The organism is Stenotrophomonas sp. B2, assembly GCF_014947095.1.
Classification (GTDB): domain Bacteria; phylum Pseudomonadota; class Gammaproteobacteria; order Xanthomonadales; family Xanthomonadaceae; genus Stenotrophomonas; species Stenotrophomonas maltophilia_P.
On record NZ_JADCQA010000003.1, the window covers coordinates 56795 to 112359 of the forward strand.

The window sequence follows — 55565 nt, forward strand, 5'->3', positions numbered from 1 at the left end:
ATGGTCGGTCCACTGGCTCCACCCGCCTCTGGGCGCCAGCACCGCGTGATCCATGCCAGGGGCCACATCCAACCGGAACGCGTGGCGCACCTCCAGGCGGAAATGCACGTTCACCAGGCTGTCGGACAGGGATACCCGGTGCCCGAGGTCGAAGTCACTGCCCTGCCCGGTTCCCCCGAACGAGAAGCGGGTCGAACCGGTGTAGATGCCACTGCGCATCTCCAGCGGCGCCGGGGTTTCCAGCGCATAGACGAAATCCAGTGCTGGAATGGCATAGTTGTTGGTGTTCACCCAGTGCAGGCCGCAGGCGACGGCGCCCTGTCCATCGTCGCGGCGCAGGAGCATGCGCATGACAGTATAGGCACTTGATCCTGTCACCCCATACGAGCAGTTGTTCGGTCCGCCGCTGGAGTAGAACCCGCTCGACGCCCCGTCCCTGTCCTCGTCGGTGAACCGCATCGCCGCCCCGATCACCCGCAGGGTAAGGTCGAAGCTGCTGGCGCCATCCTCGGACGTGACGGTCACGGTGCGCGGTGCCGGCATCGCGATATAAAAGCCATCCGGGCCGTAGTCCGCATTGCGGATCACCTCCTTGCTGCCACGGACGGTCGTATCGATGCTCCACCAGTTGTTGGCGATGCAGGTCGCCATATGCGCATTGGCGCAGACCCCGCTCCACGGCGTGGTATTGACGAATCCCCGTTGGTTGGGGTTTGCCAGGTCCGGCTTGAACTCGGCCGTGATGTACACGTCGCCCGCCTGCGCGGCCAGCGCGGGCAGCAGCATCAGCATGCCAAGGGCAAGCCGGCGAAGAAGGCGGTAGTGCGCAAGGAACATCATGGCGCTTCTCCAGCATGGCCGGCCGCAGCCTGTGCGGCCAAGGCCGAAGGTGGACATCTGAGGATGCCGGCCATCCACATCTCCCCACGCGGGCGGGTTGTGCGGCCATCGAGCTCGAAACTGCATGCGCTGATGTCCGGATGACGCACCACCAGCGTCGGCATCCGGCTGTTCATCTCCAGGGCGAAGAAGCCATCGGCCTCGGCGACACTGCGCCCGGCATGATTGACCACGTGCGCACCCGCGAGCGGCCGCCCCTGCGAGTCCTGCAGATGGCCCATCACGGTGATCGTGCTGACGACATCGACCTGGTTGTAGGCGATGCCGCCCTTGTTGAGGTGATAGGGCAGCACCGACGGCTGGATCGCGGCGGCCGGCGCATGGTGATCATCGAAGTCGAGCTGGATCGACCCGGGCCTGTAGGCGGACACCGGCAGCAGATTGCGGCCGGGGCGCAGGATATGGGAACCGCCACGGCTGTCATGGGCACGGATCGTGGCGCCGGCCAGGTCCGAACGCACATCGATGATCATGCCGGTGTCAACCATGCTGGCCTGGCCGTCGCCTGCGATCGCCAGGGAGCCTCCGCCCACGGCAAGCGTGCTCTCCAGATTGACGCCCCCGCTCACACCACCGTCCAGCGAAGAGCGCTGCAGATGGAGATCCCCGCGCAGTGCAGCCGACTCGAAGTGGGCGTTGCCGCCCAGGCCGATGCCGGTGCTGTCCACGGTGACCTGCCCGGCGACACTGTGCACGATGCTGTCTGCGAAGCGCTGTTGTACGCCTGCGCTGGCGTAGACGTCACGGCCACCCCGGGCCCCGGTCCGTGAGCCAAGGCTGCCACTGTAGCGGCGCCCATCCTGGCCGAGCGCGATGTTCAGGGTGAACTCCACGCCACGATTGCGTCGCAGGCCCGAGCTGATGCTGCCGGGGCGATCGAAGACCGAAGCCCGCCAGTTGGCGTCACTGCCGAACAGCGTCTGCCGACGGCTGAATGAAAGGTCGAAGCCGGTGCCGCGGCTGATGCCCTGGCTGTGTGAGATCCGGGCCGAGAGCTGGCCATGCCGGCCGAACCCGTGATTGACCCCGACTGCCGAGGTGCGCGACCAGCCCTCGCGCACGGGCGCGCTGGTGTACCCGGGAAACGGCGGAGGCTCGATGAGGTCGCCCTGCACCTGCCAGCTCCGCGTATGCGAGGCGACCACGCTGCCATTGCGGTAGCGCAGCAGGCCCTGCAGGTCCACGCCCTTTCCGGTCCGGTTGGAGGTATAGGCGTTCGTGTAGACATTGGCCCAGTCGTTGACCTGCCAGTCGACTGAACCGGCAAGCGAGCGCTCGTCCCCGATGGATTGCACAGCAACGCCAAGCACCGCACGTGGATGCGCAAGATAGTTGACCACGCCGCCCACGGCGGGCCGGCCCGCGCCGGGATCATCGAAGCTGTCCAGCAGGCTGTCCTGCACGCCGGCAAAGGCGCTGTAGCGCCAACGCCGGCTGGGATCGCGCCACTGGGCGGGTTTGTGGATGATGGATGTCGTGCGTGACGTCTCGCGCCCGTCCTCGATCACACGCAGTTCCACTTCATAGATGCCGCCAGGCAGACGTCGCGTCTCCACCTGCTGCAGCCCCGGACGGACCGCCTGGGTCAGGATCAGGCTGCCGTCGCGGTAGACCTCGACGCTTCCTTCGCGGTTGGCGGTGACATACACGGGATACAGGCTGGGCGAACGACTGTCCACCAGCAGCGTATCGGACGAACCTGCCATCACCCCGAAGGTGGTGAAACGGGTGCGTCCGGCGCCACGGGGCTGCCGTGTAACGCCGTCGAAATTCGGGAGGAACCATCCTGCACGCAGGAAATGGTCCTTGAACTCACGCTGCGCGTGCAGTGACTGCAGGACATGGCGGACGCGACGATCATCCTCGCCGCTGCGGTCCGCCTGGTAGCTGGCGTCCAGTGTCCAGTTGCCGACGCTGCCCTGTGCGGCGAGCGCGTAGCGACCGGCAGCCCGCTGGCCCTCTCCGCCGTAGGCATTCAACTGGTGGCGCAGGATCAGGCCACTGCTGCCGGAATCAGGCAGCGACAGGTGGCGCTGCACCGCCAACGCCTGGCCGGCCGCTTCGGAGGCGATCGAAAGCAGGGAGCTCTCGAGGCTGTAGTGCAGGCCGGCGAGCCCATCGCGGCACGGCTTGGTGCACGGGCCGAGGGCATGAGGGGAGGCCAGCACGGCCAGCCAACGCTCACGCTCGCTCTCGGGCTGGGTGCTGCCGTGCGCATCGGTGAACTCCAGCAACGACACCGCGTTGTCGCGGGTAAGCACGGCGCGCGCGTCGCCGAGATACTCGCCGTCCCGCTCTACCCGGACCACCAGCGGCACATCGAAGAAGTGATCGCGGAAGTCATCCGGCAGGGCATCGGACTGCTCCAGCAGGTTCAGTGTGTCCAGCGCGCCCTCGGCAGCCAGCACGGCAGGCGCGGTGCAGAACAGCGCGAGGGTAATGGCGAGAGGGAGGGTGCGCGGAGACATGATGGCTTCTTGTTTAGTCAGAATGAGGCGCGGGCCCCCGCACCCCCGGGGGGCGGGGCCCCCCCGGCTGGCCCCGCCGGTGCGTAACGCGCGCCCGCTCTCCCGGGGGGAGCGGGCGCGCCCGGTCTGCACAGGACTGTGCTTACGGCGAACGGCTTTCGAACATCATCGAAACGGTGCCGCTGTAGTTGCCCTGCAGGTAGTCGCCGCCGGCCGGCGCCGCTGCGATGGACACGAGGGCACGCTTGCCAGCCGCAGCCTCGACTTCAGTCGCGACTTCAACGGCGGCGGCCGGGCCCACGTCCAGGGTCTTGCCGGCCACGGAAACCGTCATCGGCATTTCACCGGCGTCTGCCGCCAGCTTGGCGTCGTAGGCAAGGTGCGCAGTGATCGCGCCCAGGCCGCTCTTCATGTCGATCTGCTTCTGCACCGGCTCCAGGCGCTGCGTGCTCATGTTCCACGGCAGGTCCTGGGTTTCGCCGGCCCAGTCACCCACCGGGGAAATCTGCAGGCCGGTCGGCGACGGCACGGTGGCCGTGACGTTGATCTGCAGCGGGAACTGCTCCGGATCGGCGAAGGCGACGGCCGGCGACAGGATAAGGGTGGCCAGGGCGGCCACGGTGATGGACTTCAGGTTCATTGCAATTGCTCCAGGGTTGGAAAGTGCCGACGTGTGCGGCGGTGGACGCAGCTTCAGAGGAAGCTGCTAGTCGAGCAGGACGGATTTACGGGATTTCCCCTCGACGATTTCAAAGCGATGGTCTTGGCCAGGCAGATGTGCGAATGCCTCGCTGCGTCCGGGCAACAGATGCACCCTGCGCGAGGCGCCGCATTGCCCGGGCTGTGTGCCGGTGCTGCACTGGCGCACGTTGTCGAGCACCACGGTGCTGTTGCCCGCGTTGTGCACCACGGTGCGGTCGGCCTGGCGATCAGTGCGCAGATCGGACGACGGCTTTTCCGGATGCACGATGACGAAGACGCCGTAACCGGTGAGCACGTTGACGCCGGCCGCGATGGAACGGCGATAGTCCTCGGACTGCGCCTCGGTCAGTGCGAACTCGTCCTCCTTCTTCGGCAGCACAGGCACGAAGCGGACACGGTAATAGCGCTCCTTGTCACGATTGCCGTGGAAGAGCAGCCGCGTGGCCTGCTGCCCCTGGCGCGGAACGATGAGGCGCGAAGGGCTGGCAATCAGGGCATTGCCACCACCGCCATACACACCCGGCTCCACATCGACCTCGTAAGGCGTGTTGTCCTCCGTGTAGCGCACCTCGGTGACCTGCACACGCACGAATGCCGTGGCATCACCGCTGTTGCGGACACGCTTCAGCAATGCGCCCTGGTCGGGCAACAGGTACTCGTACATGGCGCCGACGTGGATCGACGGCATTTCGGCGCTGGCGAACGTGGGCAACAGCAAGGCTGCGCCCAGCAGAATGAGGCGTTTCATCGGAGCTTCCTTGAGGTCGGGGTGCGGCGTTGCCGACACGCTCTTCATCGAAGGGCGCTACGATACGGAGGGATACCTTGCCCGAACATGCAACTATTCCGAATAACTCGGAACTCCGGGCCGAACGGATGAACGGCTCAGGTCTGTGCAGTGCGCACAGTGTGACGGGGCATCAGCGGGTCGCGCCGCAGCTGGAACAGTGGTTCGACAGGCCCATCAGAGCGATCACATGCTGGCGGACCGCATCGTCGGCGCACAGGATCATCACGCCTTCGCCATCGGGCACCGAACGGAACATGCCGTGCAGGGTGATCGGAGCGGCGGTGCGTGTGGATATGGCAACGGTATGGATGCGACCGCGGCCGCACGCGCTGCGCAGCGCACGCTGCTCTGCGCCGGCGCCCTGCCTTCCTGCGTGACCGACGCCACGGGGCTCCAGCCCGATGCTTACCGTCAGTGACCGGCCCATGAACCGGCTGGTGATCACCGGCACATCGCGATCGGGGAATCGGCACAGGAAGGCAATGTGGCTGCGCACGCCTGCCTCTTCCGATGCAGATGACGGCCCCAGGATGGCACCTTCATCATGGGGCATCGTTGCGGAGTCCCGGCACAGGCAGTGACGCAGATCCGACAGTACTCCGGCTCCCGCTGCGAACATCGTCTTGACCCCCTCGACATGGTCCATGTAGGTAACAGTCCCCTCGCCGCTTCCTGCGCCGGCGCGCCGTCCATGCTATGTCCGCCTGCTGGAGCACTCAATCGAACAACTCCGAAGTTCAGCGCGGATCGCCCTGTCCGGCCAGCTCGGCAACGAATGATTGATAAAAGTTCTATGGAAAGAACGCGGACTTGATTGCACTGTTGCCATATTGCACTGCAGCGAAACCCGCTGGAGCTGCACTGTCGGCGCGATGGCGCGCCGTTTGACCCGGCCGGAGATGCGGTGTTCGGATGCGTGTGTGCTTTCTGATGAAGTTCGACCTGCGGCGTGATCGCCATGGCCTCGCGCCCCCGCTCTACGCCTACGTCTGTGCCCATGCGACATCGCGGGAGATCGCACTGCGCAAAGCCTCGCGCGTGCTGTCGAGAATCGTGATGGACGACAGTCAGACGAAGTGGATGATGATGGAGTGCAAGGACGTGGTGCAGGCATGTCGCTCCGGGCTTCTGCCCGTGGAAGAGACACTACTGGAGCAGGCAAGCGCGGCGAGGTCCGGCGTTGCTGCACTGTATCGGGAATCGGTGCAGATCGTGGGCGTCACGGAACAGCGATGATGTGTGCGGGCGCCCCACTCCACCCGCGTGGCCGCCTAGGCCTGCCGGGGCACGGCGCTGCGACCGCCCATCTCGTCGTGACGGTGGTTCTCCCACGTGCTGCGCAGCTGCCTCCGCTGCGGCGCGGACGCATACATGTAGCCGTTCAATGAATCAAGGAACCACCGCTGCTGCTCGACATCCAGTGCAGCGAACCGTGCAAGCACTCCGGCTACGCAGGCATCCAGTTCAATGGTCATTCCGCTCCCCCGGACTACGAGTTAAGTTGCAGTCACTGTATGGATGGCAGTTCACTTCCACAATCGAACTAGTTTGCAAATGCCGCAGGCCTATCCGCCATCGGCACAGGTCACCCAGCCATTGGCAGCAGCATAGCGATGGACATCGATGGTGCTGTTGAGGCCGAGCTTCTTCATCGCCGAGCGCTTCTGTGCACTAATGGTCTGTACGCTGCGGCACAACTGGCGGGCCACCTCGCGCTGGCTGTAACCTTCGACCAGAAGGCGCAGGACCTCCAGCTCGCGCCCGGACAGCACCACGCCCGGCAACTGCTCATGCAGCGAAGCGAGTTCGAGCATCCGCGGCGACAGGTGGTTCCTGCCGACCGCCGCGGCGAGAATGGCCGGTGGCAGGTACTCCAGCGGATCGGACTTGGCAACGATGCATTTCACGCCGGCCCGCTGCGCATGCTCGATGATGTGGCTGCTGTCGTTCCCGGTGAGCAGGACGAGCGCCGTGCGAGGAAAGCGTCGCAGGAGGAAGCGGATCAATGACAGACCGTCTCCGTACTCGCCACCCGGCATCGAGTAGTCGATCACCGCGACCTGCACGCTGGTGGTGGCCAGCAGGTTGACGAGCTCGCTCGAATTCCTGGCACACCCCCGCAGGGACAGGTCCGGGTGTGCGGCGATGAGCCGGGCAACGCCGATGGTGACCACGGGGTGATCATCGGCGATGATGAATTCGACAGGCATGTTTCGCGCCTCCTTCTGTTGACGCTTGTCAGGTTGGCCGTGAAGTTTCCTGTTCGCGAAAACGCAATGCGAAGGAAAACACTATGAAAGACCGAGTCGAGGATGTTGTCATTGCCGACGATCATCCGATCACACGCTTTGCGGTTGAGGCGATCGTCGATGAGCAGGCAGGATTCCAATGCCTGGCCAGCGTTGCAAACGGCGTCGAACTGCTGGACCTCCTCGCTGTCCAGCCTGCCGATGTTGCCGTCGTCGACTACTCCATGCCCGCTGGCGACGGCTGCGATGGCCTGGCGTTGGTGGATACGTTGTGCAGCAGGTACCCGGCACTGCGCATCGTGGTTCTCACCGCGCTGGACCAGTGGCCGATCATCCAGGTTCTGCTCACGCGCGGGGTGGCCGCGGTGGTCAGCAAGTCGGATGACCTGCGGCATGTCGCCAGAGCGTTGCTGGCCGCATCCCAGGGACGCCGGTATTTCTCACCCGCCATCCTGGCCAGCCGCGATGTGAACGGATTCGATTCCGCCGGCGAACTGCTCTCGCCTCGCGAAGCACAGGTGGTACATCTGCTCCTGGCGGGCAAGGGCGTGAATGAGATTGCGCTTGAGCTGGCGGTCACCAAGCAGACGGTCAGCACCCAGAAGCGTGCGGCAATGCGCAAGCTCGGCGTGAGCAGCAATGCCGAACTTTTCAGGTTCGCATCGGAGTTGGGACTGGAATGAGCGCGTCTGCCGACGGGCGCGCCCAGGGTCGCGTTGGCACCTCGTGTAGTGGGAAGGCGGCAGCGGGCCGGGGCAGGAATGATGTACGGCTCGTTCAGGTTCTCCAATACAATTAGTTGCAAAGACGCATCGGGCACTCTTTGCTAGCCTTCCAGCACCGAAATGGAGGAGCACCGCGGGGTGACAGCACCGCGTCGCCACGGCTTCTTCAGCACAACGTCCCGTGAGATCCGCTCACGTGCTTTGCCCGCCTCTGGAAGGCCGATGAAACGATCAACAGGAATGGCCGGGCTGCTGGCTGCAGCCGCGCTTTTGCTCTGCGCGCTTGCCACGGGAGTCCATCACTCCTCCCGCAACGACGACGCCACGCAGGCGCGCATCATCCGTGTGGCCGCCGATCCGCAGTTGGACGGAGGGCGTGCGGTTGGCTTCGCCACCGGGAAAGGTGCTTCCGCCTATCGCTACATGATGCACATCGCCGGGCTCGCGGGCGTCCGCTTCCAGTTCGTACCCACCGGATCGCCCACGGAGGCCTACCGTCAGCTTCAGTCGGGCAAGGTGGATCTGGTGCCTTCGGTCATGGACCTGGATCTTCCGCAGGATGACCGCTTCCTGGTGTCGCCACCCTACTTCGAGGGCAGGACACTGCTGTTCTCGCGCGCGGCGGGGCCCGGTTTCGCTACGCTTGGCGCGCTGGCCGGCCACGTGGTCGCCGTACGCGAGGGCAGCCAGTACGTCGACTGGATCCGGCGCCATCATCCGGATATCAAGGTGCTGGAGTTCACGGGAGTGCCGCAGATCCTCGGTGCGGTCGAGTCGGGAGCGGCGGATGCGGCGCTGGGAACCGATGCGCTGTACAACCCGGTGATCCGCCGATACTTCCAGCATACGCTGGTCGCGTCCGGTGCGGTCGCGGAGCTGCCGATCGTGGTGCGTGCGGTGGTCAGGCGCGAGGACAAGGCGCTGCTGGACACCATCGACAGCGGACTCCGCGCGCTTTCGGTCGCGCATCACCGGGATGTGATCGATGGCTGGCTCGAGACGGTGTACCGCACGCCGCCCTCGGTCGGCGCAATCCTGCTGTACTACCGGACGGAAGCGATTTCCGCCGCCCTCGTCCTGCTGGCGCTGGCGTTCGCGGCCTACCAGATGAAGCGATCACGGGATCTGGCCAAACGCGCCGCGCAGGAGAAGGCAAGGATGCTGGCCGTGGTCAGCCATGAAATCCGCAATTCGGCCAATGCGCTGCTTTCGGCAACCGACCTGCTCGGCAAGGGACCCGTGCTTCCGGAGCAGGAAGAGGCCCTCGATGCAGCCCTGGCCAGTGCCTCCAGCCTCAGTCTTCTGCTGAACAACGCATTGGAGTACTCGCGATTTGAAGGAGGCAGCCGCGCAGCGGAGCCAACGCGCGTCGCGCTGCGCCCCCTGCTCGAGGAGTCGGTGCGCGCGTTCCGCCCGCAGGCGCGCGAGCGCAACGTGACATGCCATGTGGAACTGCCCTGTGGCGAGCCGGGCGATCTGTGGATCGATCCCATCGTGGTGCGGCAGGTGGTCGTCAACCTGTTGTCCAACGCGATCAAGTTCACACGCAACGGTGACGTACGTGTACGCCTGTGGGTGGAGGCCGGCACGTCCGGGCACTGCACGCTGAACATCGAGGTCATCGACAGCGGTATCGGCATGAGTGCCGAGGAGCGCGACGCCTTGTTCTCCGACTACTGGCAGAGCCGGCAGGGACGCGCCCTGGGCGGTGCTGGCCTGGGCCTGTCCATCTGCTCGCGCATCACGCAGCGGCTGGGGGGTTCCATCCAGGTGGAGAGCAGCCCCGGAAAAGGCAGTCGCTTCCACGTCGTGCTTCCCGCACGTCACGCGCGAGCCTGCGAACCTTCCGCTCCCACGCTCGCACTCCAACAGCAGGCGACCGCCACGCACGGGAATCCATCGGTACTGATCGTGGAGGACCATATCTACAGTGCACGGATGTTCAAGGCGCAGATCGAGGCGATGGGGCTGTCGGTGACCTTGGCGACGGATGCTGCGCATGCCCTGCGCGTAATCCGGACGGCTCCTCGGTTCGGCTCGATCCTGCTGGACTGCAACCTGCCCGACATGGATGGCTACGCACTGTGCCGGCGGATCCGCGCGATTGAGCACTCGCGGCGGCAAGGACGTGCCAGCATCCTGGCGATCTCAGCGATGGAGGGCGTTGAACATGCGAAGGAGTGCGCCGAGGCGGGGTTCGATCACGTCGTGACCAAACCTCTCTCCACCTTCCAGCTCAGGGCGTGGCTGGGCCGCGGACCGGGGGACGAGATCGCACGCGGAATGCTGGAGATCTTCTGGGAATCGTATGACAGCGACCTGCAGGATCTCCAGGTCGCGGTCGAGGCGGGCGTCTGGGGCAAGGCCAGCGACATGGCCCACCGCATCTGCGGCAGCGCGGCCATCGCTGGCGAGCGTGGCATCGAAGCCATCGCGCGGGCCCTGATGCCGGCACTGCGCCAACGCACGGCAGACCCGGCGTCGGCCAGTGACATCGCCCGCCTCATCGAAGACCTGCGATGGTATGCGGCGCATGGCACGCGGATGCAGCAGGCGCCGCTGGCAGCGGCGCCGTGCGCTTCCTCCGCCGCACGCGGCCGCGTCCCCGTCGAGGAACGCGGCATTGCCTCAGTGCAAGGGCACCCGCAGGACTGAAGGTGCGTTGGCCGGGGAACTGAAGGTGACCGTTCCGCCCAGCTGGCTGACGCCGGCATAGCGCAGGTCCACGGTGTCGATCACCAGGGTCAGCCGGCTTCCGGCCGGGATGTTCCAGCTGCTCGCTTCAAGACGCAGATCGAGCGTGCTGGCCTGCCCTGGGGTCGCGCTGCGCAGGGTGTACGGCTTGTGGCTGATCAGCTGCCCGTTGCCGAGGACGTCCTCGACGAACAGATACGCATAGAGCGTGGTATCGGCCCGGCTTGGGGTGACGGTGACGCGCACTTCCGGCATGCCGTCCAGGCGACGGGCGCTCCAGTAGACCGGGCTCTGCCAGACGCCGGCGGCATTGCGGCCGATGAAGGGCACGTAGGCGCCAGGCGCAACGTTGATCATCTGCAGGGAGCCGGACACCATCGCGACACCGGAGTTGGCAGCGGTCGGCAGGCCACTGCCGATGCGGTAGCTCCAGCCACTGCTGCGCCCGTTCTCGACCAGGCCGCCCGTGGGAAGCAGCAGTCCGCCCGGCGCGGTCAGCGCGTACTGGGTCGCCCCGGCACGGGTCGCCTGCCAGTCTGCATAGGTGTTCCAGCTGCCCTTCTGCGACTTCAGCTGCACGGCCGGGGCACGATCGATGCCGTTCGCCACGCCCTTGAGGTAGTGATCGAACCAGTCCCCCACCGAGGCGTAGACCTCATTCGGCACGCCCAGCGCACCCAGCGCCTCGTTGAGGGCATGATCACCATGACGCAGCTGCAGCTGCTTGGGGCCGGTCAACGCATTGAAGAAGTCCACCAGCTGGCCGGGCGGGAACAGGCTGTCGTTGAAGGCATTGGCCAGGAAGATGGCGGGGCGGTTGGCGTTGATCTCCGCCACGCTGGCCGATGGGCTGCGCAGTGCCGCAACCGGCAGCAGCGATTCGACCGCGCCCTGGAAGTTGCCGGTCACCACCCTGCGGTTGATCGTGGCCAGCTCCTCACCGGGACGGCCGGTGGCCAGGCCGGCGGCCACCAGCAGGGCAATGCCCTGCGCGCTGGGCGTGTTGTTGCTGTACAGCGCCGCCTGCAGGTCGGCCCAGCCGCTCAGTGCGGCCACCGCCTTGATGCGCGGATCACGCGCCGCCGCCAGCAGGCTGGTGCCGGCGCCGTAGGAGATGCCGGACACACCGATGCGGGCGGGATCGGCCCGGGTGTTGTCCAGCGCCCAGTCGATCAGCGCGCTGACATCCTCCACGGTGGCGGGTCCGGCGATGTCGATCGCCCCACCCGACTCCCAGAATCCGCGCGAACTGTAGCTGAGCACGATATAGCCACGCTGGGCCAGCGCCTGCGCGACGCCGACATATTCCACGCTGGGAACGGCCCAACTGCTGGGCATGACCAGCAGCGGAAGGCGTCCCTCGCCCTGCCCCTGCGGCTGGATGACGAATACCCCGAGCGGTGTTCCGTCCCAGCTGGGTATCGTCTGATGGGTGGTGGTGACGGTCACCGCCCAGGCGGCAGGTGACAGGCCGGTCAACAGGATCAACAGCAGCAGCATCTTGCGCATCGTCGTTTCTCCCCGTCGCTGCAGTGCGACGAGCCGGACCGTACCAGTGCGAATGGTGGGAGACACCTTGCGACGCAACATGGCGGGAACGCCCCGTCTCGCCGGGCTTGAACATGAATGCGGCGTGCTAGGCTCGAGCGTGCCGATGCAGGCATACAGACAGCTCCCTGCCCGTGCCGGTGGATCCGGTTGCCAAGAAGAGGTCGATGGTGAAGTTCCCGTTCCGGATGGCCGCGTGCGTGGCCGCCCTGCTGGTCCTCCTGGCGATGACGCTTGTCGTCGCCTCGCGGCGGTCTGCGGACACCACGCAATCACCCACGGCCACTACCGGAGCCGAGGCTGCGCTGCACGGTGCGCCGGCGTCGGCAGCCGCCGCGGGTACCGGACAGGCCAAGCCCGTGCTTTCACCCATGGCGCGCTACCGCGAGGCCGCCCGCCTGGATCTGCTCATCGCCGACCTGGAGCAGCGCTCGCGAAGCGGCGACGCCGACGCCAGCCTGGCCCTGAGCCGGATCTACGACGAGTGCGTGATGTTCCTCGACCCCGCGGCAATCGCGACGATCGACATCCCTCCCGAGCGCCGTGCGGCTCTGATACGCAGCCACGCATGGTTGCAGAGGCGCTGTGCCGGGTTCTCGCCTGGCACTGTCGAGAGCATCAGGAACGTCCGGCACTACCGAAGCCTGGCCGCCCGGCAGGGCAGTCTGGTGGCCCAGATAGAAGAGCAGATCAGGCATGCACGTTCTGATCTGTCCCTGGCCGATCACAGGACACTGATTGAAGCCGTCCTCCTGCAGGAGGATGGCGAGGCGTACGTGGCACTTTCCAACCTGATGGGTTCAACGGCAGCCGGCAGGCGCGAGCAGCTGCAGGGCGTTCCCGCCGGCAGCGAGGTCGCCACAGCGGCCTGGATGCTCGCAGGATGCCGGCTCGGCGTCCCCTGCGGAATCGACTCTCCGCTGCTCAACCGCCTGTGCAGTCAGGCAGGCATGTGCGGGCCGGAGTCGGTCGAGGACCTGTTCACCAGCGACCTGCAGCCGGAAGACAGGGACGCTGCCCAGGCCGGGGCTGATGCGATCTTCGCGTTGGCGCATCGCATGGGACGGGAACCGGGCCTGTAGTCGGCGCGCCCTCGGCATCCCATGCGCAGCCCGGCAACCCGGCGCTGCGCGAACCGGCGATAATGATGGGCTTTTCACTGGCAGGAGTTGTCGATGTCCCCCTACCCCTTCGATGCGGTGCTGTTCGACTGCGATGGCGTACTGGTGGATTCCGAGCCGCTGGTGGCCCGTGTGCTCTCCGAGATGCTGAGTGCGCGCGGCTGGCTGCTGACCCCCGCCCAGGCAGGCGAGGTCTTTCTCGGCAAGTCCGTCGCCGGATTGGCCGGCCTGATCGAGGAGCGCACGGGAAAACCCTTCACCGCCGAATGGCTGGAGGAGTTCCGCCAGCAGCGCAATCGTGCCCTGGAGCGGGACCTGACCGCCATCGAAGGTGCCCCTGAAGCCGTGCGGGCCATCCACGCCGCCACCGGCGGCCGCATCGCCTGCGCGTCCGGCGCGGACCTGCACAAGGTGGAGCTGCAGCTGCGCAAGGTCGGTTTGTTCGACGCCTTCGAGGGCCATGTCTTCAGCGGCCAGGACATGCCGCGCAGCAAACCGCATCCGGATGTCTACCTGGCCGCTGCCGCTTCGCTGGGCGTCGAGCCGCGACGCTGTGCGGTGATCGAGGACACCGTGACCGGCGCTGCGGCCGGCGTGGCCGCGGGTGCCACCGTGTTCGGCTTCAGCGAGGGCGGGCCGCACCACAGCACCCCGGAGGCACTGCGCGCCGCAGGTGTCCATCGGGTGTTCGCGCGCATGGATGAGCTGCCGGCCCTGCTGGCCGCCCACGCGGCCGGCGCCGTGGCGTGATCCGGTCAACCGGATGCAGCGTGGGGCCGGCCCCGCGCCCGCGGCTCATGGCCGCCGCCTCGCATCGGACCGGGCCTCGATCATCTTCCAGCCGTTGCCGGAAGGATCACGGAATCCGGCATCGACCGCGCCGTAGCGCTCGACCGGTTCCTGGGTGAACTCGACCCCGCGCTGTCGCCAAGCTTCGTAGGTGGCCCGGCAATCGTCCACCGCGAGCACCAGGGGCGGCATCGCGCCCTTGGCCAGCAACTGCTGCAGGCTCGCCGTGGTGGCAGCGTCGTGGACCGGTGGGCCGGGCCGGAACAGGCCAAGCTGGACGCCGTCCTGCCCGGGGCTGCGGACCGTCAGCCAGCGGTAGTCACCGTTGCGCACATCGGTGTGCACCTCGAAGCCGAGCTTGCCGACGTAGAAGTCGAGTGCTTCATCCTGGTCGCGCACGTACAGGCCGACCACATTCACGCTGTTCGTCATGGGACCTCCCTCAGTCGGGAGCGACGTTAGCAGCGCTGTCGCGTCGCCGCTTCTCCAGAACTGCGGTCTTCAGGTCAGGGCGTCGCGCCGCGCGGGCGTGGCACTCCGGTACCCGACCCTGCGCCGCCACCCCTGCGCGCTCGCGTTCGCGGATGGCACCCGGGCTGGCGCCGGTGATGTCACGGAAGATGCGGCCAAAGGTGCCCAGGCTGACCCAGCCGGTCGCCAGCGCGATCTCAGTGATGGGCAGTTCGGTCTCGCGCAGCAGGGCAACCGCCCGCTCGATGCGCCGGCTGAGCAGGTAGCGGTGGGGCGGTATGCCAAACGCCTGCTTGAAGGAGCGTGCGAAGTGCGCCACGGACACTGCGCTGACCTCGGCCAGACGGGCGACCGGCCACGGTTCGTGGCTGGCGCGGTCCATGCAGTCGCGGGCACGCAGCAACCGGCGCAGCAGTTCCGGGCTCTGGTTCATGGCCTCCCCGCATGCACGAGGCAGGGCCACGCATCCCCCGCGCACGCCACCCCTTCAATGGCGTGCGGGGATGCGGACAGGGGCGATGGGTATCGGGCGGCCATGAGCCGGCCCAGCCTGCGTCCCCGACTGCGCGCGGTCAATCCCTGCCGGTCGCCGGCGCCCTGCGGCATCATGGGCGCCTTGTCCCCAGCGGAAGCAGTCATGCCTGTCGGATTCATCGGGCTCGGAGTGATGGGAACGCCGATGGCGTCGCACCTGGCGCGGACGGGAAGCCAGGTACTGGGATGGTCGCGCTCGGGCCGCAACGACGCCGAGGCGGTCGCCGCCGGTGTCGAAGTAGCCGATGGCGTTGAAGACGTGTTCGCTGCCTGCGGCACGATCATCCTCATGCTCGCCAACGACGCGGCGATCGACAGCGTGCTGGCACGCGACAGCCCCGAATTCGCCGCGCGTGCTGCCGGTCGCCTGCTGATCAACATGGGGACCAGCTCCGCGTCCTATTCGCAGGCATTGGCACAACAGGTGCGCGCAGCCGGCGGGCGCTATGTGGAAGCCCCGGTATCCGGCTCGCGGGTGCAGGCCGAAGCCGCGCAGCTGGTCATCCTGCTGGCAGGTGAAGACGAGGACGTCGCACAGGCCTCCGCGCTGGTGGCGCCGCTGGGCAGGCAATGCGTTCACTGCGGCAATGTTCCCGCGGCATTGCGCATGAAGCTCGCCGTGAACCTGTACCTGATCACGCTGGTGACCGGCCTGGCCGAGGCCGTGCATTTCGCCGAAGCGCACGGCATTCCGCTGGAGCGCTTCGCGCAGGTGCTTGATGCCGGCCCGATGGCCAGTGACGTTTCGCGGATCAAGCTCGACAAGATGGTGCGCGGCGACTATGCGGTGCAGGCGTCGATCACCGACGTGCTGAAGAACAGCCAGCTGGTGGCTGCGGCGGCGCGCGACGCCGGCATTCCGGCACCGCTGATCGAGGCCAGCGATGCTCTCTTCGCTCGCGCCCAGCGGCTCGGCCTGGGCGGGCTGGACATGGCGGCCGTGCTGCAGGCGCTGCGAGGACCGCCCGCCGCCTGATTCAGCAAGGGATGGCACGCCCGCCCCCGCCCGCTGCTATATTCAGGCGGGCTCGACAGGCATGGTGCCTGTCCACGCAACAACAGGGAGTTGGCCATGGGTCTGGTACAGGCGGTGAAGGGTGCGGTCGGTGGTGTGCTGGCCGACCAGTGGAAGGACTTCTACACCGTGCCCACCGGCCTACCGGCCACCGCAGCCCTGTTCGCTGCGGTCCCGCAGGGCACCAATGCCGGGCGCGGCTCCAATACCCACGCGTCGTCCAACATCATCAGCAACGGCTCGAAGATCGTCGTGCCCGAGGGCTACGGCCTGCTGCTGTTCCAGGACGGTGCGATCACCGCCTTCGTCGCCGAACCGGGCGGATACGAATGGCGCTCGGACGACCTGAACTCGCAGTCCCTCTTCGCCGGCGATGGCCTGGTCAGCACCTTCATCAAGCAGAGCTGGGAGCGCTTCAAGTTTGGTGGCCAGCCGGGAAGCCAGCAGGCCGCCTTCTTCGTCTCGCTGAAGGAACTGCCGGACAACCGTTTCGGCACCCAGTCGGAGATCTACTGGGATGACGGTTTCCTCAACACCCAGGTCGGCGCGGTCACCCGCGGTTCGTACACGTTGAAGATCGTTGATCCGATCCTGTTCGTGAAGAACTTCGTACCCGCAGCCTATCTGCAACCGGGCAAGGTGTTCGACTTCACCGACCTGGACAACGCTGCCGCCACCCAGCTGTTCAATGAGGTGGTGGGCTCGCTGGCGCCGGCCTTCAGCCTGTACACCAACGATCCGGGCAAGGGCAACCGCATCACCCGGCTGCAGCAGGATTCGATCGGCTTCGCGCAGAGCCTGTCGGCCGCCGTCGAGCAGGCCTACCAGTGGCAGAGCGATCGCGGCCTGGCCATCGTCAAGACGGCGATCGTCTCCATCGAATACGACGCCACCACCCGCGAACTGCTCAAGACCGTGCAGCGCGCCGACGCGCTGGCCGGATCGCGCGGCAACTCCAACCTGCAGGCCAGTGTCGCCCAGGGCATCCAGTCCGCCGGCGAGAACGGCGGCGCGGCAGGCCTGGTGGGGGTCGGCATGGCATCGGGCATGTTCGGTGTCGGCGGCATGCAGCAGCCGGCCACCCCGGCCGCGGATGACCCGGTGGCCAAGCTGAAAAAGGCCAAGGAGATGCTGGACCTGGGCCTGATCACCCAGGATGACTATGATGCGTTGAAGGCCAAGGCGCTGGGCCTGTAACCCGCAGGACGCGAACCGCACATGTCAGATCCACGCAACGGACCGCCTCCGCTGCCCGCTTCCGGCCCTGTGACACCGCCGCCGTTGCCGGGGGCGGCGTTGGACGGTCCGGGCTCTCCGCGGGACGTCCCTCCCCCACCCGGCAGCTTCCCGCTAGACACCTCGCAGCTGCCACAGGCGATCCGCGACGAAGTGGACGCCCCGGACCCGCTGGCCATTGACACCTCCGCCACCGAGTTGAAGGACGGCCTGAACCGGTGCCCGAAATGCGGCGCCACCGATATCCGGCCCAAGCTCGGCACGGACATCCTGGTCTGCCTGTACTGCCGTCACGAATGGCATGGCGCCCGGGTGGAAGAGGCGTTCGGTCTGGGCGAGAACATCGACCAGCTGCGTGGCACCATCATTGCCAGCGGTGCACGCGACATCGATGCCGATGCGTCGGCGCTGATGAGCTTCAAATGCACCGGCTGCGGTGCCGAAGTCACGGTCAACACCGAGAGCACGATGACGGCGCGCTGCCACTGGTGCCGGCATGTGTTCGGCGTCAACGAGCAGATCGCCAATGGCGCGGTGCCGGATGCGGTACTGCCGTTCCACATCAGCAAGGACGATGCGGTTGCCCGCATCCGCCAGTTCGTCGACAAGCGCCGTCTGTTCGCCCTGAAAGCCTTCAAGGATCAGTTCACGCCCGAGAACGTGGTCGGCGTGTACCTGCCATACATGATCGTGGACAGCAATGTCAGCGCCGCCGTGGCGGGCAAGGGCGAGATCCAGACCCGCCGATACACCGTGGGCAGCGAGAAGAACAAGCGCACCGTATACGATGCCGATGTCTACCAGATCGAGCGCCAGGTGAACTTCACCGTCGACGATCTGCCGCTGGAATCCTCTGCCGAGCGCGGCAATCTGGACATCAGTGCCAACACCAACAACATCATCAACACCATTCTGCCGTTCGACACCAAGAACGCGGTGAAATGGAACGCGTCCTACCTGGCCGGCTTCACGTCCGAGAAGCGCAATCTCGATGTCGAAACGCTGCGCCCGCGGCTGGAGGACCAGCTGCTGTCGATCGCGCGCGCACAGGTGGAAGCGTCGGTGCGCGGCTACAACCGGGGCGTCCGCTGGGAGCAGGAACAGCTGGACGTGCATGGCACCCGCTGGGTATCCATGTACCTGCCGGTCTGGCTGTACTCCTATCATCAGCCCGGCCGCAACGGCGGCATGCTGCACTACATCGCGGTGAACGGGCGTACCGGCGAAACCATGGGAAGCGTGCCCGTGCAGCAGTGGAAGATGCTGCTGGCAGCCCTTACGGCCGGCACGATCATCGAAGCAGTGGCAATCCTCATTCTGATGGCGACCGCATGAGCGACGACAGTGGCCTCTGGCTGTTGGCGGCAGGTCCGGCCGGCGCGACCGCGCTGTACTGGGCGCTGTACCGCTACTACCGCAATACCGACAAATCACACGCCTTCGAGCATGAAACCGAAGTGCAGGCCGCGCCCGTCAGCGGCTCGGACCAGAAGGTGGGCCAGGTGCGCGGCACCGAGGCCACCCGCATCGAGGGCGACAACGTCTACCAGTACCGACGACGCGTGGCGCGGCTGAAACCCAGGCCCTGACGGCCGGGAACGATCGGGGACGCGATCCAACGCGTCCCCGCGCACGCGTCATGGCGACGCTCAGCCTGCCTGGCCCAGCCTGATCTTCAGCTGCCGGATCTCCCGCTCGCTCACCCCGATCGCCTTCAGATAACCCTCGGCACCACCGTACTGGCTGCGCAGCGCCGCCAGGAACCGCTCCATGTTGTCCGGCGCGGTCCCGGCCATCCCGGCCATCTTGCGGCCGATCTCCGGATTCTGCCTGATGAGCGCCATGATCTGCGCGTTCATGGCGCTGTCTTTCGGCTGCCCCTGCAGATAGTGGGCTGAGATCGCATAGTTGTGCACGATGTCCGCTTCGGGCACGCCGGCCAGATCCAGCAGCAGGCCCGCGATGATGCCGGTGCGATCCTTGCCGGCCGTGCAGTGGAACAGCACGGTGCCGTCCTGCTGTGCGGCGATGCGCTGGAACACCTGCTTGAACTGTGGCTGGCTTTGGCCCAGCCACTGTACGTACGCATCGCCCAACGTATCGGGGAAGCTGGCCATCATCTTCTGCAGGTCCATCTGCTCGGTGCCCATCAGTGAGATGCGCTGGTAGTCGAAGCGCTCATCGCGGGCCAGCAGGTCCGGCGACTGCCGTTCCTCGTCTGCGGTACGCAGGTCGATGTCCAGCTTCACCCCGGCCGCGGCCAGCGCGTCGCGGTCTGCGTCGGTCAGGCGGCCGAGGTCGGCGGTGCGCACGAATGCCTCGGCGGGAATCGGCCCATGGCGGCCCTGCAGACCGGCGAAGGTACGCACGTTCCATGCTCCCTGCAGCGGTATTTCCCGCGACGCATCGGCGGCGACAGGCACCACGTTGGCGGTGGCAGTCGGCTTTGCAGCCACGGCCTCCGGGGCATCGGCGGCGACCGCAGTCATGGCCACCGGCAAGCAGAGCATCAGGGCCAGGAAAAGGCTGGCAGGGCGAGTCTTCATGAGGTTCTCCAGGGCTTTCAGAAGTTGATGGCCACATCGAGGCCAAAGGTGCGCGGGTCGTTGAAGATGCCGGTCTGGCCAAGTGCCGGACTGTTGAGCTTGTAGAACAGGTGCTGCTCATCGAGCAGATTGCGCGCCCATAATGAGAACGACATCGTGGTGCCAGTGCTGTTCATGGGTACATCCACCAGTGCAACGCGGGCATTGACCACGAATGAACGGTCGGTCAGCATCTGGTCGTACTCGCTGGTGTAGAAGCCGTCGGACCAGTTCCCATCAACGTGGAACTTCAGCGCGGAAAAATTGGCGAACGGCACCAGATAGTCGATGGCCAGGCTGCCGGCGTTCTTCGGCGCCAGCAGCGGCTGCACGGTCACCTGCACGCCTGCGCCGAACGGATCGACCGCGGTCTGCGCATCGATCTTCGTGTAGGCGTAGTTGAGTGCCAGGGTGAGGTTGTCCACCGGCATCACGTTGAACTCCAGTTCCGCGCCGCGTGATCTGCCATCGCCCAGTGCGTTGGTGGTGACCATCGTGGTACGCGTCTCGCCGCTGTTCGGGTCGAACGGCAACGAGAAATCCATCTGCTTGTGAGCAATCGTGGCGTCGAAGAGCGCGACGTTGAGACGGGCGCGGTCGTCCCAGAACTGCGTCTTGAAACCCAGCTCGTAGGCGGTCACTTCTTCCGGGCCGAACGCGGTGTAGTTCGTCGAGCGGGAATTCGCGCCACCAGCCTTGAAGCCGGTGCTGTAACGCACGTAGACCATGGCCTGGCCACCGAGGTCATAGGCAATGTTGACCATCGGGTCGAAGCGGCTCCAGCGGTCGTTGAACGCCAGCTGGGTGGCGGCACCGTTGACGGTGTACAGGTTGCCCTTCTTGTCATCGCGTGTGTAACGGCCACCTGCGGTCAGGTGCAGCCGGTCCATCGCTTCCGGCGTCCACGTCGCTTGCCCGAATACCCCCAGGCTGTCGGTCCATGCCTTGCTGGCACGGTCCACGCGTACTTTCGAGAGATCCAGCGGATTGGTTGCCGGGTTGACGGTGTAGCTGTTGCCACCCGGCCCCCACACCAGCATGTTCGGAGTCTGCGCATTGTCGCCGGCAGTCTCGTGGTAGAAGAATGCACCGCTCAGGAACTGCAGCTGGTCGGTGTTGCCGATCAGCTGGAACTCCTGGCTGTACTGGTGCTGGTAGACCTGGGCAAGGCTGTAGCGTCCGAATGGCGTACCGGCCCCTCCATAGGCCGAGATCGCGTCGACCAGGCCCATGTCGAACTGGCCTTGGGTCAGTTCGCGATAGGAACTGATGGACTTGAGCTCAAGCTGGTCGCTGAGGGTCCAGGACAGGTTCAGCAGGTGTCCGCTGGTGCGGCCGATATTGTCCTCCTGCGGTCCTCCCAGGATCGCACTGTCGCGCCGGTCCTGGCTGGCACCGGCCTGCTGCAGCGGGCTGAGGAAGGCACCCGGGACCAGCACCTGCGTGTGGTAAGGCGTGGTCGCATCGTAGGATCTGTCGAAGGCGTACAGCAGCGAGAAATCTTCGCTGGGCTGCCAGAGCGCGCTGAGTCGCGCGCCGCGCTTGTCATAGGCGTTGAAATCGCGCTCGCCGCGCATCGGATTGTCCGTGGTGCCGTCACGCTTTGCCTGCACGGCATCGACCTTGAAGCTGAGATCCGCCACCCTCGGCAGATCCAGGTGCAGTGCGGTGGTGTGGCCACCAAAGTTCGACACGCCCGCGCTCACGCTGCCACCGAACTCCCCGGTTGGCTGCTTTGTCACGATGCTCACCGCACCGCCTTCAGTATTGCGGCCGAACAGCGTGCCTTGCGGCCCTTTCAGCACTTCGATGCGCTCCACGTCGTAGAGCATGCTGCCCAAGCCCTGCGCACGCCCCATGAACACACCATCGACATAGATGCCGACTCCGGCATCGCGGGCGGGTTGATTGGCGTCTCCGGATGCGCCAATGCCGCGGATGCCGATGTTGAGCGCCGAGCTGCGGGTCGCGAACGGGGTGACACGCAGCGATGGGATCGATCCGTCGGACAGACTGCCCAGCGAGATCGCACTCCGATCCTTCAAGCCTTCTGCGTCGACGACGGAGACCGATATGGGCGTTTCCTGCAGGTTGGTGGCGCGCTTCTGTGCGGTCACCACCACCTGGTCCAGGGCGACCACGGTGCGCGCGGTTTCGCTGGAGATATCGGCGGTCGGGGCTTCTTCGGCACGGGCCAAGGCGGGCAACGTAGTGGCAACGGCCAGGGCAAGGAGGGATCGGTGCAGCGGAAGGTGGCGCATCGGACTCATTCACGGAAGGGGCTGGCCGGCGCAGTGTGGAGGCGGCCAGTGACAGATGAATGACCGTTCATTCACGCGATCCGTGAAGTACTATCCCGGCCCTTCATCCCAGCCAGGAAGATCCATGACACAGACGCCCGCGGTCCCCTCGCCCGCAGCGGATACGGCCGCCGCCCATGCAGATGCGCAGCGGCGGCGCATCCTCGATGCCGCGCAGACATGCTTCATCACCCGGGGATTCCATGCCGGCTCCATCGCCGACATCGCTGCGCAGGCGCAGATCAGCCAGGGACTGATGTACCGCTACTTCGCCAGCAAGCGGGCCCTGATCCTGGCCCTGATCGAGCGCCAGCTCCGGCACGACCAAGCGTCCATCAGCCAGATGCCGGATGCACCGGACCTGCTGGCTGGGCTGCTGGAGTGCTACCAGCAATGGGCACGGGGTGAGGTACTGCCGATCCACGGCAATGCCATTGCCAGCGTAGCGCTGTTTGCGGAAATCAACGCCGAAGCACACCGCGACCCGGCGCTCGCCGAGGTGCTGCGCCGCCACGACAAGCAGATCACCGCCGCGATTCATGGCTGGCTGCGTGAGCGTGACGCGGGCCGTGGCCGCACGCCGGACGAAGAGCGGATCGCCCGCCGTACCCTGCTGCTGCGAGTGCTGGTGGAAGGGCTGGCCATGCGGGCAGTGCGCGACCCTGATCTGCCCACGCCCCGCGTACGCATGCTGCTGGCCGATGCCATCGCGCAGGTTCTGGACGAGTGAGGAACGTTGCGCAGCCGGCATGGCACCATCACGCGGTCTCCCACCCTGCCGGTCTCATGCTTTCCGGGTCGCCCTCCCGAGCATCCCGCCATGATCGCCCTGCTCCCGCGTACCTGCCTGGCCGCGCTGTGCTGCCTGTCCCTTCCCGTCATGGCCCAGGATGCATCCTTCGGCTTTGGCCAGCAGAGCACCGAAACCTCGCAGACCACCCAGACCTCGACCACCCAGAGCCAAAGCCAGCGCAGCGATGACACGGCCTTCGGCAGCAGCGGCTCGATGACCTCGCAGTCCAGCACCCATTCCCGGACGCATTCCGAATCGAACAGCGAGAGCACCGGCGTGGATCTGGAGATCGGCGTCCCCGATGACACCGATCGCTGGGGCCAGGAACGCCGCCATCCCCGCGATCTGCGTGACAGCGACCTGTTCGGCACGTGGACGCTGGGCGAGGAGAACGGGAACACCTGCACGATCGAACTGAAGAGCATGGAGTGGTTCGGCGGCTACAGCGCCTATGTGCCGGCGGGCTGTCCAGAGGGATTCTTCCCGGCCACCCGCTGGGTGCTTTCCGGTAACCAGTTGCTGCTGACCGACACCAGCAACACGGTGTACGGCCGTTTCCGTGCATCGGGTGGCGGACGGTGGTCTGGCTTTCGCGAGTCCGACGGCGCGCGGCTCTACCTGAATCCGAAGGGTCGCTGACGGACGCCCTGCACGCCCCGCGGACGGCAGCATCAGGAAGATCAGGCAACCTTCCTTGAACCGCCCTGCGATGTCCGCCCCCACCGGTCCCCGCCTCGTCATCTATGCCGCCCTGGCCGGCAACCTCGCCATTGCCGTGGCCAAATTCATCGCCGCTGGCATCTCCGGCAGTTCAGCGATGCTCAGTGAAGGCGTGCACTCCCTGGTCGACACCCTGAACGAAGTGCTGTTGCTGTACGGGCTGCGCAGGGCCGGCAAGGCGCCGGACGCCGTGCATCCATTCGGCTACGGGCGCGAGCTGTATTTCTGGAGCTTCATCGTGGCCTTGCTGGTGTTTGCGGCGGGCGCGGGCGTGTCGGCATACGAGGGCATCCAGCACATCCGCCAGCCGGAACCGGCGACCCACCATGTGCTGAGCTACAGCGTGCTGGGCATTTCCATCCTCTTCGAAGGCGCGTCGTGGTGGGTGGCGCTGCGCGAGTTCCGCCGCACCAAGGGCAGGCTCGGCTACTTCGAGGCGTTCCGACGCAGCAAGGACCCGTCCACGTTCACCGTGCTTCTGGAGGACAGTGCAGCCCTGCTCGGTCTCGGATTCGCGCTGGCCGGGCTGGTCGCGGCGCAACTGCTGGACATGCCGGTCCTGGACGGCGTGGCCTCGCTGTGCATCGCCGCAGTTCTGGCGGTGACTGCGTTCCTGCTGGCACGCGAGACCAAGGGTCTGCTGGTGGGCGAGCCTGCCCATCCAGCGGTGGCCGAGCGCATCCTGGCCGTCGCCGAAACCGATGCCGATCTGCGCCGCGCCAATGGCGTGACCACCATGCAGATGGGCCCAGAGCAGGTGGTGGCCATGCTCAGCGCGGAGTTCGAGGATGATCGGCATACGCCGCAGATCGAGGCCTGCATCACCCGCATCGAAAACGCCGTCAAGCGTGAGTACCCGGAACTGGTGGCGCTGTTCGTCAAACCGCAGACGCCGGAAGTCTACGCCGCCCGGCGTGCGGCGCTTCGCGCGCCGCGTTCACCGGATTGACGCCGCGTCCGCATCCGCTTCACCCTGCCAGCGCCAGACTGATCCCCCGTTCGCCGACCCGCTACCGCCGTGCCTGACTGGCTGCCCGATCACTGGACGCTCCTGCCGCGCCGCTTCTACCAGCGTCCGCCGCAGGAGGTCGCCCCCGAACTCCTGAATGCGCTGCTGATACGCAGCGATGGACGGGCGGCCCGTATCGTCGAGGTCGAGGCCTACGGCGGCAGCCAGGACCCGGCCGCGCACTCCTACCGGGGACCGACGCCGCGGACAGCCAGTATGTTCGGGGAGGCCGGGCACCTGTACGTGTACTTCAGCTACGGCATCCACTGGGGAAGCAACGTGGTGTGCGGGCAGGAACACGAGGGCGTGGCAGTCCTGCTGCGTGCAGCGGAGCCCGTGCAGGGCATCGACAGGATGCGGGAACTCAGGCCAGCCGCACGGCACGACCGCGATCTTGCCAGCGGCCCAGGCAAGCTGTCCCAGGCATTCGGCCTGGACAAGAGCTTCGACGGCGCCGATCTGGTGACGGGCAGCCACGGTGTGGCCATTGCCCGCGACGGCACACCTCCGCCGACGGACCCGGTCATCGGCCCGCGGATCGGCATCAGCCGCGCCGTCGACTTTCCGTGGCGCTGGCATGTCCGCGGCCATCGGCACGTCTCGGCACGCGCCCCCCGGCCTGCATCGGCAGCACGCAGATGACGCCGCTGGACCGGCCACTGCGGCGTGAACTGGAGATCGACGGCCAGCACTACACCCTGACGCTTGATCCGCAGGGCCTGAAGCTGGTGGAAAAAGGCCGGCGCAAGGGTGTGGTCCTGCGCTGGCGTGACCTGGTGTCAGGTGATGCTGCCCTGGCCGCCGCCCTGCAGGCATCGTTGCAGACGCGCTGAGCGGACGCCCCACCACAGTGCCGACGGACAACGCCGGATCCGGATCAGGTGCGCACCGTCGCCCACGTTGGCGCGTGATCGCTGGCCTTGTCCTGCAGGCGCACCCAACGATCCACGCCTGCATCCACCAGGCGTGCCGCCAGGATCGGGTTCAGCAGCAGGTGATCGATGCGCAGTCCCCGGTCGCGCTCGGCATGCTGGCGGAAGTAGTCCCAGAATGTGTAGATCGTGCTGTCACCGTGCACGCTGCGCAGGGCGTCGGTCCAGCCCTGCGCGAGCAGATGCTCGAACTGCTCGCGCACCTCCGGCTGGAACAGCGCGTCGCGGCGCCATGCCTTCGGGTCGTACACATCGGCCTCGGTGGGGATGACGTTGAAATCGCCCAGCAGCACTGCAGGGTGCGGGAGATCGACGAGGCTGCGCGCGTGACGGATAAGGCGCTTCATCCAGCGCAGCTTGTAGTCGAACCTGGGGCCCGGCTGGGGATTGCCGTTGGGCAGGTAGAGACCACCCACGACGATGCCGTGCACCGCCGCTTCCAGATAGCGGCTCTGCACATCCGCCGGTTCGCCCGGCAACCGCCGCCGGCTCTCCACCGGCACCGCATCCCTTGCCAGCAGGGCCACGCCATTCCATCGCGCTTCGCCCAGCCACAGTGCACCGTAGCCGGCCTGTTCCAGCGCATCGGCCGGGAATGCAGCATCGGTGGCCTTCAGCTCCTGCAATGCGACCACGTCCGGCGATGTCCTGTCGAGCCAGGCAAGCAGATGGGGCAAGCGCGTGCCGATACCGTTGACGTTGAACGTGGCGATGCGCAACGTCTTGCGGCGGGCCATGCAGAACTCCTGAAGCCGGCGGGCAGAGCTATCACTGTGCCTGCGCCGTCATGCAGGCGCCGTCGACGTCATCGAAACGACGCTCGGCGATCATGGCGAACGCGCCCACAGCAACCTGCTGCGAGCGCTACCCGGCCCCGCGCCCGCCCGCCAGAAACAGCGCCATGCGCTGCAGCTCGTCCTCCAACGCACTGCGGAACAGCCGGTCGCGCGCCAGTGAGCGCCCCGCATAGCCGAGCGATGGCTCAAGCTGGCCGTCGCGGACACTCACATTGGCCCACCCCACCACCTGCTCGCGCCACAACATCGGCAGCGCGTAGTAGCCATACTGGCGCTTGGGCGCCGGCGTGTAGGCCTCGAACCTGTAGACCCAGCCCCACAGCAGCTCGAACCGCCGGCGGTCCCAGACCACCGGATCGAACGGCGCCAGCAGGCGTACCTGCTCGTCCGGCGCATGCCGTCGTGAGCGCGGATTCTCGTCCGCCGGCCAGTACCACGTGGTGCCCTCCACGGTAGCGCTCGCCAGCTGTTCCTTCGCCAGCTTCAGCGCCTGCCGGGTCTGCTCGGCCAGATGCGGTGCGCCGTAGCCCAGCAGCCGGGCCAGGTAGGTCAGGCTGGCCGATGGAAGCGGCGCGTACTTGCGCACGATCAGCGCGACCAGTGCCGCCGCGCGCCGCACGCGCCCGTCCTCGCTGTCCTCCGCCGGCGCATGCTCGGCCACGCTGTAGATGCGCGTTCCGCTGTCGCGCCGCTGCACCCGCAGCAGGCCGCGATAGTGCATGCCCTCCAGCAGATGCGTGCTGGCGTTGCTGGTGCCGCCCCAGTAGTTGGTCACCCGGCCGTGCGCGAACGCCTGGTCGACCTCGCGCGGATGCACGCTGCCACGTTCGCGCACGAACGCCAGCACATCCGCCGCACGGCGTTCGGTGTCCGCGTCCCATGCACGCCGGGCCACGCGGGGATGCATCAACGCCAGGTACTCGCGCGGCAGGAAGCCGTAGTTGACCAGGCAGTCCTCCTCTACCGGCAGGCGCGGGTAACGCCGCTCGAGGTCACCGGCCCGATAGTCCTTCACCCGATGCCGCAGTGTCAGATCCTGTGCCCGGGCCGGCGCGCGGATCGGATCGGCCTGTACGAAGCCCAGCCGCCGGATCGCGGCCATCAACGTTGTCGGCGGGAACAGGGTGCGCGCCACCGCGTAGCGGCGCAGGTCGTCGAGAGTGGGCTGCCTGGACATGACGCCATTGTAGGCGCGCGCCGGGGGTATGCTGTCAGGCCCCGGTCCACTGACGTCCATCATGCGCACGCTGTATCCCCCGATCACGCCCTATCGCGAGCACACTCTGCCCGTGAGCACGCTGCACACCCTGCATGTCGAAGAGTGCGGGACGCCCGGCGGCATTCCGGTGGTGTATCTCCATGGCGGTCCCGGTGCCGGCATCTCACCCACGCATCGTCGCTTCTTCGACCCGGCGCGGTACCGCATCGTGCTGATCGACCAGCGCGGCAGCGGCCGTTCCACCCCGTTCGGCGAACTGCGCGACAACACCACGCAGGAACTGGTGGCCGATATCGAGAAGGTACGTGAGCACCTCGGTATCGAGCGCTGGCTGGTGTATGGCGGCTCCTGGGGCTCGACGTTGTCGCTGGCGTACGCGCAGGCCCATCCCGCCCGCGCCACCGGCCTCATCGTGCGCGGCGTGTATCTGGGGCGGGACATCGAGAACCAATGGTTTTCCGAGCCGCAGGGCGGTGCGCGTTGGATATTTCCGGAGCGCTGGGACCGCTATGAAGCGCACATTCCCGAAGATGAGCGCGGCAACCTGCTGCAGGCGTACTGGACACGCCTGGACAGCCCGGACCCCGCCATCCGCATTGCTGCCGCAATGGCGTGGCTGGGCTGGGAGGACAATGCTGCGACCCTGCAGCACGAGGTGTCCGCCGAATCCAGCAGCGACCCGATGGATACCCTGGCCAAGGCCCGGATAGAGGCGCATTACTTCCGCAACAGGGCCTTCCTTGAGCCCGGCCAGCTGCTGCGCGATGTGGAGCGGATCCGCCACCTCCCGGCGGTGATCGTACAGGGCCGCTACGACATCATCTGTCCGCCACGCAGCGCGTGGGAACTGGCCAAGGCGTGGCCGGAAGCCAGGCTGGAGATGGTAATTGCCGGCCACAGTGCGAACGAAGCGGCCACGACCGACGCGCTGGTGCGCGCGACCGACGACTTCGCCGATCGTTTCGGCCAGCCCGGCTGAATCGCCCCTTCACCGTGCCACGGTGAAGCCGACCGTCGTCAGACCGTCCGAACTGGCCACGAACACTTCGCCGCCATGCAGTGCGGCGATGGCCTTGACGATGGACAACCCCAGCCCGTGATGGCGCTCGCCCCGATACTCACGGGCCTGGTCGACCCGGTAGAAGCGCTCGAACAGCAGGGGCAGATGCTCGGCGGCGATGCCGTTGCCTTCATTCAGCACGGCCACCCGCACGCCCTCGCCTTCGGACTGCAGCTGCACACGCACGTCACTGCCTGGACGCGCGTGCTGCACGGCGTTGTGCAACAGGTTGGTCAGCGCGCGGCGGAACAACGACGGATCGATGCGGGCGGTGGCGTCGCCTTCGACATGCAACGTCAGCTGGGCCTCTTCGAACAGGAATTCCATGAATTCACCGGCGGTGGCGACCTCGTCTGCCAGCTGGACCTGACGCGTTTCCACCGCGATATCGCCCTGGCCGGCCCGCGACAGGAACAACATATCGTTGACGATCGCACGCAGGCGCTCCAGTTCCTCCAGGTTGGACTGCATGACCTCCTGCAGCGCCGCCACATCACGCGGACGGGACAGGGCCACCTGGGTCTGTCCCATCAGATTGGCCAGGGGGGTGCGCAGCTCGTGCGCGACGTCCGCGTTGAACCCGTCCAGCCGCGTGTACGCTGCTTCCAACCGATCCAGCGCGCCGTTGAAGGCCTGCGTGAGGTGGCCCAGTTCGGCCGGCAGTCCCTGCGCGGCCAGGCGCTGCGACAGCCGCTGCGGGCTGAGCGAGCGTGCCTCGTTGGACAGCGCCCGCAGCGGGGCCAGCCCCAGCCGGGCGATCCAGTAGCCAAGCCCGGCCACCAGCAGCACGCCCAGCCCGCCGGCCACCCACAACGCAACGCCGAAGCGCTGCAGCGCCTGCGTATAGGGCTCCGAGTCGATGCCGATCCACAGGTCCACATCCGGTCGCGCGCCCTTGCCCGGCACCCGCTCATACAGCGTGCGCAGCGGGTGCCCGCCCTCACGCGCCAGCGTGCCCATGCCGTTGTCACCCTTGCCGGGGGCCTGCACCTGCGGCTCTGCCTGGCCGATGCGGAATGTGGGGTTCTCGCTCCATGCCCAGACCAGGGTGTCGCGGTCCCCGGAGATCAGGTTGCCGACCTTCTCGCGCACCTTGTTCCAGCGCTCGGTGCTGTCGCACATCGCGACGCTGCCACTGACCGCGTGCAGCTTGGTCTGCAGTTCCGCATGCTGGTAGCGCACCACCTGCCGCTCGAGCACGCCATAGACGCCCACGCCCAGCAGAGCAAACACCAGCAATGCGGCCAGCGCGAACATCGCCGACAGGCGCTGGGCGATCGACATCCTCATCCCCGCCCACCCTCGTCCTCGCGCACTTCCAGCACGTAGCCCATGCCGCGCACGGTATGCAGCAGCTTGCTCGGGTAAGGGCCGTCGATCTTGCCGCGCAGGCGCTTGATCGCTACTTCGACCACATTGGTATTGCTGTCGAAATTGATGTCCCAGACCTGGGCGGCGATCACCGTCTTGGACAGGATCTGGCCCCGCCGCTGTGCCAGCAGCGCCAGCAGCGCGAACTCCTTGCCGGTCAGGTCCAGCCGCGAGCCATCGCGGTAAGCCCGCCGGGCCAGCAGGTTCACCTGCAGATCGCCCACCTGCAGTTCGGTCGGCTCCTGCTGGCGCCCACGCCGCACCAGGGCCTGCAGCCGCGCCAGCAGTTCGATGAACGAGAACGGCTTGACCAGGTAGTCGTCGGCGCCCTGCCCCAGGCCGTGCACGCGATCATCCACGCGGTCCCGCGCGGTCAGCATGATCACCGGTGTCTGCTTGCTGCGGCGCAGCTCGCGCAGCACGCTGAAGCCATCCATGCCCGGCAGCATCACATCCAGCACGATCACGTCGTAGTCGAACTCGCGCGCCAGATGCAGGCCGGTGACACCGTCCGCAGCCAGATCCACCGCCCAGCCCTGCTCGCCCAGGCCGGTGCGCAGGTAATGGGCGGTCTTGCCTTCATCTTCCACGATCAGCAGTTTCATCCAGGGTCCGCCAGGGCAGCGCCCGCCGCCTCCCTGCGCTCGCGGCGACGCTGCAGGAACAGGCGGTCCAGGGCCAGGTAGATCACCGGGGTACTGTACAGGGTCAACAGCTGGCTGATCAGCAGGCCACCGACCACCGCCACGCCCAGCGGCTGGCGCAGTTCCGAACCCGTACCGAAACCGATCATCAGCGGAATGGCACCGAGCAACGCGGCCAGCGTGGTCATCATGATCGGGCGGAACCGGGTCAGGCAGGCCTCGTGGATCGCCTCCAGCGGCGCCAGCCCGCGGTTGCGCTGTGCGTCGAGGGCGAAGTCGACCATCAAGATGCCGTTCTTCTTGACGATGCCGATCAGCAGCACGATGCCGATCAGCGCCATGATCGAGAAGTCCAGCCCCCACAGCCAGAGCATCAGCACCGCGCCGATGCCGGCCGACGGCAGAGTGGACAGGATGGTCAGCGGGTGCACGAAACTCTCGTACAGCACGCCGAGGATGATGTAGACCGCCAGCAGGGCCGCGAGGATCAGCAGCGGCTGGCTGGCCAGCGACTCCTGGAAGGCCTGTGCCGTGCCCTGGAAGCGGCCGCTGATGCTGGCAGGCATGCCGATCTGCGCCTGCGCCTGCTCCACCAGGCCGACCGCTTCGCCCAGTGAAACGCCGGGGGCAAGATTGAAGGACAGGTTCACCGCCGGCAGCATGCCGTTGTGGCTGATCGACAGCGGACCATTGCCCGGAGGCTGCACCTGGGCCACGGCCGACAGCGGCACCATCTGCCCGGTCAGTGGCGAACGCAGGTGGAAGTAGGACAGCGCATCGACCTGCCCCAGCATGCCCGGCGCGATTTCCAGGATGACCCGGTACTGGTTGGTTTCGGTCTGGAACTCGTTGATCTGGCGCTGGCCGAAGGCATCGTAGAGCACCTGGTCGATGTCGTTGGCGGTCAGGCCGAAGCGCGCCGCTGCCGTGCGGTCGATCTCCAGCCGGGTCACGCTGGCGCCGACCTGCTGGTCATTGGACACGTCGCGCAGCTGCGGCAGGCCCCGCAGCCGCTCGGTCAGCTGCTCGGCCCACTGCGACAGTTCGCGGCTGTCCTGTCCGCGCAGGGCGTACTGGTACTGCGTCCGCGCCGGCCCGGCGCCGAGATTGATGTCCTGCGCCGCGCGCATGTACACGGTGATGCCGGGCACGCTGGCCATCTTCGCCCGCACCCGGTCAATGAAGCCGTGCACGTCCACATCGCGGTCGCCGCGGTCCTTCAGCACGAACCAGAAGCGGCCGTTGGACAGCGTCTGGCTGCCGGCAGTGGCACCGACCGCGTGGTTGTAGGCCTGCAGGGCCGGATCATCCGCAACGATGCGCGCGAGCTGCTGGTGCTTGGCCACCATGTCCTCGTAGCCGATGTCCTGCGCCGCCTCGGTGGTGGCGAACACGAAGGCGGTGTCCTGCAGGGGGAAGAAGCCTTTGGGAATCACTATGTACGAGGCCACCGCCACCGCCACGGTCAGGCCGAAGCCCGCCAGCACCAGCCGCTGGCGGCGCAGGGCCCATTGCAGGCTGCGGTCGTAGCCGGCCAGCAGGCGCCCGGCCAGGGTCCGCTCGCTGTCCCGGTGCGCCGGCATGCGCTTCATCAGGTGCGCGGCCATCATCGGTGCCAGGGTCAGCGAGGCGACGATGGAAATCAGGATCGCCACGGTGATGGTCAGCGCGAACTCGGCGAACAGGCGCCCGACCACCCCGCCCATGAACAGCAGCGGGATGAAGGCGGCAATCAACGACAGGCTGATCGAGACCACGGTGAAGCCGATTTCGCCGGCGCCCTTCAGGGCGGCGTCCACCGGACCGAGCCCGGCCTCGCGGTGACGGTGGATGTTCTCAACCACGACGATCGCGTCGTCGACCACAAAGCCGACCGCAACCACCAGTGCCACCAAGGTCAGGTTGTTGAGGCTGAAGCCGGCCACGTACATCGCGGCGAAGGTCGCCACCAGCGCGACCACCAGTACCGCGCCGACGATCAGCGTGGCGGAAAGCTGGCGCAGGAACAGGCCCATCACCAGCACCACCAGCACGATGGTCAGTACCAGGGTGAGCTCCACCTCGTGCAGCGACGCGCGGATGGTGCGCGTACGGTCGTTGAGCACCTCCACATCGACGCTGGCCGGCAGGTTCGCGCTCAGTTCCGGCAAGGCGGCCAGCACCGCATCGGTGGTGCGCACGATGTTCGCGCCGGGCTGCCGGCTGATGATCAGGCCGACTCCGGGCTGGCCGTTCGGCCACGCCTGCACGTAGGCATTCTCGGCGCCGTCGATCACCTGCGCGACGTCACCCAGCGCCACCGGTGCGCCGTCACGATAGGCAACGACCAGGCGCCGGTAGTCCTGGGCACTGAACAGTTGGTCGTTGGCCTCGAAGGTGGACGTGCGCTGCTCGCCCATCAGTGCACCCTTGGCCTGGTTGAGGCTGGCGTTCTGCGACACGCCACGCAGGTCGGACAGGGTCAGGCCCATCGCCGCCAGCCGCTCCGGCTGGGCCTGGATGCGGATCGCCGGACGCTGCTGGCCGACGATGCCGACCTCCGAAACGCCGCTGATCTGGCTGATCGAGCGTGCGAGGCGGCTCTCGGCCAGATCGCTCAATTCGGTCATCGACATCTGGGTCGACACCACGCTGAGCACCAGGATGGGACTGTCGGCCGGATTCACCTTGCGCCAGGTCGGCATGTTCGGCAGTTCACTGGGCAGGCGGCCGGCGGCGGCGTTGATCGCCGCCTGCACTTCCTGCGCGGCCGTGTCGATGTTCTTTTCCAGATCGAACTGCAGGGTGATCGAAGTGCTGCCCAGTGCACTGGTCGAGGTCATCTCGATGATGCCGGGCACGCCCGTCAGCTGGGTTTCCAGTGGCGTGGCCACCGCCGAGGCCATGGTCTCGGCGCTGGCACCGGGCAGATTGGCATTGACCCGGATGGTCGGGAACTCAGCCTCCGGCAACGGCGCCACCGGCAGGCGCGGCAATGCTGCCACGCCCAGCAGCACCACCGCCAGGGTCAACAGGGTCGTGGCGACCGGGTGATGAACGAACCAGCTGGACAGCGAGGTGCGCGCGCTCACGGTGCCGCCCCGCGCCGGACCGCTGCAGGCGCCGCGGCGGGTTTGGCCTCGGCCACCACCGTGCCCGGCCGCAGCCGCGACTGTCCATCGCGTACCACCACATCGCCGACCCGCAGCTCACCCTGCACGACCACCTGCCCGCCGTCCTGTTCACCGACCGTGACCGGCAGCGATTCCACGCTGCCATCAGCGACCACGCGGTAGACGAAGCTGCCCTGCACGCCACGCTGGATCGCCGCGGCATCCAGCACCAGCGCGCCCGTGCTCTGGCCGGTGCGCACCCGCACGCTGACCAGCTGTCCGGGCCACAGCTGGTCGGACGCATTGCTGAAGCGCGCGCGCAGCCGCACCGTACCGGAGGCCTCGTCCACCTGGTTGTCGATCACCTGCAACGTGCCCTCAGCCAGCAGCTGGCCACCCTCGCGGTCCAGTGCCTGCACCTGTGCGCCGCCTGCGGCGAGCGCCTGTCGCAGCTGCGGCAGCGCGTCCTGCGGCAGCGCGAACACCACCGAGATCGGATCGGTCTGCTGCACGGTCACCAACCCCTGCGTGTCACTGGCGCGCACCAGATTGCCCGGATCCACCTGGCGCAGACCAATGCGGCCGTCCATCGGCGCCACGATGCGCGTATACGAGAGCTGCACCTGCGCTGCGTCCACCGCAGCCTGGTTGCCGCGGCCGGTGGCCTGCAACTGCTGCACGGTGGCGGCCTGCTGCTCCAGCATCTGCCGCGACACCAGCTGGTCGCTGGACAGATGCTGCAGCCGTGACAGATCCGAGCGCGCCGCGTCCAGCGTGGCGCGGTCGCGCACCAGCGCCGCCTGTGCACCGCCCAGACCGGCACGGATGGCGCGATCATCGATACGCGCGAGCAGTTGCCCCTTGCGCACCTTCTGCCCTTCCTCGAACAGCACTTCGGTCAGCACGCCATCCACCTGCGGGCGCAGCACGGTGCTCTGCAGCGACTGCACCGTGCCGACGCCGCTTCGCCAGTGCGGGACATCACGCTGCTCGACGCGCGTGGTGACCACCGGTACCGGTGGCGGTGCCGCGCTGGGCTGTGCGTCGCCGCGGGAAACGCCGTGGAACAACATCGCCAGCAACAGGGCAACCAGCAGTGCCGCTCCCAGCGCGAGGTGGCGGCGGCGCAGCAGCGCAGTGACATCAGGCAATCGCATGGCAGGGGGTCCAATCCGGTGCCCGCGCCGGTCTGCGCAGGCCTGCCGTCATCCTGGGTGGCAACCTCCGGCACCATGCTGTCGCCTGCCTGACAATTCCGTCAGCTTCGACTGCGGCCGCTATACCAAGGTATAGCGACGCTAACCCACGGGCCTCTAGGCCGTGCCCGGCCAGCGGCCGACAATGGCACCACCGCCGGGAAACGCGCCCGGCAGCCCCTTCCCACCTGCACGGAGACGCCGATGGATCCCGACCCTGCCGGGCGCAACGCGCCCCTGCCTGCCTGTTTCCGCCCGTACCGGGCGCCTGGCGGCCGGTCCCTGCCTGCGTGAGTGCGGGGGGCCGCCAGGCGCACCTGCCTGGAGAGTGCCCCCATGTTCTGCAAGACCCTCTACATCACCCTGCGCCGCCTGATGGGTACGCGCGATGTCACCGCCCTGCGCAGCCAGCTGTGGGTGCATGGCCCAGTGCTGTTTGCCCGTTCGCTGGCGCTGGGCTCGCCACGCGTGGTGGCCGACGTCCTTTCGTTGCTGCCGATCAGCGAGCGCATCAGCGTCCTGCGCCATCTGCCCTACCCCCTCCGCGACGCGATGAAGCCGCTGTGCATCGGCGGCAGCCAGCGCCTTCGCATGCAGCCCTGGTCGCCTGACGTACTGGCCCTGCGCTCCGCCTGAACGGCGACGCGACGCCCTGCCCCCTGCGTGCCGGTCCTGCGCCGGCCCCATCAAGGAGTTCCCCATGAGCCTGCTCAATGCCTGGTTCAACGCTTTCCTGCGCAGCCGGCGCGCCGGCAACCTGTTCCGGCGCCGGGCGATGCCCGAAGCCGGCTTCGGTCCCGGCAACAGCGGGAGCGTACCGTTCAACCTCACCGCCGGACTGGTCACCTTGGCGCAGCTCGATGAAGCGCACCTGCTGAGCAGGCTGGACTCGCACGCCGATGGCCTGGGCCAGCACGAGGCGGACTTACGGCTGGCCGCCCTCGGCCCGAACGAAGTCGATCACGAAAAGCCGCTGCCGTGGTGGCGCCACCTGTGGCAGTGCTACCGCAATCCGTTCAACCTGCTGTTGACCGTGCTGGCAGCGGTCTCCTGGCTGACGGAGGATGCGAAGGCCACGGTGGTGATCGGCGCGATGGTGCTGTTGTCCACCCTGATCCGCTTCGTCCAGGAAGGGCGTTCCAACCGCGCCGCTGAACGGCTGAAGGCACTGGTGGGGAACACGGCGCGTGTACTGCGGCGCACCCCTGGAACGGAAGCGGCAGACCTGGCCGATCAGTACTTCGGTGCGCACCTGCACAGCCGGCGGCCCTCACGGCTGCTGGACCTGCCGATCCGCGAGCTGGTACCCGGCGATCACCTCGTGCTCTCGGCCGGCGACATGATTCCGGCCGACTGCCGGGTGCTGTCGGCCAAGGATCTGTTCGTGGCCCAGGCGGCCATGACCGGGGAATCACTGCCGGTGGAGAAGTTCGCCCATCCGGGCGATGCGCAGGCCGGCCTGCTCGATCAGCACAACCTGCTGTTCATGGGTACCAACGTGGTCTCCGGCACGGCCACCGCGGTGGTACTGGCTACCGGCAACCGCACCTATTTCGGCACTCTGGCCGAGCGCAGCATCGCCAGCGACCGTGCGCCCACGGCCTTCCAGGCCGGGGTCAACAGTGTCAGCTGGCTGCTGATCCGCTTCGCCCTGGTGATGGTGCCGTTCGTGCTGCTGGTCAATGGCTGGACCAAGGGTGACTGGACCGAAGCCTTCCTGTTTGCCCTGTCGGTGGCGGTCGGCCTGACCCCGGAAATGCTGCCGATGATCGTCACCTCCACCCTGGCCAAGGGGGCGGTGCTGCTGTCGCGCCGCAAGGTGATCGTCAAGCGCCTGGACGCCATCCAGAACTTCGGTGCCATGGACGTGCTGTGCACCGACAAGACCGGCACGCTCACCCAGGACCGGATCGCTCTGGAACGGCATACCGACGTGTTCGGCCGTGACTCGGAAGACGTGCTGAAGTTCGCCTATCTCAACAGCCACTTCCAGACCGGCCTGATCAATCTGCTCGACCGCGCCGTGCTGGAGCACGTGGAACTGCAGAGCTCGCTGCGCCTGAGCCAGGACTACCGGAAGGTGGACGAGATACCGTTCGACTTCGAGCGCCGCCGCATGTCGGTCGTGGTATCCGAATGCGGGAATCACCATGAGCTGATCTGCAAGGGCGCGGTCGAGGAGATGCTCGCGGTGTGCTCCACCGTGCGCGAGAACGGCCACGACATGCCACTGGACGAACGGCGGCTGGCGCGGGTCCGGCAGACCACCGAGGAACTGAACGAACAGGGCCTGCGGGTGGTGGCGGTGGCGATGAAGGAAACCAGCGCGCAGCAGGCGACCTACACCCAGTCCGACGAATGTGGACTGACCCTGATCGGCTACGTGGCCTTTCTTGATCCGCCCAAGGAATCGGCTGCACAGGCACTGCAGGCACTGGCGATGCATGGCGTCGAGGTCAAGGTGTTCACCGGCGACAACGAACTGGTCACCGCCCGTGTCTGTGCCCAGGTCGGACTCGACGCGGACACGATCCTGACCGGCCCGCAGATCGAACGCATGGGCGATGAAGCGCTGGCACACGCCCTGCAGCACCACCGCGTGTTTGCCCGCCTGACGCCGCTGCACAAGGAACGACTGGTACGCCAGCTGCGCGCGCAGGGCAAGGTGGTCGGCTTTCTCGGCGACGGCATCAACGATGCGCCCGCGCTGCGCGCCGCCGACATCGGCATCAGCGTCGACAGCGCCGTGGACATCGCCAAGGAAGCGGCCGACATCATCCTGCTGGAAAAGAACCTGATGGTGCTGGAGGAAGGCGTGATCCAGGGCCGGCGCACCTTCTGCAACATGCTCAAGTACATCCGCATGACCGCCAGCTCCAACTTCGGCAACGTGTTCTCGGTGCTGGTAGCGTCCGCCTTCCTGCCGTTCCTGCCGATGCTGCCGCTGCAGCTGCTGGTGCAGAACCTGCTGTACGACGTTTCGCAGATTGCCATTCCGTTCGACAACGTGGACGAGGAACTGGTGCGGCAGCCGCTGAAATGGAACCCGGCCGACATCGGCCGCTTCATGGTGTTCTTCGGACCGATCAGCTCGGTCTTCGACCTCAGCTGCTTCGCCCTGATGTGGTACGTGTTCGACGCTCGCACACCCGCCGACCAGGGCCTGTTCCAGTCAGGCTGGTTCGTCGTCGGCCTGCTGACCCAGACCCTGATCGTGCACATGATCCGCACGCCGAAGCTGCCGTTCCTGCAGAGCATCGCCGCGCCACCGCTGCTGCTGATGACGGGACTGATCATGGCCCTGGGCGTGATCCTGCCGATGAGCCCGCTGGCCGCCTACTTCAGGCTGCAGGCACTGCCGGCAGGGTACTGGCCGTTCCTGGTGGCGATCCTGTTCGGCTATGCCGCACTGACCACTGCACTGAAGAAGCTCTACATCCGTCGCTACGGCTGGCAGTAGGCGTTGCCGGCCGTGCCTGGGGAGATCCTGATGTCCGCCATCAACCTGAACCTGCCCGCGTTCAACGCCGGCGCCACGCTCGGCTCGCTGCTGAGCCTGTCCACCGCCTTCGTCCTCGGTGCCGCCATCGGCCTGGAGCGCCAGCTGCGCCAACGTACCGCAGGGCTGCGCACCAACACGCTGGTAGCCGTCGGCGCGGCGGTGTTCGTCGACCTGGCTGTCCGTTTCCACGACCTGTACGGCGGGCCGCCGTCGCCGCTGCACGTGGTCGCCTACGTGATCTCCGGTGTCGGCTTTCTGGGCGCGGGCGCGATCATGAAGGAGGGCGCGCAGGTCTCGGGCCTGAACACCGCCGCCACCCTGTGGGGCTCGGCGGCAGTGGGGGCCTGTGCCGGCATCAAGCTGTTGCCGGAGGCGGTGATGGCCACGCTGTTCGTGCTCGCCGCCAACACGCTGCTGCGGCCGGTGGTCAACCGCATCCAGCGGCAGCCCTTGCCGGAAACGTTCAGCGAAGCCGTCTATGCCATCAATGTCGTCTGCCAGCGCGAACAGCAGGCCGAGGTACTGGATCGCCTGCTGCTGTTGCTGGAACAGGCCCAGTACCCCGTGCGCGCGGTGGACCACCATCCCTTCGGCGAGCGCGATGTGGAGATCGAAGCGGTGCTGTATGCCATCACCGCCGATGGCGACGAGCTGGATGCGGTACTGGCGGCGTTATCCACCACGCCCGGCGTCCTGCAGGGGTTCTGGAATGCCAGCCTGGAGGAGTGACGCGAGATCATCGCGCGCACGTGCAGCGCGGCAGCCGCTGCCGTCCAGGTGCACACGCAGAGCCACGGGAGGCAGAGCCGGCTTTGCTATCCTTTCCATCCCGCCAGGGAGCTGTCCCGATGCCTTCGCTGTCGTCCCGCCGTCCACTGGTGCTGCTGGCCCTGATCGCCTCCGTAGTGGCGATCTTCCTGCTCGACACGTTGACCGACTACGCGGTGGCAGCCGCCTGCTTCTATGCGGCGGTGATCCTGGCAGCCTCGCGGGTGCTTTCGCCGCGCGGATTGCTGGCCCTGGCCGTGGCCTGTGTCGCCCTGACCGGCCTGAGCTTCGTGCTGACGCGTTTCGGCACCTACCGCATCGGTCTGGTCAATTCGGTGATCGGCATGCTGGTGATCGCCATCACCACCTGGCTGACGCTGAAAATGGAAGCCGCCAAGGCCGCCGTGGAGGAGGCGCAGGCACGCCTGCTGCGGGTCGCCCGCGCGTCCACCGTCGGCGAGCTGACCACGTCCATCGCGCATGAGGTGAACCAGCCGCTGGCGGCCATTGCCAGCAGCGCCGACGCCTGCCAGCGCTGGCTGGCGCAGGAACCGCCGAATGTTGACAAGGCACGGCAGGCGCTGTCACGCATCCTCGCCGACGCGCATCGTGCCGGCGATGTGATCGCCCGCATCCGCGGACTGACCCGGGGTGCGGCACCCCAGCGCGACACCTTCGACCTGAATCAGGCCGTGGAGGAAATGCTTGCGCTGTCGCGCAGCGAACTCGACCAGCATGGGGTGACCGTGGCCCTGCTGCTGGAGCCGGACCTGCCGCCGGTGCAGGCCGACCGCGTGCAGGTGCAGCAGGTGATCGGCAACCTGATTCTCAATGCCGTCGATGCGATGGAAGGCGTAGCGGTGGCCGAACGCCGGCTGTCACTGCTGAGCCGGCGCGACGGGCAACGGATCACCCTGAGCGTGCGCGACCGTGGCATCGGCCTGCCGGCGGAACAGCCGGAGCGCGTGTTCGAGGCGTTCTGGACCACGAAGTCGAGCGGACTCGGCCTGGGCCTGAGCTTGAGCCGCTCCATGATCGAGGCCAATGACGGCCACATCCGCGCGGAACGCGTTGCCGGCGGTGGCGCCTGCTTCGTGTTCGACCTGCCTGTTGCCATCGGGGACCGCCATGCGTAGACCCGCTGCACCGGCCGTCGAGCCGGCGCCCATCGTGTACGTGATCGACGATGATCCCTCGGTGCGCGCGGCGCTGGAGGATCTGCTGGCCTCGATGGGCCTGCAGGTACGGGGCTTCGCGTCCACCCAGGCGTTCCTCGAACAACCGCTGCTGGATGCGCCCGCTTGCCTGGTGCTGGATGTGCGCATGCCGGGCCAGAGCGGCCTGGAATTCCACCGCGGCATGCGCCAGCGTGGCCTGCACCTGCCGGTGGTGTTCATCACCGGCCACGGTGACATCGCGATGGGTGTCAACGCGATCAAGGACGGTGCGATCGAGTTCCTGACCAAGCCCTTCCGCGACCAGGAACTGCTGGATGCGATCCACAAGGGCATCGGCATCGATCGCCAGCGCCGCCGCGAAGGCGACGAACTGGGCGCCCTCCAGCAGCGCTGGGAGTCGCTGTCGGCCGGCGAGCGCGACGTGGTGGATGGCGTGGTCCGGGGCCGGCTCAACAAGCAGATCGCTGCGGACCTGGGCGTCAGCGAGATCACGGTGAAGGTGCGCCGCGCCCAGGTGATGCGCAAGATGGGCGCGCGTACGCTGGTTGACCTGGTCCGCCTGTACGACCGGCTGCGGGCCGGGCTGGACTAGCCTTATGGGAGCCATGAAATCTATGCGGAACGCGGCCGACGAGGCCCATGCTAGTTTCTGCGCCTCCTCCCAGCGAACCTTCACGATGCGCTCTTTCCTGCCTGCCCTCGTCCTTGCCGTGGCGGTCCCGCCGCTACATGCAGCAGAGCCGCCCCTGCCCCAGCTGCGGGCCTACACGGTGGATGCTTCATGGCTGCAGCCGATGAGGCCGCTGCAGATCGCCGACCATACCTGGCAGATCGGCACCGAAAACCTGACCGCACTGCTGGTACAGACCGACGACGGCGCGGTGCTGATCGATGGCGGCATGCCGCAGATGGCCGATCACCTGCTGGCCAACCTGCAGCAGCGCGGCGTCGCACCGCAGCAGCTGCGCTGGATCCTGCTCAGCCATGCCCATGCCGACCACGCCGGTGCGGTGGCCGAACTCAAGCGCCGCACCGGCGCGCAGATCGCCAGCAACGCCGAAACGGCCGTCCTGCTGGCGCGCGGGGGCAGCAACGATCTGCACTTCGGCGATGACATCACCTTCCCTCCGGCCAATGCCGACCGCATCCTGATGGACGGCGAGGTCGTGTCGCTGGGCGGAATGCACTTCACCGCGCATTTCATGCCGGGTCACACACCGGGCAGCACCGCCTGGACCTGGAACGACACCCGCGATGGCAGGCCGGTACGCATCGCCTATGCGGACAGCCTCAGTGCGCCGGGCTACCGGTTGCAGGGCAATCCCCGCTATCCGCACCTGATCGAGGACTATCGCCGCAGCTTCGCGACCGTGCGCCGCCTGCCCTGCGACGTGCTGTTGACCCCGCATCCTGGCGCCAGCGGCTGGGACTATGCCGCAGGCGCCAAGGCCAGTGCTGCAGCGATGCGCTGCAGCGCCTACGCGGATTCAGCCGAGCGCAGTTTCGAGGCACAGCTGGCCAGGGAACGCGACAACGCGCACTGAAGCCGTGGCGGCCTGTGAGCCGCCACAGCAGCAGCGACCCTCAGCCGCCCTGGCCGTGGTGGGCGAACGGCTCGGTGCTGCCGTCACCGCGCACCAGTTCCACCGTGTACGGCTGCACATAACCGTCGGGCATCTCCATGCCGGGCGAACCGGCCGGCATGCCCGGCAGCACCAGTCCACGCGCCGCAGGACGCTCCTTCAGCAGCCGCTTGATGTCCTCGGCCGGAACGTGCCCCTCCACCACATAGCCGTCGATCTCGGCGGTATGGCAGGACCCCTTGCCGACCGGCACACCCAGGCGCTGCTTGATCGGGTTCATGTCATCGGTATCCCGTACGTCCACCGCGAAGCCCGCGGCCTGCAGGTGTTCGACCCAGACGCCACAGCAACCGCAGCTGGCGGTCTTGTGGACGATGGCGGTCGGCAGCTGCGCATCGGGGACGGAGGCGGCATCGGCCGCTGCGTGGGCATGGCCCGGCGCCGCGGCCACCTCTTCGGCTGCACGGGCGCAGCCGGCGCCGGACAGAATGCTGGCCAGCAGCAGGCCGAGAGAGAGAGAACGGTTCATCGTGTTGGTTCCTTTGTGCATGCGGGCGGAACGCCCGCGACCCACGCATCGAAGGCGCGGGAAAATCGGGAATGGGACAGGCAGGACAACAGGCGGCTGGCGCCTGCAGGCCATCACACGATGGGAGGTCGCAACGCGTCGGTCAGGGGCGGCGGCACAGGCCGTCGTGCAAGGGCAGCGCGTGGCGCCTCACGCCAGGGTGTGATCACCACGGCGGAAGAGGTCGCAGGCACGCCGGTACACGCGGGAGGGCACGGACACTCACTGGCTGCGCAGTCGCCCGATGATCGATCGCCGCAGCATCCGGCCCGATCCACGGCCGTCTCATGCGACGCGGCGCAGTACTCCGTGTCGCCCTGTCCACCGTCGCCCGATGCAGCCCGCGCCAGTCCCGGTGCGGTCAGCACCAGGGCAACGAGCAACAGCCAGCGCAGCAGGAGAGCAGCAGCATTCATCGCAGGCATCATAGCCGATGGGCGTGGCAGGCTGGGCCGCCGCCCGACCCTATGCGGTGTCCGCGCTGCCTGTGTCTGCCCGCATGCGTACCGGAATCGACTTCGCCGCAGGCGTGCCGCTGAGGCGATCGTAGTAGTCCAGCGGCAGCAGCGCATTCAACTCAGGGTAGTAGCCCGCCAGCGCGCCCCGTGGCATGGGGTAGTCGAGCACGGTCAGCCCGTCGATGCGACGCCGCACGCCATCTGCGCTGAGCGTCTCCAGGCTGACCCGCGCCTCCTTCTCCAGACCGCGTGCCAGCCGGTCTTCGATGTTCATGAACACCACCCTGCGATCGTTGTACACGCCGCGATAGCGGTCGTTGTAGCTGTAGATGGTGGTGTTGAACTGGTCATGCGAACGCACCGTGGCCAGTCGCAGCATGTCAGGATCATCCACCGGGTCGTCCACATCCAGGCCCGGCATCACAAGGATGTTGGCCTTGCCGTTGGCGGTGGGCCACACCCGGCGGCGCGGTGCAATGTCCAGATGGAAGCCGTGCGGCTGCCGGATGCGCTCATTGAAGCCTGCATAGATCTGCGGGTACACGGCAGCGATCAGGTCACGGATCCGCGCATAGTCATGCCTGCAACCTGCCCAGTCGACCCTGCTGTCCGGCAGCGTCGCCATCGCCATGCGACAGACGATCTCGACCTCCGGCAGCAGCTGGTCGCTGGCCGGCTCAAGAACACCGCGCGATGCGGTCACGTTCGACATCGCATCCTCGATCGTCACGAACTGCTCGCCTGCGGGCGTGACGATACGTTCCGAGCGCGCCACCACCGGCAGGATCAGCGCATCGCGCCCATGCACCAGGTGCCCGCGGTTGAGCTTGGTGGCGATACCCACCGTCAGCTGCAGGCTGCGCATGGCTTCGTAGGCCCGGGGCGTGTCCGGCACCGCATGGATGAAATTGCCGCCCAGCCCGACGAACACCCTGGCGCTGCCATCGAGCATGGCCTCGATCGACTCGACCACATGATGCCCGTGCTCCCGTGGCGGATTGAAACCGAACACCTCCTGCAGGCGATCCAGATACGCTGCCGCCGGCTTCTCGTCGATGCCGACGGTACGATCGCCCTGCACGTTGGAATGACCCCGGATCGGGCCGATCCCCGCCCCCGGCTTGCCGAAGTTGCCGCGCAGCATCAGCAGATTGGCGACCTGCTGCAGCAGCCGCGAGCCATACTGGTGCTGGGTCAGGCCCATGCCATAGCAGATCACCGTGGCATTGGAGCGGATGTAGATCTCGGCGCAGCGCCGGATCTGCGCCTCCGAGATGCCGGAGACCCTGACGATGTCGTCCCAGTCCTGCGCCATCACGTCCGCGCGCAAGGCCTCCAGGCCGACCGTATGTTCATCCAGGAACCGATGGTCGAGCACGCGCTGGCCCTGTGCCTCGCGCTCGAACATCACCTTCATCATGCCTTTGATCAGCGCCAGGTCACCGCCGATGCGGATATGCACGAATTCGCTGCTGATCTCGGTGGAGCCGAAGGTCGCCATCTGCACCACATCCTGCGGCTCGGCAAACCGGATCAGGGCGCGCTCGGGCATCGGGTTGACCGCCACGATCGGCACGCCGCGCCTGCGCGCCTCGACCAGGTTGCCCATCATCCGCGGCGAATTGGTGCCGGTGTTCTGGCCGATCACGAAGATCGCCTCGGCGTGCTCGAAATCCTCCAGGACGATGGTGCCCTTGCCCACACCGATGGAAGGTGGCAGGCCACGGCTGGTCGGCTCGTGGCACATGTTCGAACAATCGGGGAAGTTGTTGGTGCCGAACTCGCGTACGAAGATCGAATACAGGAACGCCGCCTCGTTCGGCGTGCGGCCCGACGTGTAGAACTCGGCCTGATGCGGGCTGTCCAGTGACCGCAGGTGACGGCCGATGAGTGCGAACGCCTCGTCCCAGCTGCATGGCACATAGTGGTCGGTGGCTGCGTCGTAACGCATCGGCTCGGTCAGCCGGCCCTGCATTTCCAGCCAGTAGTCGGTCCGCTCCATCAGCTCGCTGACGGTATAACGCGCGAACAGCTCGCGATCCGCCCGGAACCGGGTCGCCTCCCAGGCCAGTGCCTTGGCCCCGTTCTCGCAGAACTCCAGTTTCCTGCGCTCGTCGGCGTCGGGGAAGGCGCAGCTGGGACATTTGAAGCCAGCGGGCTGGTTCATCGCCAGCAGTGCCCTGGAGCCGTTGCCGATCACGCTCTGCTGCAGCAGAACCCGGGCGGTGGCGCCGGCCGCACCCCAGCCGCCTGCGGGCTGGTTGTAGGGCTTGTAACGGGGTGGTTTCTGCTCGGACATGTTCGAAGACCTGGCGCCAGGAGACGAGACTGCGAAGGGCACGACAGACAGAGTCAAGCACGCCCGGGACCACTTCGCCAGAGCCGCCCCGCATCTCCCAGCGCGCCCTCTTCGGCGCGCCGGTGGCTGCTGCATCGCCACGGACGCACTGCGCTATCCTCCGGGGGGTGGGCGAACGGCCCATGACACGCTCACTCTGTCCGGACACTCTGCATGGCTGACTCGCCCCCGCCGCCCTCTCCGCCTGCCGGCACCGCGCAGCGCACGTTGCAGCGCTGGCGTGAGGGCGGGCTGCAGGTGCAGGCGCAGGCCGACGTGGTCGCCGAAGAGGTGCCGGTAGCGCTGCACTACAACGGCACCGTGTTCGCGGTGATGATGGCCACGCCCTGTGACCTGGAGGACTTTGCGCTCGGTTTCTCGCTCAGCGAGGGCTTGATCACCACGCCGACGCAGCTGCTCTCGATCGATGTGGCGCCGCAGCTGGAAGGCATCGAACTGCGGATGACGGTTGCCGCCGAGGCACCGGGCGCCGGTCTGGATCCGGCCGATGGCCGCCTGCTGCCCGGCCGTGGCGGCTGCGGCCTGTGCGGAACACGGCAGCTCGAGGATGTGCTGCGGCCCCTGCCCCCGGTACGCGAACGACGGACCTACGCGCCGGCGGCCCTGCAGCGGGCACTGGCCACGCTGTCGCAGCACCAGCCGATGAATGCGGCCAGCGGCTCCACCCACGCGGCCGCCTGGGCCGACGCCAACGGGCGCATCGGCTGGGTGCGCGAGGACGTGGGCCGCCACAATGCACTGGACAAGCTGATCGGCGCCCTGCATCACAACGAGCACGCCATCGACGGTGGACTGCTGCTGATTTCCAGCCGGGCCAGCTACGAGATGGTCAGCAAAGCAGTGCGCGCCGGTGCCAGCGTACTGGCCGCCGTGTCCGCGCCAACGGCGTTGGCGATCGATCTGGCGCGCAGCGCAGGGCTGTGCCTGGTCGGCTTCGCCCGCGGCAGTGGATTCAATGTGTACACCCATCCAGAGCGGTTGCGGCCGGAAGACATGCCAACGGCATGAACGCGGCCATGGCGGGACCCGCCATCGTCAGTGGGCAACCCCCATCATCGGCCGGGTGACAACAGGCCCGCGATGCGCTCGGCCACCTGGGCGCGCACCGCGTCGTCCAGCTGTCCTTCGTACATGGCCTCGTAGATCCACAGCCCATCGGCCGCCAACCGTGCCACGAAATTGTCCAGCGCCGCAGGATCAACCACGCCGGCCGGCGGCGGCGATGGCGCCCAGCGCTGCACGGCCGGGCTCCATGGCCGCTCACCGGCCTCCGGGTCCACCGATTCGAGCATGAACATCAGCTCGGCGCGCGTCGCGCTCTGCGCCGACACGCGGACGAAGGTCTGATAGCGCTCGAGCGCCGTGGCCTCGCTGGCACGCTTTCCGAGCAGCGCTTCCATCGATGCCTCCCAGTTGTGCACCAGGTGCTCGTCGATGCCGCGCAGCAGTGCCTCGCGCGACGGGAAGTGATACAGCAGGCCGCCGCGCGTGAGGCCGGCTTCTGCCGCCACCGACTCGAAGGTCACCGCGCGCACGCCGTCTCGATTGATCACGTTGACGGCGGCATCGAGGATGCGCTGGCGCTTGCTGGTTCTCATCGCACTACTTTACGCGATCGGCCGCTCCCTCGCGGCTCCCCGCCCGCCCGCGCAGCAGGCGCGCGATCAGCGCTGCACCCACGGCCAGCACCGCGGTGATGACCAGCAGCACGATCTGGTAGCTGCGGTCATAGGCGGCGGTGGCGCCAGCGAACCACTCGCCCGGGCCGGCTTCGCGGGCGACCTGCTGCGCCTGGGCGAATCCTTCCCGCGCCAGTGCCGGAACATCCGCCGATACCGGCAGGAAGGCGCCGTACATCGCTGCGCCCAGGCTGCCCAGCATCGCCACCGCCAGCAGGCCGCCGAATTCGTAGGAGACCTCCTCCACGGAGGACGCCATGCCCGCACGGTGCGCAGGCACATTGTTGAGGATGGCAGTGGATGCGACCGAGATTGCCGAGCCCATGCCGAACCCGGTGATCGCCATGCCGGCGACGACCCAGCCCAGTCCGTGCGGAAAACCGAACGCGACCACGCCCACTCCCAGTGCCCCCGCGGCCAGTCCGCCGCAGATCAGCGGACGCAGGCCGACGCGGTGCAGGATGCTGCCGCCGAGCAGCGCGCTGGGCAGGCTGCCCAGCGCCGCCACCGATACCAGCAGGCCCGCCTGCAATGGCGTGAATCCGGCGACCAGCTGGAAACGCTGGGTGGTCAGCAGTTGCAGGCCCGCCATCGCAAACAGGGTGAACACCGCAGACAGCGTACCGGCCAGGAATGCCGGATTGCGGAAGATCGCGAAGTCCAGCAGTGGATGCGGCAGGCGCTGCTGGCGGCGGGCAAACGCGGCGCCCGCCGCCAGCGCCAGCACCGATGCCGCCGCGCCGAGGCCATAGGAAGGCGGCGTGGCGATCAGCGATTTGATCGCCAGCACCAGCCCCGACAGCGCCGCCAGCGCCAGCAGCGAGGACAGCAGATCCCACGGCCGGGACGTGTCGCGCTGCCCCTCCGGCGCCAGCAGCAGCGTCGCGACGAAGGCCACGATCACCACCGGCACGTTGACCAGGAACACCGATCCCCACCAGAAATGCTGCAGCAGCCAGCCACCGATGATCGGTCCGAGTGCGGCGCCGACGATCGCCACCGAGCCCCAGATCGCGATGGCGATGTTGCGCTCACGCTCTTCATGGAAGCTGAGGCCGATCAGCGCGAGCGTGGCCGGCATCATCGCCGCGGCGCCCATGGCGAGCAGCGCACGGGCAGCGATCAACTGCGCTGCGGTGACAGAGAACGCTGCCGCCAGCGAAGCCACGCCGAAGACCACCAGGCCGATCAGGAACATGCGACGGTGACCGATGCGGTCGCCCAGCGTGCCCGCACCGAGCAGCAGGCCAGCCATCACCAGTGGATAGGCATTGATGATCCACAGCGCCTGACCCGCGCTGGCGGAAAGTTCTGCCGTCAGCGTGGGCAGCGCCGTGTACAGCACCGAGTTGTCCAGCGTCACCAGCAGCAGGCCGGCGGCCACCGTGAACAACAGCGACCAGCGCCGGGCACGGGACAGGGCCGGAGCATCGGCCAAGGACTGGGGCAAGGCCATGGGAACGAACCTAGGGAAAAAATGGATTCGGATAACTATACCGGATGTCCTGTATAGTTATAGCCCTGCAGCGACACGTTCAGGTTTCGACCCAGGCGCTGTTCAGCCCCGGCAGGCGCCGCTGGTGCTACCTGCAGTCCACCGGCAACGCCGCCACCGCCGCGACCACCTGCTCCTGCATGCCCTGCCCCACGGCCATGTCGAGTTCGCCCGCGATGTCACCGTGCTGGCGCCGCAGTTCGTCCTCGCACAGGCTGCACACCCGGGCCCGCGCGTTCGCCCGCAGCGACGCACAGCGCCAGTCCGCGTCGCCGAGCGGCAGTACCGAATAAACCACGCTGTTGCATGCGTTGGAGGCCCGCTCGCGCAGCGTATGCCCACCGAAATCCCGCGGCGCCCTGCTGCGCGTGGGATCGAAGTAGCTGTCCGGGAAGGTGCGTGCATACTGCTCCATATCGACGTGCAGCACGCGGCCACCGGCCGCTGCGAGGGGCAGCGGATCCGTGCAGCGGGCACTGTCGGCGCGGTGCTGGATGTAACGGTAGATGGGACGGTCAAGGCCTGGATCCTCCGCAGTCACCGCACTCACCGCGCCCAGTACCGGCAGCGCGGCACGGTTGGCCATGCGCGCGAGCAGCCCTGCCTCTGCCGGCCGGCAGCGGTCGCGCAGGGTTGCCACCAGCAGGAATGCCACGTCGTTGCGGAAGGCCGCATCGTCCCCCATCCGCCGCTCGATCCGCTGCCGCATCTCGTCGGTGGGCGCCACGGAAGTGGCCTGCGGCGGCTGCGGCTGCGCTGTCCGCAGGTACAGCCACCCGACCGCCGTGGCTGTCACCGCCAGCAGCGCCATCGCCAGTAGTGGACGCCCGCGCATCAGTTGTGGATCGGCGTCAGTGTGGCGGCCGCCACATCGTAGGAAGCACTGGCGATGTCGGCGTCGAAGCGCTTGACCTGCACCCGCCCGGCGAGTCGATAGGGGTCCCACAGCGCACCCAGCGTGATCGGCGTGGCCAACGTCACGTGGATCATCTGGTTCGGCGGTGGTGGGGGTACATGGATGCAGGCACCATAGAACGGGACGAACAGCACCTCGTCCACGCGTCCATCGTCGGTGGTGCCCAGGGGCACGACGTAACCGTCCAGGTCCACCGCACGTCCATCCACCGATGCCACCACGCGCGAAGAGCCGAACTGCCGGGCGCGCTCCGGACGGGAGTGGTCGATCGCCTGACCGGGCGGCGTGCCGGCGCCGCTGTCGTCAATCAGGCCACCGACGCCGGCCATGCCGTCGCGTGACAGGCCGATCTGCGGCGGCGGTCGCTGGAAACGGTCCTCGTCCGGCATCAGGGCGTCCCAGCGGTCGATCGGGCGTGCCGACGGAGACGGCGCCGCCGCCGGCAACGGTGCAGGGTGCTGTCCGGCACTGTCGGGCACGCGGGCGCATCCGGCCAGCAGCGCGCATCCGGCGAGCCATGCAAGGCAATCACGGCGCATAGGGTTTCAGCCGTGCATCGCGCATGCTGTAGGCAGAGCCTGCCAGCTCATCGTCCAGGCGCTCGGCGTGCAGGTTTCCGGCCAGGAAGAACGGAGCGTACATGTCAGGCATCTCGATTGCCCGGTCCAGTACCACGTGCACGATCTGGTTCGGCGGCGGTGGTGGCACATGGATGCAGGCGCCGTAATACGGGACGAACAGGAATTCACTGAGCCGTCCTTCCGCAGTGCTGGCCAGCGGCACCACGTAGCCCGGCAGGCGCACCGGCCGCTGCAGCACGGCGTCGACGGTGCGGAACGTGCCGAACTGCGGCATGCGTCGGCTGCCGTTGTGTTCCACCTCAGGGCCTTCGCCACGTTCCAGCGCCGCCAGCTCGTCGGCGGGCATCATCTGCAGCCAGTCCAGCTCCTGCTCTTCCACGGTCGCTGCGCCCTGATCCGCCACCGGTGGCGGCAGCGCCTGCACGCCGGTGTCGACCGGCCGCTCGCAGGCAACCAGCATCAGCAACACTGGCAAGCCACCCAGCCGGCGCATGCTCATCCCGGCGACGCCAAACCGTCGGCGAGCGTGCGCCGGTAGGCCAGCGCGGCCGGCAGCAGGCCCGCCACGGCGCTGACCAGCAGCAGGCCCGCCACCCAGCCCAGCTCGCGCGCATCCGGCCAGACGTGGGTGATCGACAGGCCATACTGCGCCAGCGCCCAGCTGCGTCCCACGGCACTGGCCAGCACAAGCGCCGCCAGTGCCAGCCCGCACGCCAGCGCGCTGGTCGCCACTGCCTCCACCACCAGTAGACCGGCGATGTAGCGCGGACGCGCGCCGACCGCGCGCAGCACCGCCATCTCGCGGCGCCGCTCCTGCAGGGTTGATACCAGCAGCGCCACCAGCGAGACCATTCCCAGCAGCACCACCATCGCGCTGATCAACCGCAGTGCCCGCTCGGCCGTGCCCAACGATTGCCACAACTGCTGCAGGGTGACGCCCGGCAGGAGCGCCAGCATCGCCTCCTCCGGATAGTCATTGATCGTGCGCTGCACGGAGAACGTCGCGATGCGGGTATTCAGGCCGAGCATGAAGGCAGTGATGCTGGTCGGGGTCAGATCAAGCCGCCGCGCCTGCTCCGCGCTGACATGCTGGCCGGGCAGCTGCACGCCGGAGCGCCAGTCGATGTGGATCGCTTCGATCGCCGGCAGCGATACCAGCACCGACGCATCCACCGGTGTTCCGGTGCGCTGCAGGATCCCGACCACGCGGAACGGCTTGTCGGCATGCGTGGCCAGGGGCACCGCCCCGGTGCCATGCGCCAGCACGATCGGGTCGCCCGGCGTGATGTTCTGCGCCTGCGCCACTTCGGCGCCGATCACCGCGTCGTACAGATCCGCGAAGGGGCGGCCCTGTGCGAAGGCCAGTTCATGACGGGCACCGTAGCGGTAATGCTCGAAGTAGCCGCCGGTGGTGCCGACCACGCGGTAGCCCCGCCAGGAATCGCCCAGCGAGAGCGGCACCGACCACTTCACCTGCGGCAGCGCCGACAGTGCCTGGTAGGACTGCCAGGAGACATTGTTGGTCGGATCGCCGATATGGAACACCGAATAGAGCAGCAGGTTCACCGGTCCGGAGCGCGCACCCACGATCAGATCGGTTCCGGACACTGTGCTGGCAAAACCTTCATGCGCCTGCGTGCGGACCCGCTCCACGCCCAGCAGCAGAACCACGCTGAGGGCGATCACCAGCACCGTGAGGGCAACACTGAGCGCGCGGCTGCGCAGGCTGGCCCAGGCAAGTTCAAGCATGGGCAGCTCCGGCATGATTGATCTCGGCCAGGACGATGACCCGGTCGAACAGAGGCTGCAGGCTTTCATCGTGGCTGACCACCAGCGCGGTGGTGCCGCAGGCCTGGCATTGCCGGGTCATCAGGCGCACGAACGCGTCCGCCGCGTGCCGGTCCAGTGCCGAGGTGGGCTCGTCGGCAAGCAGCACCTGCGGCCGCCCGATCAGTGCGCGTGCCGCTGCCACGCGCTGCTGCTGGCCCACGCTGAGCCTGCCCGCCGGACGGTCCATCAGCGTCGGGTCGATCTGCAGGGACTGCAACAGCCGTGCGATCTCCTCGTCCAGCGCTGCGCCGACGCGCTGCCTGCGCAGCCGCGAGAAGCGCAGACCCAGCGCGATGTTCTCGCGCACGCTGAGGAACGGCAGCAGGTTGAACTGCTGGAAGATCACGCCCAGCTGGTCGGCACGGAAGCGGTCGCGGGCCGGACCGTTCATCGCATGCAGGGAGTGTCCGGCGACGTCGACCCGGCCCTGGCGAGCGCGCAGCACGCCGGCCAGCACACCCAGCAGGGTGCTTTTGCCACCGCCACTGGCACCGCGCAGCAGCACGCTGCTGCCCGCATCGACGCGCAATGCCGGAATCTCCAGTACCGGGCGATCGCCGTAGGCGAAGCGCAGGTCCTGCACATCGATGACCGCCGCACTCACTGCGCAAGTACCACGCGCAGAGTCTCGGCGGTCAGCACGTGCCGTCCCTGTCCGGCGGGCGTGGTGCTGTTGACGATGACCTCATGCAGGCCAGGGAACAGCACCGGCAGGCGGACCACCAGCACCCGCAGCGCGGACGGATGCGCGCACTGGAAACGCAGTCCGGCACTGAAGCCGGCATGGCCGTGGTGCCCGGCGTCGCGCATCGGGTCTGCAGCGAATCCGTCGGCGGCCACGCTGCTGGCGGCAAGGCGGCACTGGGCCGCAGTCGGCAGGGTGACCCATGCGCCTTCCTTCAGCAGTGCCTTCGCACGTGCGAGCGCGGCGCGCTCCTGCGGGGTGGCGGGCGGTCGCTCGAAATCGAGCAGGCCGATACCGGGGGCCTGCATTGCCAGGTCCAGTGTTCCCCGTTCGAGCGCCACATCGACCGTGGCCTGGCCATGCACATGCGCGCCCTGCTGGCGCACCTCATGGGCGTGGGCGGACGCCGCAGAAAGCAGCAGCAGAAACGTGGCGGGAAGCTTCATGAGGGTACCGTTAGTGTTACTATGTAACATTATGGACCACATCCCCACCGTTCCTGCAAGGGGTCTGCCACAGCCGCCAGCATCGGCACGCTGGCATCCCCGTTTCGATCTGGCCGGCGCAGGGCTGTCATTGGCCTGCGCAGCGCACTGCATCGCGCTGCCGCTGCTGCTGGCCTTCGTCCCGGCGGCCATGATGGCGTTGCGCTCGTTCCAGCACCCCGGCCATGCCCTGATGACCACCCTGCTGCTGATGTCACGCTGGGAGTGGGCGTTCGCGTTGCTCGCCTCGCTGCTGGCGCAGGCCAGCACCGCTGCGGGCCTGCGCCGGCACCGCCACTGGCTGCCGATGCGACTGGCCCTGGCTGGGGCTGGCCTGCTGTTGTCCGCATCGCTGTATCCACCGCTGAAGGAATCGCTGCTCTGGCACGGCATGGCCACCGCCTGCGGCGGTGGGCTGCTGGCGATGGCCCACCTGTGCAACCGCCGGGCCCTGCGTGCCTGCCCAAGCGCGCGCCGATGATGGGAAGGGCGGGTCGGCCCGGCACCGGCCAACCTGACAGATCGGTAATGTCCGGGTCAGGGCCACGAAAGGTGCCCGCCGTCAGCCTGAGCGCCCCATTCCTGCAGGCACCCACCATGTCGTCTTCGCTCCGCCGCTCCGCCGCTCTGCTCCTGCTGCTGCCGGGCGTCGCCGCCGCTCCGCTGGCCCTTGCACACCCCAGCCTGGTGAAGGCAACGCCCGCCGCCGATGCCAGCGTCGCCCCTGCCAACCGCATCGAGCTGACCTTCAGCGAGCGGGTGATGCCGCGCGCCACCCGCATCGAACTGAGCATGGCCCATGGCCGCACCCTGATGGCGATGCCTGCCCTTTCCCAGCAGGTGTCGGACGATGGTCACCGGCTGGTCGTGAGTTTCGCCAAGCCGCTGCCTGCCGGAGACTATCGCCTGCAGTGGCGCGCCGTCGGCCAGGACAGCCACCCCGTCACCGGCGACTATCGTTTCAGCGTGAAGTAAGCTGCGGTGGTGATCGAACTGTCTCCCTATGCCCTGCGGCTGGCGTTGTACCTGGCCTTGATGCTGCTGTTCGGCAGGATGCTGTTCATCCGCCCTGCGCCTGCGCGTCGCATCTTCCTGCCACTGGCCGTGATCGCGCTGGCAGTCGTGCTGCTGGACGCGGCGGTGCGGGTGACAGGCGTGCTGGGGCTTCCGCTTGCCGCGGTCGATCAAGCGACCGTCGCATGGTTCACCACCGCCACACCGGTCGGCGAAGCGGCACTGGTGCGTGCGCTGGCGCTGCTGGCAATGCTGCCGCTGCTTGCCGCAAGCGCGAAAGTGGCCGGGGCACGCCGTGTCATCCTGCTGCCGCTCTCGGCGGTCGCCCTGGCAAGCCTGGCCTGGAACGGCCACGCCGCCGCCGGCGACGGCATCCGCGGTGCGCTGCGCCTGGCGGCCGGGACCGTCCACCTGCTCGCCGCAGGCGCATGGGTCGGCGCGATCGCCGCGGTGCTGCATCTGGCCCTGCGCACCCAGGGCCCTTCCCTGCGTGAACGCACCCATGAACTCTGGCAGGTGGCGCATGGTTTCGCCCTGCCCGGTACGGTAATCGTGGCCCTGCTGGCGATGACCGGCACCTATACCTACGTGGATCTGCAGGGCTCGCTGCAGACCCTGTTCAACACCGCGCACGGGCGCTGGCTGCTGTTCAAGCTGGCCCTGGTCGCGGGCATGCTCGGCCTGGCCGCGCTGCACCGCTGGCGGCTGGTGCCGGCACTCGCCACCGCCATCCGTGGCGGCTGGCAGTTCCGCCCGCTGCGCTCGCTGCGTCACAGCCTCACCTTCGAGGCCGCACTCGGGCTGCTGGTACTGGCCTGCGTGGCCGTCCTCGGCACGCTGGACCCGCTGGCATGAGGGCGGCGCTGCGCGGGCCGGCATGCACACGATGAAGCTGCTGATCGTCGAAGACGAGCCCAAGACCGGCAATTACCTGCGACAGGGCCTGATCGAAGCGGGCTACGTGGTCGATCTCGCCTGCGACGGCGTGGACGGCCTGCATCTGGCGGCAAGCGGCGAGTACCAGCTGGTCATCCTCGATGTGATGCTGCCCGGTCTCGATGGCTGGAACGTCCTGTCGCGCCTGCGCGATGCGGGGTGGCAGGTGCCGGTGCTGTTCCTGTCGGCGCGCAGCAGCATTGCCGACCGCGTGCAGGGGCTGGAACTGGGTGCCGATGATTACCTGGCCAAACCTTTCGCCTTCGCCGAGCTGCTGGCACGCGTGCGTACCCTGCTGCGACGCGGCCAGGGCCAGTCTCAGCCTGACCGCATCGTCGTCGCCGATCTGGTGGTGGATACGCTTCGCCGGCGCGTGGAGCGCGGTGGCCAGCGCATCACACTGAGCCCGAAGGAATACGCGCTGCTGGAGCTGCTGGCACGACGGCGCGGCGAGGTCCTGCCACGCTCGTTGATCGCCTCGCAGGTGTGGGACATGAATTTCGACAGCGACACCAATGTCATCGATGTGGCGATACGCCGCCTGCGCGCCAAGATCGACGATGGCTTC

At 67.4% G+C, this 55565-nt stretch carries 54 protein-coding genes (2 of these 54 running past the window's edge); 26 read left to right on the plus strand and 28 right to left on the minus strand.

Annotated elements, in window-relative coordinates; all coding sequences use genetic code 11:
• The 5 genes from IMX13_RS04025 to IMX13_RS04045 form a co-directional block, all read right to left on the minus strand.
• Positions 1-840, minus strand: the 5' portion of a protein-coding gene (locus tag IMX13_RS04025; protein WP_193395812.1) for a hypothetical protein. Its footprint begins 384 nt before the window's first position; the window shows 840 of its 1224 coding nt (coding positions 1-840); its start codon is at positions 838-840; the stop codon falls past the left edge of the window.
• Positions 837-3368 carry a TcfC E-set like domain-containing protein gene (locus IMX13_RS04030; protein ID WP_193395813.1) on the minus strand — a complete coding sequence of 844 codons (2532 nt, stop codon included), beginning with the start codon at positions 3366-3368 and terminating at the stop codon, positions 837-839. Before IMX13_RS04030 ends, IMX13_RS04025 begins: the two co-directional genes overlap by 4 nt.
• Positions 3369-3510: 142 nt before the next feature.
• Positions 3511-4008: a CS1 type fimbrial major subunit gene (locus tag IMX13_RS04035; RefSeq protein ID WP_193395814.1), complete on the minus strand. Its 498-nt coding sequence runs from the start codon at positions 4006-4008 to the stop codon at positions 3511-3513.
• Between the two features lie 66 nt (positions 4009-4074).
• Positions 4075-4818, minus strand: coding sequence for a molecular chaperone (locus IMX13_RS04040; RefSeq protein ID WP_193395815.1), 744 nt, complete (start codon positions 4816-4818; stop codon positions 4075-4077).
• A 172-nt stretch (positions 4819-4990) separates the two neighbouring features.
• A complete protein-coding gene (locus tag IMX13_RS04045; RefSeq protein ID WP_193395816.1) occupies positions 4991-5356 on the minus strand; it encodes a hypothetical protein in 366 nt (121 codons plus the stop codon).
• A 434-nt stretch (positions 5357-5790) separates the two neighbouring features.
• On the opposite strand from IMX13_RS04045, the gene IMX13_RS04050 reads away from it, so the two are divergent.
• Positions 5791-6096 carry a hypothetical protein gene (locus IMX13_RS04050; RefSeq protein WP_154582308.1) on the plus strand — a complete coding sequence of 102 codons (306 nt, stop codon included), beginning with the start codon at positions 5791-5793 and terminating at the stop codon, positions 6094-6096.
• 35 nt (positions 6097-6131) lie between these two features.
• Here IMX13_RS04050 and IMX13_RS04055 read toward each other — a convergent pair whose 3' ends face one another.
• Together IMX13_RS04055 and IMX13_RS04060 are read right to left on the minus strand one after the other, a co-directional pair.
• Entirely contained in the window at positions 6132-6335 is a 204-nt protein-coding gene (locus tag IMX13_RS04055) for a hypothetical protein (RefSeq protein ID WP_193395817.1), read from the minus strand.
• Positions 6336-6425: 90 nt separating this feature from the next.
• On the minus strand, positions 6426-7070 hold the full coding sequence (locus tag IMX13_RS04060; RefSeq protein WP_065182299.1) for a response regulator transcription factor: 645 nt from the start codon (positions 7068-7070) through the stop codon (positions 6426-6428).
• An 83-nt stretch (positions 7071-7153) separates the two neighbouring features.
• On the opposite strand from IMX13_RS04060, the gene IMX13_RS04065 reads away from it, so the two are divergent.
• The gene (locus IMX13_RS04065; RefSeq protein WP_065182300.1) at positions 7154-7792 is read left to right on the plus strand and encodes a response regulator transcription factor; all 639 of its coding nucleotides are present in this window, start codon (positions 7154-7156) and stop codon (positions 7790-7792) included.
• A 282-nt stretch (positions 7793-8074) separates the two neighbouring features.
• Positions 8075-10489 (plus strand): ATP-binding protein, encoded by a 2415-nt coding sequence (locus IMX13_RS04070; RefSeq protein WP_193395818.1) that lies wholly within the window; start codon positions 8075-8077, stop codon positions 10487-10489.
• Here the strand turns inward: IMX13_RS04070 and IMX13_RS04075 are convergent.
• A complete protein-coding gene (locus IMX13_RS04075; protein WP_111186921.1) occupies positions 10463-12037 on the minus strand; it encodes a CocE/NonD family hydrolase in 1575 nt (524 codons plus the stop codon). The genes IMX13_RS04070 and IMX13_RS04075 overlap by 27 nt on opposite strands.
• A gap of 206 nt (positions 12038-12243) precedes the next feature.
• On the opposite strand from IMX13_RS04075, the gene IMX13_RS04080 reads away from it, so the two are divergent.
• Positions 12244-13158, plus strand: a complete 915-nt coding sequence (locus tag IMX13_RS04080; RefSeq protein WP_193395819.1) for a hypothetical protein — start codon at positions 12244-12246, stop codon at positions 13156-13158.
• 93 nt (positions 13159-13251) lie between these two features.
• Complete coding sequence (locus IMX13_RS04085) at positions 13252-13947, plus strand: HAD family phosphatase (protein WP_193395820.1); 696 nt, start codon at positions 13252-13254, stop codon at positions 13945-13947.
• A gap of 45 nt (positions 13948-13992) precedes the next feature.
• On the opposite strand, the gene IMX13_RS04090 is transcribed toward IMX13_RS04085, so the two are convergent.
• Both IMX13_RS04090 and IMX13_RS04095 read right to left on the minus strand, forming a co-directional pair.
• A complete protein-coding gene (locus IMX13_RS04090; RefSeq protein WP_053515885.1) occupies positions 13993-14418 on the minus strand; it encodes a VOC family protein in 426 nt (141 codons plus the stop codon).
• Positions 14419-14428: 10 nt separating this feature from the next.
• The gene (locus IMX13_RS04095; RefSeq protein ID WP_065182306.1) at positions 14429-14890 is read right to left on the minus strand and encodes a helix-turn-helix transcriptional regulator; all 462 of its coding nucleotides are present in this window, start codon (positions 14888-14890) and stop codon (positions 14429-14431) included.
• A 204-nt stretch (positions 14891-15094) separates the two neighbouring features.
• Here IMX13_RS04095 and IMX13_RS04100 point away from each other — a divergent pair, with 204 nt between their 5' ends.
• The 4 genes from IMX13_RS04100 to IMX13_RS04115 all read left to right on the plus strand — a co-directional run bounded on the left by IMX13_RS04100 (position 15095) and on the right by IMX13_RS04115 (position 18831).
• Positions 15095-15967: an NAD(P)-dependent oxidoreductase gene (locus IMX13_RS04100; protein ID WP_193395821.1), complete on the plus strand. Its 873-nt coding sequence runs from the start codon at positions 15095-15097 to the stop codon at positions 15965-15967.
• 96 nt (positions 15968-16063) lie between these two features.
• Positions 16064-17203, plus strand: coding sequence for an SPFH domain-containing protein (locus tag IMX13_RS04105; RefSeq protein ID WP_193395822.1), 1140 nt, complete (start codon positions 16064-16066; stop codon positions 17201-17203).
• 21 nt (positions 17204-17224) lie between these two features.
• The gene (locus tag IMX13_RS04110; protein ID WP_065176084.1) at positions 17225-18577 is read left to right on the plus strand and encodes a hypothetical protein; all 1353 of its coding nucleotides are present in this window, start codon (positions 17225-17227) and stop codon (positions 18575-18577) included.
• Positions 18574-18831, plus strand: coding sequence for a hypothetical protein (locus tag IMX13_RS04115; RefSeq protein WP_053515893.1), 258 nt, complete (start codon positions 18574-18576; stop codon positions 18829-18831). Before IMX13_RS04110 ends, IMX13_RS04115 begins: the two co-directional genes overlap by 4 nt.
• 60 nt (positions 18832-18891) lie before the next feature.
• On the opposite strand, the gene IMX13_RS04120 is transcribed toward IMX13_RS04115, so the two are convergent.
• The gene (locus tag IMX13_RS04120) at positions 18892-19788 is read right to left on the minus strand and encodes a tyrosine-protein phosphatase (RefSeq protein ID WP_193395823.1); all 897 of its coding nucleotides are present in this window, start codon (positions 19786-19788) and stop codon (positions 18892-18894) included.
• A 17-nt stretch (positions 19789-19805) separates the two neighbouring features.
• Complete coding sequence (locus IMX13_RS04125; protein WP_193395824.1) at positions 19806-22088, minus strand: TonB-dependent receptor; 2283 nt, start codon at positions 22086-22088, stop codon at positions 19806-19808.
• A gap of 124 nt (positions 22089-22212) precedes the next feature.
• Here IMX13_RS04125 and IMX13_RS04130 point away from each other — a divergent pair, with 124 nt between their 5' ends.
• The 5 genes from IMX13_RS04130 to IMX13_RS04150 all read left to right on the plus strand — a co-directional run bounded on the left by IMX13_RS04130 (position 22213) and on the right by IMX13_RS04150 (position 25482).
• Positions 22213-22857 (plus strand): TetR/AcrR family transcriptional regulator, encoded by a 645-nt coding sequence (locus IMX13_RS04130; RefSeq protein ID WP_193395825.1) that lies wholly within the window; start codon positions 22213-22215, stop codon positions 22855-22857.
• 90 nt (positions 22858-22947) lie between these two features.
• Positions 22948-23559, plus strand: coding sequence for an AprI/Inh family metalloprotease inhibitor (locus IMX13_RS04135; protein WP_193395826.1), 612 nt, complete (start codon positions 22948-22950; stop codon positions 23557-23559).
• A gap of 70 nt (positions 23560-23629) precedes the next feature.
• A complete protein-coding gene (locus IMX13_RS04140; protein WP_053515898.1) occupies positions 23630-24589 on the plus strand; it encodes a cation diffusion facilitator family transporter in 960 nt (319 codons plus the stop codon).
• A 69-nt stretch (positions 24590-24658) separates the two neighbouring features.
• Positions 24659-25291: a DNA-3-methyladenine glycosylase gene (locus tag IMX13_RS04145; protein WP_193395827.1), complete on the plus strand. Its 633-nt coding sequence runs from the start codon at positions 24659-24661 to the stop codon at positions 25289-25291.
• Positions 25288-25482, plus strand: coding sequence for a hypothetical protein (locus IMX13_RS04150; RefSeq protein WP_111186911.1), 195 nt, complete (start codon positions 25288-25290; stop codon positions 25480-25482). Before IMX13_RS04145 ends, IMX13_RS04150 begins: the two co-directional genes overlap by 4 nt.
• A gap of 44 nt (positions 25483-25526) precedes the next feature.
• Here IMX13_RS04150 and IMX13_RS04155 read toward each other — a convergent pair whose 3' ends face one another.
• A complete protein-coding gene (locus tag IMX13_RS04155; protein ID WP_193395828.1) occupies positions 25527-26318 on the minus strand; it encodes an exodeoxyribonuclease III in 792 nt (263 codons plus the stop codon).
• Positions 26319-26445: 127 nt separating this feature from the next.
• Entirely contained in the window at positions 26446-27555 is a 1110-nt protein-coding gene (locus IMX13_RS04160; RefSeq protein WP_193395829.1) for a crosslink repair DNA glycosylase YcaQ family protein, read from the minus strand.
• Between the two features lie 61 nt (positions 27556-27616).
• On the opposite strand from IMX13_RS04160, the gene pip reads away from it, so the two are divergent.
• Positions 27617-28576, plus strand: coding sequence for a prolyl aminopeptidase (gene pip / locus IMX13_RS04165; RefSeq protein WP_193395830.1), 960 nt, complete (start codon positions 27617-27619; stop codon positions 28574-28576).
• Between the two features lie 9 nt (positions 28577-28585).
• On the opposite strand, the gene IMX13_RS04170 is transcribed toward pip, so the two are convergent.
• From IMX13_RS04170 to IMX13_RS04185, 4 genes are read right to left on the minus strand one after another with little or no spacing between them, the layout of a single operon-like run.
• Positions 28586-29941 (minus strand): heavy metal sensor histidine kinase, encoded by a 1356-nt coding sequence (locus IMX13_RS04170; protein WP_227255275.1) that lies wholly within the window; start codon positions 29939-29941, stop codon positions 28586-28588.
• Positions 29942-29943: 2 nt separating this feature from the next.
• The gene (locus IMX13_RS04175; RefSeq protein ID WP_053515914.1) at positions 29944-30633 is read right to left on the minus strand and encodes a heavy metal response regulator transcription factor; all 690 of its coding nucleotides are present in this window, start codon (positions 30631-30633) and stop codon (positions 29944-29946) included.
• A complete protein-coding gene (locus IMX13_RS04180) occupies positions 30630-33743 on the minus strand; it encodes a multidrug efflux RND transporter permease subunit (protein ID WP_193395832.1) in 3114 nt (1037 codons plus the stop codon). The genes IMX13_RS04175 and IMX13_RS04180 overlap by 4 nt, the downstream gene beginning before the upstream one ends.
• Complete coding sequence (locus tag IMX13_RS04185) at positions 33740-34921, minus strand: efflux RND transporter periplasmic adaptor subunit (RefSeq protein WP_053515919.1); 1182 nt, start codon at positions 34919-34921, stop codon at positions 33740-33742. Before IMX13_RS04185 ends, IMX13_RS04180 begins: the two co-directional genes overlap by 4 nt.
• 375 nt (positions 34922-35296) lie before the next feature.
• On the opposite strand from IMX13_RS04185, the gene IMX13_RS04190 reads away from it, so the two are divergent.
• The 6 genes from IMX13_RS04190 to blaL1 all read left to right on the plus strand — a co-directional run bounded on the left by IMX13_RS04190 (position 35297) and on the right by blaL1 (position 41952).
• A complete protein-coding gene (locus IMX13_RS04190) occupies positions 35297-35596 on the plus strand; it encodes a hypothetical protein (protein ID WP_193395833.1) in 300 nt (99 codons plus the stop codon).
• 64 nt (positions 35597-35660) lie between these two features.
• Positions 35661-38420: a magnesium-translocating P-type ATPase gene (gene mgtA / locus IMX13_RS04195; protein WP_193395834.1), complete on the plus strand. Its 2760-nt coding sequence runs from the start codon at positions 35661-35663 to the stop codon at positions 38418-38420.
• 30 nt (positions 38421-38450) lie between these two features.
• A complete protein-coding gene (locus IMX13_RS04200) occupies positions 38451-39191 on the plus strand; it encodes an MgtC/SapB family protein (protein WP_193395835.1) in 741 nt (246 codons plus the stop codon).
• A 119-nt stretch (positions 39192-39310) separates the two neighbouring features.
• On the plus strand, positions 39311-40366 hold the full coding sequence (locus IMX13_RS04205) for an ATP-binding protein (protein WP_193395836.1): 1056 nt from the start codon (positions 39311-39313) through the stop codon (positions 40364-40366).
• Entirely contained in the window at positions 40359-41000 is a 642-nt protein-coding gene (locus IMX13_RS04210) for a response regulator transcription factor (RefSeq protein ID WP_065182324.1), read from the plus strand. Before IMX13_RS04205 ends, IMX13_RS04210 begins: the two co-directional genes overlap by 8 nt.
• 85 nt (positions 41001-41085) lie before the next feature.
• Positions 41086-41952, plus strand: a complete 867-nt coding sequence (gene blaL1, locus IMX13_RS04215) for a L1 family subclass B3 metallo-beta-lactamase (RefSeq protein ID WP_065182325.1) — start codon at positions 41086-41088, stop codon at positions 41950-41952.
• A 40-nt stretch (positions 41953-41992) separates the two neighbouring features.
• Here the strand turns inward: blaL1 and IMX13_RS04220 are convergent, their stop codons facing one another.
• Both IMX13_RS04220 and IMX13_RS04225 read right to left on the minus strand, forming a co-directional pair.
• Positions 41993-42520, minus strand: coding sequence for a DUF411 domain-containing protein (locus IMX13_RS04220; protein WP_193395837.1), 528 nt, complete (start codon positions 42518-42520; stop codon positions 41993-41995).
• Positions 42521-43024: 504 nt separating this feature from the next.
• Positions 43025-45316: an FdhF/YdeP family oxidoreductase gene (locus IMX13_RS04225; protein ID WP_193395838.1), complete on the minus strand. Its 2292-nt coding sequence runs from the start codon at positions 45314-45316 to the stop codon at positions 43025-43027.
• Positions 45317-45529: 213 nt separating this feature from the next.
• On the opposite strand from IMX13_RS04225, the gene fdhD reads away from it, so the two are divergent.
• Positions 45530-46384, plus strand: a complete 855-nt coding sequence (gene fdhD / locus IMX13_RS04230) for a formate dehydrogenase accessory sulfurtransferase FdhD (protein ID WP_065182327.1) — start codon at positions 45530-45532, stop codon at positions 46382-46384.
• A 44-nt stretch (positions 46385-46428) separates the two neighbouring features.
• On the opposite strand, the gene IMX13_RS04235 is transcribed toward fdhD, so the two are convergent.
• The 8 genes from IMX13_RS04235 to IMX13_RS04270 form a co-directional block, all read right to left on the minus strand.
• Complete coding sequence (locus IMX13_RS04235; protein WP_065182328.1) at positions 46429-46974, minus strand: TetR/AcrR family transcriptional regulator; 546 nt, start codon at positions 46972-46974, stop codon at positions 46429-46431.
• A gap of 4 nt (positions 46975-46978) precedes the next feature.
• On the minus strand, positions 46979-48511 hold the full coding sequence (locus IMX13_RS04240; protein WP_193395839.1) for an MFS transporter: 1533 nt from the start codon (positions 48509-48511) through the stop codon (positions 46979-46981).
• Positions 48512-48638: 127 nt separating this feature from the next.
• Positions 48639-49385: a hypothetical protein gene (locus IMX13_RS04245; protein ID WP_193395840.1), complete on the minus strand. Its 747-nt coding sequence runs from the start codon at positions 49383-49385 to the stop codon at positions 48639-48641.
• Positions 49385-50005 (minus strand): DUF3299 domain-containing protein, encoded by a 621-nt coding sequence (locus IMX13_RS04250; RefSeq protein ID WP_193395841.1) that lies wholly within the window; start codon positions 50003-50005, stop codon positions 49385-49387. The genes IMX13_RS04245 and IMX13_RS04250 overlap by 1 nt, the downstream gene beginning before the upstream one ends.
• Positions 49995-50540, minus strand: a complete 546-nt coding sequence (locus IMX13_RS04255; RefSeq protein ID WP_164152801.1) for a DUF3299 domain-containing protein — start codon at positions 50538-50540, stop codon at positions 49995-49997. Before IMX13_RS04255 ends, IMX13_RS04250 begins: the two co-directional genes overlap by 11 nt.
• 2 nt (positions 50541-50542) lie before the next feature.
• Positions 50543-51796 (minus strand): ABC transporter permease, encoded by a 1254-nt coding sequence (locus tag IMX13_RS04260; RefSeq protein ID WP_193395842.1) that lies wholly within the window; start codon positions 51794-51796, stop codon positions 50543-50545.
• On the minus strand, positions 51789-52481 hold the full coding sequence (locus tag IMX13_RS04265) for an ATP-binding cassette domain-containing protein (protein WP_193395843.1): 693 nt from the start codon (positions 52479-52481) through the stop codon (positions 51789-51791). Before IMX13_RS04265 ends, IMX13_RS04260 begins: the two co-directional genes overlap by 8 nt.
• Positions 52478-53008 carry a DUF2796 domain-containing protein gene (locus tag IMX13_RS04270; protein WP_193395844.1) on the minus strand — a complete coding sequence of 177 codons (531 nt, stop codon included), beginning with the start codon at positions 53006-53008 and terminating at the stop codon, positions 52478-52480. The genes IMX13_RS04265 and IMX13_RS04270 overlap by 4 nt, the downstream gene beginning before the upstream one ends.
• A gap of 31 nt (positions 53009-53039) precedes the next feature.
• Here IMX13_RS04270 and IMX13_RS04275 point away from each other — a divergent pair, with 31 nt between their 5' ends.
• From IMX13_RS04275 to IMX13_RS04290, 4 genes are all read left to right on the plus strand, one after another.
• Positions 53040-53528, plus strand: a complete 489-nt coding sequence (locus IMX13_RS04275) for a MerC domain-containing protein (RefSeq protein ID WP_193395845.1) — start codon at positions 53040-53042, stop codon at positions 53526-53528.
• Positions 53529-53644: 116 nt separating this feature from the next.
• Positions 53645-54022 carry a copper homeostasis periplasmic binding protein CopC gene (gene copC, locus IMX13_RS04280; protein ID WP_053516266.1) on the plus strand — a complete coding sequence of 126 codons (378 nt, stop codon included), beginning with the start codon at positions 53645-53647 and terminating at the stop codon, positions 54020-54022.
• Positions 54023-54031: 9 nt separating this feature from the next.
• Positions 54032-54916 carry a copper homeostasis membrane protein CopD gene (gene copD / locus IMX13_RS04285; protein ID WP_111187011.1) on the plus strand — a complete coding sequence of 295 codons (885 nt, stop codon included), beginning with the start codon at positions 54032-54034 and terminating at the stop codon, positions 54914-54916.
• A 31-nt stretch (positions 54917-54947) separates the two neighbouring features.
• Positions 54948-55565, plus strand: partial view of a heavy metal response regulator transcription factor gene (locus tag IMX13_RS04290; protein WP_053516367.1) — the 5' portion only. 81 nt of this gene lie beyond the right edge of the window; only the first 618 of its 699 coding nucleotides appear in the window; its start codon is at positions 54948-54950; its stop codon lies off the right edge, out of view.

Coding starts and splice junctions, on each gene's coding strand:
- IMX13_RS04190 (WP_193395833.1), top strand. CDS start 35,297: ATGTTCTGCAAGACCCTCTACATCACCCTGCGCCGCCTGATGGGTACG.
- IMX13_RS04185 (WP_053515919.1), bottom strand. CDS start 34,921: ATGCGATTGCCTGATGTCACTGCGCTGCTGCGCCGCCGCCACCTCGCG.
- IMX13_RS04070 (WP_193395818.1), top strand. CDS start 8,075: ATGGCCGGGCTGCTGGCTGCAGCCGCGCTTTTGCTCTGCGCGCTTGCC.
- IMX13_RS04245 (WP_193395840.1), bottom strand. CDS start 49,385: ATGCGCGGGCGTCCACTACTGGCGATGGCGCTGCTGGCGGTGACAGCC.
- IMX13_RS04105 (WP_193395822.1), top strand. CDS start 16,064: ATGGGTCTGGTACAGGCGGTGAAGGGTGCGGTCGGTGGTGTGCTGGCC.
- pip (WP_193395830.1), top strand. CDS start 27,617: ATGCGCACGCTGTATCCCCCGATCACGCCCTATCGCGAGCACACTCTG.
- IMX13_RS04030 (WP_193395813.1), bottom strand. CDS start 3,368: ATGTCTCCGCGCACCCTCCCTCTCGCCATTACCCTCGCGCTGTTCTGC.
- IMX13_RS04240 (WP_193395839.1), bottom strand. CDS start 48,511: ATGGCCTTGCCCCAGTCCTTGGCCGATGCTCCGGCCCTGTCCCGTGCC.
- IMX13_RS04150 (WP_111186911.1), top strand. CDS start 25,288: ATGACGCCGCTGGACCGGCCACTGCGGCGTGAACTGGAGATCGACGGC.
- mgtA (WP_193395834.1), top strand. CDS start 35,661: ATGAGCCTGCTCAATGCCTGGTTCAACGCTTTCCTGCGCAGCCGGCGC.
- IMX13_RS04175 (WP_053515914.1), bottom strand. CDS start 30,633: ATGAAACTGCTGATCGTGGAAGATGAAGGCAAGACCGCCCATTACCTG.
- IMX13_RS04120 (WP_193395823.1), bottom strand. CDS start 19,788: ATGAAGACTCGCCCTGCCAGCCTTTTCCTGGCCCTGATGCTCTGCTTG.
- IMX13_RS04035 (WP_193395814.1), bottom strand. CDS start 4,008: ATGAACCTGAAGTCCATCACCGTGGCCGCCCTGGCCACCCTTATCCTG.
- IMX13_RS04205 (WP_193395836.1), top strand. CDS start 39,311: ATGCCTTCGCTGTCGTCCCGCCGTCCACTGGTGCTGCTGGCCCTGATC.
- IMX13_RS04090 (WP_053515885.1), bottom strand. CDS start 14,418: ATGACGAACAGCGTGAATGTGGTCGGCCTGTACGTGCGCGACCAGGAT.
- IMX13_RS04095 (WP_065182306.1), bottom strand. CDS start 14,890: ATGAACCAGAGCCCGGAACTGCTGCGCCGGTTGCTGCGTGCCCGCGAC.
- IMX13_RS04255 (WP_164152801.1), bottom strand. CDS start 50,540: ATGCGCCGGCTGGGTGGCTTGCCAGTGTTGCTGATGCTGGTTGCCTGC.
- IMX13_RS04110 (WP_065176084.1), top strand. CDS start 17,225: ATGTCAGATCCACGCAACGGACCGCCTCCGCTGCCCGCTTCCGGCCCT.
- IMX13_RS04155 (WP_193395828.1), bottom strand. CDS start 26,318: ATGGCCCGCCGCAAGACGTTGCGCATCGCCACGTTCAACGTCAACGGT.
- IMX13_RS04140 (WP_053515898.1), top strand. CDS start 23,630: ATGTCCGCCCCCACCGGTCCCCGCCTCGTCATCTATGCCGCCCTGGCC.
- IMX13_RS04080 (WP_193395819.1), top strand. CDS start 12,244: ATGGTGAAGTTCCCGTTCCGGATGGCCGCGTGCGTGGCCGCCCTGCTG.
- IMX13_RS04060 (WP_065182299.1), bottom strand. CDS start 7,070: ATGCCTGTCGAATTCATCATCGCCGATGATCACCCCGTGGTCACCATC.
- fdhD (WP_065182327.1), top strand. CDS start 45,530: ATGGCTGACTCGCCCCCGCCGCCCTCTCCGCCTGCCGGCACCGCGCAG.
- IMX13_RS04115 (WP_053515893.1), top strand. CDS start 18,574: ATGAGCGACGACAGTGGCCTCTGGCTGTTGGCGGCAGGTCCGGCCGGC.
- copC (WP_053516266.1), top strand. CDS start 53,645: ATGTCGTCTTCGCTCCGCCGCTCCGCCGCTCTGCTCCTGCTGCTGCCG.
- IMX13_RS04135 (WP_193395826.1), top strand. CDS start 22,948: ATGATCGCCCTGCTCCCGCGTACCTGCCTGGCCGCGCTGTGCTGCCTG.
- IMX13_RS04250 (WP_193395841.1), bottom strand. CDS start 50,005: ATGCGCCGTGATTGCCTTGCATGGCTCGCCGGATGCGCGCTGCTGGCC.
- IMX13_RS04220 (WP_193395837.1), bottom strand. CDS start 42,520: ATGAACCGTTCTCTCTCTCTCGGCCTGCTGCTGGCCAGCATTCTGTCC.
- IMX13_RS04270 (WP_193395844.1), bottom strand. CDS start 53,008: ATGAAGCTTCCCGCCACGTTTCTGCTGCTGCTTTCTGCGGCGTCCGCC.
- IMX13_RS04130 (WP_193395825.1), top strand. CDS start 22,213: ATGACACAGACGCCCGCGGTCCCCTCGCCCGCAGCGGATACGGCCGCC.
- IMX13_RS04085 (WP_193395820.1), top strand. CDS start 13,252: ATGTCCCCCTACCCCTTCGATGCGGTGCTGTTCGACTGCGATGGCGTA.
- IMX13_RS04075 (WP_111186921.1), bottom strand. CDS start 12,037: ATGCGCAAGATGCTGCTGCTGTTGATCCTGTTGACCGGCCTGTCACCT.
- IMX13_RS04225 (WP_193395838.1), bottom strand. CDS start 45,316: ATGTCCGAGCAGAAACCACCCCGTTACAAGCCCTACAACCAGCCCGCA.
- IMX13_RS04040 (WP_193395815.1), bottom strand. CDS start 4,818: ATGAAACGCCTCATTCTGCTGGGCGCAGCCTTGCTGTTGCCCACGTTC.
- IMX13_RS04235 (WP_065182328.1), bottom strand. CDS start 46,974: ATGAGAACCAGCAAGCGCCAGCGCATCCTCGATGCCGCCGTCAACGTG.
- IMX13_RS04055 (WP_193395817.1), bottom strand. CDS start 6,335: ATGACCATTGAACTGGATGCCTGCGTAGCCGGAGTGCTTGCACGGTTC.
- IMX13_RS04210 (WP_065182324.1), top strand. CDS start 40,359: ATGCGTAGACCCGCTGCACCGGCCGTCGAGCCGGCGCCCATCGTGTAC.
- IMX13_RS04065 (WP_065182300.1), top strand. CDS start 7,154: ATGAAAGACCGAGTCGAGGATGTTGTCATTGCCGACGATCATCCGATC.
- IMX13_RS04125 (WP_193395824.1), bottom strand. CDS start 22,088: ATGCGCCACCTTCCGCTGCACCGATCCCTCCTTGCCCTGGCCGTTGCC.
- blaL1 (WP_065182325.1), top strand. CDS start 41,086: ATGCGCTCTTTCCTGCCTGCCCTCGTCCTTGCCGTGGCGGTCCCGCCG.
- IMX13_RS04100 (WP_193395821.1), top strand. CDS start 15,095: ATGCCTGTCGGATTCATCGGGCTCGGAGTGATGGGAACGCCGATGGCG.
- IMX13_RS04260 (WP_193395842.1), bottom strand. CDS start 51,796: ATGCTTGAACTTGCCTGGGCCAGCCTGCGCAGCCGCGCGCTCAGTGTT.
- IMX13_RS04200 (WP_193395835.1), top strand. CDS start 38,451: ATGTCCGCCATCAACCTGAACCTGCCCGCGTTCAACGCCGGCGCCACG.
- IMX13_RS04050 (WP_154582308.1), top strand. CDS start 5,791: ATGAAGTTCGACCTGCGGCGTGATCGCCATGGCCTCGCGCCCCCGCTC.
- IMX13_RS04170 (WP_227255275.1), bottom strand. CDS start 29,941: ATGTCGATCGCCCAGCGCCTGTCGGCGATGTTCGCGCTGGCCGCATTG.
- IMX13_RS04160 (WP_193395829.1), bottom strand. CDS start 27,555: ATGTCCAGGCAGCCCACTCTCGACGACCTGCGCCGCTACGCGGTGGCG.
- IMX13_RS04275 (WP_193395845.1), top strand. CDS start 53,040: ATGGACCACATCCCCACCGTTCCTGCAAGGGGTCTGCCACAGCCGCCA.